At 35.3% G+C, this 56,803-nt stretch carries 46 protein-coding genes (1 of these 46 running past the window's edge); 15 read left to right on the forward strand and 31 right to left on the reverse strand.

All coding sequences use genetic code 11. The features are described 5' to 3' along the window. Both BW932_RS04770 and BW932_RS04775 read left to right on the forward strand, forming a co-directional pair. A protein-coding gene (locus BW932_RS04770) for a phage holin family protein (protein WP_076385897.1) crosses the window boundary here: on the forward strand, window positions 1–279 show its 3' portion. 30 nt of this gene lie to the left of the window's left edge; the window shows 279 of its 309 coding nt (coding positions 31–309); its start codon lies beyond the left edge, outside the window; the stop codon is at window positions 277–279. A 4-nt stretch (window positions 280–283) separates the two neighbouring features. Beyond that, entirely contained in the window at window positions 284–781 is a 498-nt protein-coding gene (locus tag BW932_RS04775; protein ID WP_076385899.1) for a phosphoribosyl-ATP pyrophosphatase, read from the forward strand. Window positions 782–804: 23 nt separating this feature from the next. Here BW932_RS04775 and BW932_RS04780 read toward each other — a convergent pair whose 3' ends face one another. Then, a complete protein-coding gene (locus BW932_RS04780; RefSeq protein WP_076385901.1) occupies window positions 805–1,533 on the reverse strand; it encodes a TrmH family RNA methyltransferase in 729 nt (242 codons plus the stop codon). On the opposite strand from BW932_RS04780, the gene tamL reads away from it, so the two are divergent. The 4 genes from tamL (at window position 1,519) to BW932_RS04795 (ending at window position 7,168) form a co-directional block, all read left to right on the forward strand. Further along, window positions 1,519–4,086 carry a translocation and assembly module lipoprotein TamL gene (tamL, locus tag BW932_RS04785; protein ID WP_076385903.1) on the forward strand — a complete coding sequence of 856 codons (2,568 nt, stop codon included), beginning with the start codon at window positions 1,519–1,521 and terminating at the stop codon, window positions 4,084–4,086. The two genes, BW932_RS04780 and tamL, sit on opposite strands and share 15 nt — an antisense overlap. A 68-nt stretch (window positions 4,087–4,154) precedes the next feature. Then, window positions 4,155–4,853 (forward strand): hypothetical protein, encoded by a 699-nt coding sequence (locus tag BW932_RS04790; protein WP_076385905.1) that lies wholly within the window; start codon window positions 4,155–4,157, stop codon window positions 4,851–4,853. 93 nt (window positions 4,854–4,946) lie between these two features. Then, window positions 4,947–5,516 carry a TolB family protein gene (locus BW932_RS14355; RefSeq protein WP_245820647.1) on the forward strand — a complete coding sequence of 190 codons (570 nt, stop codon included), beginning with the start codon at window positions 4,947–4,949 and terminating at the stop codon, window positions 5,514–5,516. Further along, a complete protein-coding gene (locus BW932_RS04795) occupies window positions 5,492–7,168 on the forward strand; it encodes a M20/M25/M40 family metallo-hydrolase (RefSeq protein WP_245820649.1) in 1,677 nt (558 codons plus the stop codon). The genes BW932_RS14355 and BW932_RS04795 overlap by 25 nt, the downstream gene beginning before the upstream one ends. A gap of 453 nt (window positions 7,169–7,621) precedes the next feature. Here the strand turns inward: BW932_RS04795 and BW932_RS04800 are convergent, their stop codons facing one another. The 3 genes from BW932_RS04800 to BW932_RS04815 all read right to left on the reverse strand — a co-directional run bounded on the left by BW932_RS04800 (window position 7,622) and on the right by BW932_RS04815 (window position 11,098). Continuing rightward, the gene (locus tag BW932_RS04800; protein ID WP_076386017.1) at window positions 7,622–9,034 is read right to left on the reverse strand and encodes an aminotransferase class V-fold PLP-dependent enzyme; all 1,413 of its coding nucleotides are present in this window, start codon (window positions 9,032–9,034) and stop codon (window positions 7,622–7,624) included. A 163-nt stretch (window positions 9,035–9,197) separates the two neighbouring features. Then, entirely contained in the window at window positions 9,198–9,722 is a 525-nt protein-coding gene (locus BW932_RS04805; protein ID WP_076385907.1) for a GNAT family N-acetyltransferase, read from the reverse strand. Between the two features lie 854 nt (window positions 9,723–10,576). Then, window positions 10,577–11,098 (reverse strand): hypothetical protein, encoded by a 522-nt coding sequence (locus tag BW932_RS04815; protein ID WP_076385911.1) that lies wholly within the window; start codon window positions 11,096–11,098, stop codon window positions 10,577–10,579. A gap of 375 nt (window positions 11,099–11,473) precedes the next feature. Here BW932_RS04815 and BW932_RS04820 point away from each other — a divergent pair, with 375 nt between their 5' ends. From BW932_RS04820 to BW932_RS04835, 4 genes are all read left to right on the forward strand, one after another. Further along, on the forward strand, window positions 11,474–12,277 hold the full coding sequence (locus tag BW932_RS04820; protein WP_076385913.1) for a hypothetical protein: 804 nt from the start codon (window positions 11,474–11,476) through the stop codon (window positions 12,275–12,277). Window positions 12,278–12,345: 68 nt separating this feature from the next. Further along, entirely contained in the window at window positions 12,346–12,798 is a 453-nt protein-coding gene (locus BW932_RS04825) for a DUF5675 family protein (protein WP_076385915.1), read from the forward strand. Window positions 12,799–12,810: 12 nt separating this feature from the next. After that, window positions 12,811–13,074: a hypothetical protein gene (locus BW932_RS04830; RefSeq protein WP_076385917.1), complete on the forward strand. Its 264-nt coding sequence runs from the start codon at window positions 12,811–12,813 to the stop codon at window positions 13,072–13,074. After that, window positions 13,064–13,336 carry a hypothetical protein gene (locus BW932_RS04835; protein ID WP_076385919.1) on the forward strand — a complete coding sequence of 91 codons (273 nt, stop codon included), beginning with the start codon at window positions 13,064–13,066 and terminating at the stop codon, window positions 13,334–13,336. The genes BW932_RS04830 and BW932_RS04835 overlap by 11 nt, the downstream gene beginning before the upstream one ends. Window positions 13,337–13,523: 187 nt before the next feature. Here BW932_RS04835 and BW932_RS04840 read toward each other — a convergent pair whose 3' ends face one another. Next, window positions 13,524–13,946 (reverse strand): DUF6943 family protein, encoded by a 423-nt coding sequence (locus tag BW932_RS04840; protein ID WP_076386019.1) that lies wholly within the window; start codon window positions 13,944–13,946, stop codon window positions 13,524–13,526. 1,289 nt (window positions 13,947–15,235) lie between these two features. Between BW932_RS04840 and BW932_RS04860 the strand changes: the two genes are divergently transcribed. Then, complete coding sequence (locus BW932_RS04860) at window positions 15,236–16,261, forward strand: AAA family ATPase (RefSeq protein WP_076385927.1); 1,026 nt, start codon at window positions 15,236–15,238, stop codon at window positions 16,259–16,261. On the opposite strand, the gene BW932_RS04865 is transcribed toward BW932_RS04860, so the two are convergent. The 12 genes from BW932_RS04865 to lpdA form a co-directional block, all read right to left on the reverse strand. Further along, window positions 16,250–18,697 (reverse strand): S8 family peptidase, encoded by a 2,448-nt coding sequence (locus BW932_RS04865; RefSeq protein WP_076385929.1) that lies wholly within the window; start codon window positions 18,695–18,697, stop codon window positions 16,250–16,252. The genes BW932_RS04860 and BW932_RS04865 overlap by 12 nt on opposite strands. A gap of 674 nt (window positions 18,698–19,371) precedes the next feature. Further along, the gene (locus BW932_RS04870; protein WP_076385931.1) at window positions 19,372–21,588 is read right to left on the reverse strand and encodes a VapE domain-containing protein; all 2,217 of its coding nucleotides are present in this window, start codon (window positions 21,586–21,588) and stop codon (window positions 19,372–19,374) included. Window positions 21,589–21,627: 39 nt separating this feature from the next. Further along, the gene (locus BW932_RS04875; RefSeq protein WP_076385933.1) at window positions 21,628–21,909 is read right to left on the reverse strand and encodes a helix-turn-helix domain-containing protein; all 282 of its coding nucleotides are present in this window, start codon (window positions 21,907–21,909) and stop codon (window positions 21,628–21,630) included. A gap of 89 nt (window positions 21,910–21,998) precedes the next feature. Then, window positions 21,999–22,907 carry a hypothetical protein gene (locus BW932_RS04880; RefSeq protein ID WP_076385935.1) on the reverse strand — a complete coding sequence of 303 codons (909 nt, stop codon included), beginning with the start codon at window positions 22,905–22,907 and terminating at the stop codon, window positions 21,999–22,001. A 9-nt stretch (window positions 22,908–22,916) separates the two neighbouring features. Next, window positions 22,917–24,953 (reverse strand): heavy metal translocating P-type ATPase, encoded by a 2,037-nt coding sequence (locus BW932_RS04885; RefSeq protein WP_076385937.1) that lies wholly within the window; start codon window positions 24,951–24,953, stop codon window positions 22,917–22,919. Window positions 24,954–25,027: 74 nt separating this feature from the next. Next, the gene (locus BW932_RS04890; protein ID WP_076385939.1) at window positions 25,028–25,909 is read right to left on the reverse strand and encodes a bestrophin family protein; all 882 of its coding nucleotides are present in this window, start codon (window positions 25,907–25,909) and stop codon (window positions 25,028–25,030) included. A 40-nt stretch (window positions 25,910–25,949) separates the two neighbouring features. Beyond that, window positions 25,950–27,236 (reverse strand): efflux RND transporter periplasmic adaptor subunit, encoded by a 1,287-nt coding sequence (locus tag BW932_RS04895; protein WP_076385941.1) that lies wholly within the window; start codon window positions 27,234–27,236, stop codon window positions 25,950–25,952. A 6-nt stretch (window positions 27,237–27,242) separates the two neighbouring features. Then, window positions 27,243–31,610, reverse strand: coding sequence for a CusA/CzcA family heavy metal efflux RND transporter (locus BW932_RS04900; protein ID WP_076385943.1), 4,368 nt, complete (start codon window positions 31,608–31,610; stop codon window positions 27,243–27,245). 241 nt (window positions 31,611–31,851) lie between these two features. Further along, the gene (locus BW932_RS04905) at window positions 31,852–32,178 is read right to left on the reverse strand and encodes a DUF6660 family protein (RefSeq protein ID WP_143745502.1); all 327 of its coding nucleotides are present in this window, start codon (window positions 32,176–32,178) and stop codon (window positions 31,852–31,854) included. A gap of 58 nt (window positions 32,179–32,236) precedes the next feature. After that, the gene (locus tag BW932_RS04910) at window positions 32,237–32,644 is read right to left on the reverse strand and encodes a Fur family transcriptional regulator (protein ID WP_076385945.1); all 408 of its coding nucleotides are present in this window, start codon (window positions 32,642–32,644) and stop codon (window positions 32,237–32,239) included. Window positions 32,645–32,649: 5 nt separating this feature from the next. Further along, window positions 32,650–33,867, reverse strand: a complete 1,218-nt coding sequence (locus tag BW932_RS04915) for a site-specific integrase (RefSeq protein WP_076385947.1) — start codon at window positions 33,865–33,867, stop codon at window positions 32,650–32,652. Window positions 33,868–34,385: 518 nt separating this feature from the next. Then, window positions 34,386–35,777, reverse strand: coding sequence for a dihydrolipoyl dehydrogenase (gene lpdA / locus BW932_RS04920; RefSeq protein WP_076385949.1), 1,392 nt, complete (start codon window positions 35,775–35,777; stop codon window positions 34,386–34,388). A gap of 242 nt (window positions 35,778–36,019) precedes the next feature. On the opposite strand from lpdA, the gene BW932_RS04925 reads away from it, so the two are divergent. After that, window positions 36,020–37,528, forward strand: a complete 1,509-nt coding sequence (locus BW932_RS04925; protein ID WP_076385951.1) for a DUF4394 domain-containing protein — start codon at window positions 36,020–36,022, stop codon at window positions 37,526–37,528. Window positions 37,529–37,746: 218 nt separating this feature from the next. Here BW932_RS04925 and BW932_RS04930 read toward each other — a convergent pair whose 3' ends face one another. The 8 genes from BW932_RS04930 to BW932_RS04965 form a co-directional block, all read right to left on the reverse strand. After that, window positions 37,747–37,965: a hypothetical protein gene (locus BW932_RS04930; protein WP_076385953.1), complete on the reverse strand. Its 219-nt coding sequence runs from the start codon at window positions 37,963–37,965 to the stop codon at window positions 37,747–37,749. A 302-nt stretch (window positions 37,966–38,267) separates the two neighbouring features. Beyond that, the gene (locus tag BW932_RS04935; RefSeq protein WP_076385955.1) at window positions 38,268–38,882 is read right to left on the reverse strand and encodes a DUF305 domain-containing protein; all 615 of its coding nucleotides are present in this window, start codon (window positions 38,880–38,882) and stop codon (window positions 38,268–38,270) included. Between the two features lie 54 nt (window positions 38,883–38,936). Then, window positions 38,937–39,671: a thiol-disulfide oxidoreductase DCC family protein gene (locus BW932_RS04940; RefSeq protein ID WP_143745503.1), complete on the reverse strand. Its 735-nt coding sequence runs from the start codon at window positions 39,669–39,671 to the stop codon at window positions 38,937–38,939. 171 nt (window positions 39,672–39,842) lie between these two features. Next, window positions 39,843–40,346: a GbsR/MarR family transcriptional regulator gene (locus BW932_RS04945; RefSeq protein ID WP_076385960.1), complete on the reverse strand. Its 504-nt coding sequence runs from the start codon at window positions 40,344–40,346 to the stop codon at window positions 39,843–39,845. Between the two features lie 443 nt (window positions 40,347–40,789). Further along, complete coding sequence (locus BW932_RS04950; protein ID WP_076385962.1) at window positions 40,790–41,455, reverse strand: response regulator; 666 nt, start codon at window positions 41,453–41,455, stop codon at window positions 40,790–40,792. After that, window positions 41,456–43,138: a tetratricopeptide repeat-containing sensor histidine kinase gene (locus BW932_RS04955; RefSeq protein WP_084566443.1), complete on the reverse strand. Its 1,683-nt coding sequence runs from the start codon at window positions 43,136–43,138 to the stop codon at window positions 41,456–41,458. It lies immediately after the preceding gene. Window positions 43,139–43,241: 103 nt separating this feature from the next. After that, window positions 43,242–45,674, reverse strand: coding sequence for an alpha-ketoacid dehydrogenase subunit alpha/beta (locus BW932_RS04960; protein ID WP_076385964.1), 2,433 nt, complete (start codon window positions 45,672–45,674; stop codon window positions 43,242–43,244). A gap of 456 nt (window positions 45,675–46,130) precedes the next feature. Continuing rightward, entirely contained in the window at window positions 46,131–46,361 is a 231-nt protein-coding gene (locus BW932_RS04965; protein WP_076385966.1) for a hypothetical protein, read from the reverse strand. Between the two features lie 191 nt (window positions 46,362–46,552). Between BW932_RS04965 and BW932_RS04970 the strand changes: the two genes are divergently transcribed. Next, window positions 46,553–48,274 carry a helix-turn-helix domain-containing protein gene (locus tag BW932_RS04970; protein ID WP_076385968.1) on the forward strand — a complete coding sequence of 574 codons (1,722 nt, stop codon included), beginning with the start codon at window positions 46,553–46,555 and terminating at the stop codon, window positions 48,272–48,274. 135 nt (window positions 48,275–48,409) lie between these two features. Here BW932_RS04970 and BW932_RS04975 read toward each other — a convergent pair whose 3' ends face one another. From BW932_RS04975 to amaB, 3 genes are all read right to left on the reverse strand, one after another. Further along, window positions 48,410–48,661, reverse strand: a complete 252-nt coding sequence (locus BW932_RS04975; protein ID WP_076385970.1) for a putative signal transducing protein — start codon at window positions 48,659–48,661, stop codon at window positions 48,410–48,412. Window positions 48,662–48,780: 119 nt separating this feature from the next. Further along, window positions 48,781–50,115: an L-lysine 6-transaminase gene (gene lat / locus BW932_RS04980; RefSeq protein WP_076385972.1), complete on the reverse strand. Its 1,335-nt coding sequence runs from the start codon at window positions 50,113–50,115 to the stop codon at window positions 48,781–48,783. A 198-nt stretch (window positions 50,116–50,313) separates the two neighbouring features. Then, window positions 50,314–51,864 (reverse strand): L-piperidine-6-carboxylate dehydrogenase, encoded by a 1,551-nt coding sequence (amaB, locus tag BW932_RS04990; RefSeq protein WP_076385976.1) that lies wholly within the window; start codon window positions 51,862–51,864, stop codon window positions 50,314–50,316. Between the two features lie 171 nt (window positions 51,865–52,035). On the opposite strand from amaB, the gene BW932_RS14315 reads away from it, so the two are divergent. Both BW932_RS14315 and BW932_RS05000 read left to right on the forward strand, forming a co-directional pair. After that, window positions 52,036–52,194 (forward strand): hypothetical protein, encoded by a 159-nt coding sequence (locus tag BW932_RS14315; RefSeq protein ID WP_185113909.1) that lies wholly within the window; start codon window positions 52,036–52,038, stop codon window positions 52,192–52,194. 261 nt (window positions 52,195–52,455) lie between these two features. Beyond that, window positions 52,456–54,486 (forward strand): heavy metal translocating P-type ATPase, encoded by a 2,031-nt coding sequence (locus BW932_RS05000; RefSeq protein ID WP_076385980.1) that lies wholly within the window; start codon window positions 52,456–52,458, stop codon window positions 54,484–54,486. 24 nt (window positions 54,487–54,510) lie between these two features. Here BW932_RS05000 and BW932_RS05005 read toward each other — a convergent pair whose 3' ends face one another. From BW932_RS05005 to BW932_RS14480, 3 genes are all read right to left on the reverse strand, one after another. Then, window positions 54,511–55,044 carry a GNAT family N-acetyltransferase gene (locus tag BW932_RS05005; protein ID WP_076386025.1) on the reverse strand — a complete coding sequence of 178 codons (534 nt, stop codon included), beginning with the start codon at window positions 55,042–55,044 and terminating at the stop codon, window positions 54,511–54,513. Between the two features lie 92 nt (window positions 55,045–55,136). Then, the gene (locus BW932_RS05010; RefSeq protein ID WP_076385982.1) at window positions 55,137–55,499 is read right to left on the reverse strand and encodes a nuclear transport factor 2 family protein; all 363 of its coding nucleotides are present in this window, start codon (window positions 55,497–55,499) and stop codon (window positions 55,137–55,139) included. Between the two features lie 33 nt (window positions 55,500–55,532). Then, window positions 55,533–56,576, reverse strand: a complete 1,044-nt coding sequence (locus tag BW932_RS14480; protein WP_076385984.1) for a bifunctional transcriptional activator/DNA repair enzyme AdaA — start codon at window positions 56,574–56,576, stop codon at window positions 55,533–55,535. Window positions 56,577–56,803: the final 227 nt, after the last annotated feature.

The raw sequence follows: 56,803 nt of genomic DNA on the forward strand, positions 1-56,803 counted from the left end.
AAACGAGCAGATTTACTTAAATTAGAAGCTACCGAAAAATCGGTAACCATTTTAGGTACAGTAATCTACATTGTTTTAGCCTTGTTTTCATTGCTCTTTTTTGTTTTGCTTCTTCTCTTTGGCCTCGGTTTTCTTATTGGGACCTATCTCGATAACTATGGTTTCGGCTTACTCATTGTTGCAGGATGCTTTCTCATCATTTTAGCACTCGTTTTGATGAACAGAAAAGCAATCAAAAATAGAGTCGCAAATAAAATTCTTGAATCTTTAGACGATTAATATTATGGCATACCAATACGAAAGCCTAGAAGAACTTCGACGAAAAAAGGCTTTATTAAAAAAAGACATTTCGGAGATCGAAGAACTGCTCACTTTTGAAAATACCAAAGAAAGTTTGAGCGTCCTTACGAATGGTTTTACAGATAAATATCTTAAGGAAGAGATTTTTCCCGATGGTGAAAAAAAAGTAGGCATTAAAACACAGGAAATTTTAAAAGAGGTTTCAAACAATGTGAAAGATTCTCTGCTCAGCAGAAATTCAGTTCTCGGATTTGCGAAAAGCAGTGCCGGACAAAACATCGTTGAAAACGCTCTAAAGATTGGCATCGTAACTTTTGTAGGAAATTATGCAAAAAATAATTTAAAAAACACCAGTTGGAAAAAGAAAGCGATTGGTTTGGCTTTGATTTATTTAGCTCCAATTGCACTCAAATATATTCGGGAAAACTTAGAAAATTACCAAAAAAGCAAAACAACCTCTAGTTTTGAGCAATTGATATAAAATAAACCGCAATTTTGCGGTTTTTATTTTTTGCTAAATATTTGCCCCAAAATAATTCCAGCGGCCATCGAAACATTTAAGCTTTCTGTCGCTTGTGATTTTCCAAATCGTGGGATCGTGATTTTATCGGTGAGTAATTTCTCTATTTCTGGGCGAATTCCATTTCCTTCATTTCCCAAGACTAGATTAAATTGCGTCGGGAATGGGTAATCATAAAAACTTACACCATCCATATCGGTTCCAATAATGGCAGCATCACTTTCATGCATGAAATTTTCTAAATTTTGATAGACCAAATTTACGCGCAAAAATGATCCCATACTTGCCTGGATAACCTTTGGATTGTACAAATCAACAGTATCTTCGCTACAGATGATCTGCGGAATACCAAACCAATCTGCCAATCGAATGATCGTTCCCAAATTGCCTGGATCCTGAATTCCATCCAAAACCAATTGAGTCAAATTGTTTTCTACAATTCTTTCCTCCTTTAATTCGCATACTGCAACAGAATCTTTCGGATGTTGGAGAAAGCTGATTTTTTTTAATTCAGAAGGTGAAATTTTGGTAATTAAGGAAGATTCAACCGACAAAGAATCGGAATTAACAGAAAATATTTCTTTGATTCTATAGCCCGACGAAGGTATTTCTTTGATTGTTTTGTTGCCTTCAACCAAAAACAAATTGTATTTTTGTCTGAACTTCTTCTGGTCTAAAGACTGTAAAATTTTTATTTTATGAGCCGTAAGCATTTTTCTAAATATTTTCAAAAGTATTACTTATTTTTTTCATCTGCAATTACTGTACTGTTTCTCTATGCTTGCAGCACGACAAAAAAAGTACCCGAAGGTGATTTTCTTTTGATAAAAAACAATTTTAAGTTTCAAGACGGCAAGGTTCATGATGATGACATTCCCAATTATGTGAGTCAAAAGCCTAATAAAAAAGCCCTGTTTCTTCTTCCCATCGGACTTTGGTTTTATAATTCGACCAGTCCAAAGTATGATTCTATTTTAAATGAGTATTTGACGTATCCACCGGATATGAGAAATCAGAAACTTCGGGATTCTCTTTTTGTCAGAAACGAACATCCAGAATACCTTGGCAAAAGTTTGTTTTTCGAAAGATTCATGCACAATATTGGTCAACCTCCTGTAATTTTGGATCAGGGAAAGACAGAAACCAGCGCGAACTCCATCCGTAAATTCTTAGTCTACAAAGGATATTGGGACACCGATGTGAAATTCAGCACCGATTTAGATTCTACGGCGAAAAAAGCAAAAGCCAATTATTTGATCACGCATAAAGATCCTACAAAAATCAGCGATTATTACTACAATATTCCAGATCCAAACATCAAATCGATTTATGAAGAAGATCTGAATGAAAGTTTCGTCAGAGGTAAGAATATTTTAGATCAAAGCGTTTTAGAGAAAGAAGTTAAAAGAATTACCGATTTGATGAAAAGTCGGGGTTACTATAAATTCAACAATTCCAACGAAGACATTTATTTTACTGCAGATACCCTTCAAAGCCGAAAAAATGTGCCGCTCACAATGGATATTCACAAGGATTCTGTGGACTCCCCTTTCAAACAAACCACAATTGGCGACATCAAAGTTCATCTTTTGGAAAAACTTTCAGATACAACCAACACGGTGAAAGATTCGCTTTTGGGAATCAATTTTTATAAATTAGATGACCAGTATAAAGTAATGTCTTTATGGAGACCTATTATTTTGAAGAAAGGCGAAATTTATGACCAAAGAAATCTAGATCTTACGAAAAGGAATATTGCTGCAATGAACAATTTCAGCGTCATCAAATATAACGAAGATCTACGCAAAGAAAACGACAGTATTTTAGATGTAAGCTATTACCTCGCTCCTCTTTCCAAATATGATCTCAAAGTTTCTACCGATATTAACTATTCGCAAATTCTAAATTTTGGGGTTTCACCTTCGGTTGATCTTACCAGTCGAAATGTTTTTGGAGGTGCAGAAAATTTAACAACAAGTCTTGCCGGTACTTTTGGTTCTGTAACGAGCACGAAAGATCCGAGTAAACGAGATTTGGCCTACGAAATTTCTGCACAAGTTTCCCTCAGCTTCCCACGTCTTTTACTGCCTTTTAAAACCTGGAAACTAATTCCCAAAAAATATTCACCCAATTCCTCCCTTATCTTGGGAACTTCAATTCAGGATAATATTGGTTTGGGAAGGATCAACTTTAATGGAAGCTTGAATTATTTCGCCAATGTGAACGATATCGTTTCGCATCGCCTGTCTTTGTTTAACAGTCAACTGAGTCTTACGCGAAATAAAGACAAATACTACGATTTTTTTCCGGCCGACCGCGAAGTGCGGAATGAGTTGTTTCAAAATTATTCGCCCACTTTGTACCAGGATTTTATCGACAACAAGATCAGTTCTGATGATTTATCAGCATTAATTGTGAGCGACGGCAACTACCAAAATTCTCTCTCCGGAAATCAGTTAACCCTCTACAACACCTTTTTGCAATCCCTAATCAATAAAGACCGACAAACGCAAGATGTCCTTATTTCGTCGATGATTTATAACTTTATTTACAATGAAATCGGGAAAAAAGACCGTCCAAATCCTTTCTACCTCAATGCGAAAGTAGAATCAGCAGGAAATATTTTCAGTATTTTCAACAACAAGGAAAAAATTGACGGTGTCGTTTCCGGAAAAGCAAAAACAATCTTTGATATCCCCTATTCTCAGTTCGTGAAATTCGATATTGATGTCAGAAAATATTTTGGGTTGTTCAATAACAAACATACCTTGGCTTTGCGCCAGTTTATCGGCGTTGGGATTCCGTATGGCAATTCCACTTCGATGCCATTTGTGAGATCTTATTTTAATGGTGGCTCCAATGATATCCGAGCTTGGCGAGTTTTCGGCGGTTTAGGACCTGCAGATTCTCAACTTGATGAAAAAGTGCGTTCCTATATTATGGATAATATCAAACTCACCACCAACATCGAATACCGGATGCCTTTTACTAAAATGTTTGAAGGCGCAGCTTTCGTGGATGCCGGAAATATTTGGAGCTTAAAAGATAATGGTTTCGCTGATGATTTCAAATTCAATAAATTTTTATCGCAAATGGGAGTCGGGACCGGAATTGGTTTAAGGATTAATGTTGCATATATCACTTTGCGTCTAGATGCAGCGTACAAAGTATATGATCCCAACCAACCTGAAGGAGATCGATGGGTCATCAAAAATTGGAAACCATTGCAGCCTGTAGTGAACTTTGCGTTTGGTTATCCTTTTTAGTATTTGATATTTTTAACTAAAATTTGATAATAAAGTCATCATAATTTTCGTTAAAATAAGAAAATTCTATGAAAAAATCAATCGCAATTTTACTCGCCGCTTTATCTATGATCATAATCTCATGCAGATCAAGCGAAGATACCGCTCCTGAAAATCCGGCGGTGGAAAACTTTTTTAATCTGAATGTAGGAAATAAATTCGTTTACAAAACCTATGATAATCCTGATTTTACGAATCCTCAATCGGTTTACATTTTCACAGGAAAAATAGACTCTGTAAGTATTGTTGGTAAAGTTGAAGTTCAGGGTTTCACTTTTGCCAAGGAAAGAACAAAAACGGTCTGGACAAATTCTACTATGAATAATCAGGAAAGTTTCAGATATCTGCGCGTGAACTCCAAAGGTCATTTGGTGGCACTCAAAACACTTGACAACATTCCCATTACCGAAACGAGCGGATCGGTGATCCATCCCGGAACAGACTTCAGTTTTACTTTCAAACGGGATCAAATCGAAATGAATCAATTGGTCGGAAGTCTTTTTTACCAGTTACATAAAGATAAAAGCATCGATGTAGAGGGGAATGTATATTTAGTTTCACCTTATTTAGGAGACTTTACTCCTGCTGCTTCACAACCCAACTTGCTAAAAAAAACGCAGGAAATTTCTTTTAAGAAAGGAGTTGGTTTGGTTAAAGAAATTTGTCATTCCGTCTATGGAAAAGGTTTTTTTGAAACCCGTTTGGTGAGCGCTACAGTTGTAAATTAGCGCGTTCTCGCTCTTTCCATTTTAAATCCAATCGCAGATTATTCTGCGATTTTTTATTTGATTATATTTGTTTTAAATTAAAAATCAGAATACATGATTGCTTCAAAATTTACTTTAAAAATAGCCTTTCTCAGTGTTTCATCATTTGTTTTTTCACAGGAAGTCAGCCTGAAAAACATTCAGAAACTTACTTTTGGTGGCGACAATGCAGAAGCCTATTTTTCGCCAGACAGCAAAAAATTAACAATGCAGGTTACCAATCCTTCGATTGGCGCGCATTGCGATCAGATTTATCTTTTAGATCTTACCAAAAAGAATGGTACCACCAAAGATCTAGAACGTATTTCTAACGGTGAAGGCAGAACAACCTGCTCTTTTTTTATGCCCGATGGAAAACACATTCTCTACGCCTCTACTTTTGAATCGAACAAAGAATGTCCCGCAAAACCGAAACCGCGAACCGACGGAAAATATTTGTGGCCAGTTTATGCCGAATTCGATATTTATATCGCAGATCTTAACGGAAAAATCACTAAAAAACTGACTGATTCTCCAGGTTATGATAATCGGTTGTTTCTCCGGATGGAAAATATATTGTTTTCACTTCATCCAGAAGTGGAGATTTGGAACTTTGGCGGATGGATATCAATGGGAAAAATCTGAAACAGCTAACTTCTGGTTTAGGATATGATGGAGGTGCTTTTTTCTCTCACGATTCTAAAAAACTGGTTTTCCGGTCCTCACGTCCAACTACTGCTGAAGAAATTAAGGGTTACAAAGATCTCTTGGCAGAAAACTTAGTTGCACCCACGAACATGGAGATTTATACGATGAATATTGATGGGTCTGATCTCAAACAAATTACTCATTTAGGAAAAGCGAATTGGTCACCCTATTTTCATCCATCGGATCAATCCATTGTTTTTTCGTCCAATCATCATTCAACAAAAGGATACGATTTTCAGATTTATTCCATTGATATTGATGGAAAAAATCTTCATCAGATTACCTTCGAAAGTGAATTTAATGCTTTTCCCATGTTTTCTCCAGACGGCAAAAAATTCGTTTTTTCGAGCAACCGAAAAGGCGATACACCGCATGAAACCAATGTTTTCATAGCAGATTGGGTAGAAAGTGACCGTACCGAATTGGTTTCTGAAAAAAATATGCTGAATACGCTCACTTATTTGGCGTCCGATGAATTGAAAGGAAGATTGGCGGGAAGTGAAGGCGAAAAAAAAGCCGCAGAATTTATTTCGAAAGCATTTAAAACCTTCCAACTTAAACCTTTTGAAGGTAAAAATTACACACAGAATTTTTCTTATGAGGTAAAAATAAATCCGCATCAAGATGATTCCTCGGTGAAAGTTGATGCCAGAAATATCATTGGATATTTAGATAACAAAGCCGCCAAAACAATTGTTATTGGAGCTCATTACGATCATTTGGGTCTGAATCAACATCACAATTCTACGCTCATGAATTCGGAGGGACAAATTCACAATGGTGCCGATGACAATGCTTCTGGCGTATCGGCGGTTTTGGAGCTGGCGCGAATTTTTTCTCAAAATAAAACCAAAGAAGATGCAAACTATATTTTTGCCCTATTTTCTGGGGAAGAAGATGGTTTGATGGGCTCTAAAGTTTTTGCAGAAAACGTGAAATCAAAATATCCGAATGTGGTTGCAATGGTTAATTTGGATATGGTGGGAAGATTGAATAAAGACAAAGATCTCACTGTAGGCGGCGTAGGAACCTCCCCTGTTTTCGGAGAAATGATCAAAAAATACAAACCTGCCGGATTTAATTTAGCCATCGACAGTTCGGGAGTTGGACCTTCTGATCACACAAGTTTTTATTTAAAGGATATTCCTGTTTTATTTCTCTTCACAGGAACACATAGCGATTATCACAAACCAACTGATGACACCGATAAAATTAATATGACGGGTCTAAAAAACATTACGTCCTATGTTTTCAATCTAACCAATGGATTGGCGTCGGAAAAAAACATTCCTTTTACGAAAACGAAAATTTCTGCGAGCAAAGCCGTACCGAAATACAAAGTAACACTCGGCATTATGCCAAGTTATGCAGATACCAAAGACGGTCTTCATATCGATGGTGTCACCGAAAAACGCCCTGCATCTGAAGCCGGAATTGTAGCTGGAGATATTCTACTGCGAATCGGAAAATGCGAGGTCAAAGAAGTTTACAGTTATATGGATTGCCTTACCAAAGTAAATTCCGGCGACACTGTACCGGTCACTATTTTGCGTGACGGAAAAGAAATGACCATGACAGTCACATTTTAGCCATCTACAAACTTTTAATCGAGTAAAACCGTGTTGCCATTTTTTTGGCGACACGGTTTTTTTTTAAGAATCAAATAAAAAAAGCATTTTACAATTGATTTGGTTAAATTCAAAATGGGAGCAATTAGGAGATGAGGATTTTCGGAAAATACAAAATCTGTTATTGTTAGTTCTGCTTTATTTTAATGGCTAGAAACAGGAATTTTTTTTCCCCATTTGGAAAAGTTCTATTTTGGCAAAAAAATCCCTACAAAACTCTCACTAAGTGCAACAAAATGCATTTGAAATGAAACAAAATGCATTTGTAATGAAACAAAATGTCTTCGTAATGAAACAAAATGTCTTCGAAGTTGACCAAAAGCCTATCGGAGTGAAACACGATGCCTTTTAAGTAAAACAAAGGAGCAAAGCAGTTGTTCAGAAAGGGAACTAGCCGAATCAATAAACCCGCTATTACGCAAAAGCACTGACTGCAATAGTTCTGTCTTTAAGCTCCGTTACAAAGGAAACAAAGGTGTCGATGTCCTTTTTCGTGGTCGCTAATCCGACAGAAACTCTTATTGCGCCTCTCATTTTTTGCAAAGAATTAATCATATCGAAATAATTTCCATTATTGTGGTTACTGAAATAATTGGTTAATTCATCAATGGTAAGGCAGTTATTTGTTTCATCGAGTCCAGGATTGCAGAAACAACCAGAGCGGACCGATATTTTTTTTGAATTGGCTAGTTCTTCAATTTTTTCAAATTGAATTTTAGATCCATCTGGATTATTAAAAGTCATAATCATCGTACCTCCACAATTCTGTCGATCTGATGGTCCAAAAATATTCACTTGACAGATGCCATTCGAATGCTCCAACAATTTCAGGTTGTGGTAAAGGTATGTCATCAGAGAATTTACCCGTTCATTAATTCTTTGCATTCCTATTTCTCGAATATAATCTAAACCTATTTTGATGGCAGGAATCCCTAAATAGTTTACCGTGCCATTTTCAAAGCGTTCGTGGTTTTCGGCCAAATAAAAATAAGGGGTTTTAGCGGAAACCAAATTCACAGTTCCGCCTGCAAACCAACGTTTTTTAAGCTTCTCAAATGATGATTTTTTCACGAGCAAACAACCAATTCCTGTTGGATAACCAAATATTTTATAAAAGGAAACTGAAACGAAATCTGGTTGATGTTCCTTTAAATCCAAAATTGAAGTAGGAACGAAAGCTGCCGCATCAAGGATAACATCCCAACCAAGTTCTTTGGCTATTTTGATATAATTAAGGTTATGTTTAACTCCTGAAACATTAGATTGTGCAGGGAACGCTAATAATTTGTTTTGCGCTTTTGATTCTGATAATTTCGATATAAGTTCGTCATTAGCGATAGAAAGGTCATCAAAATTCACTGGAAAATAAGAATGTGAACCACCATTTCTGCTGCAATATTCTCTGATTCCATTCACTGAATTGTGATTGTCGATACAATAGAGATAATGACCGTTGTTTTCAAAAGGATAACTTTCAGCAACAAGATGCAAAGCCATGGATGCATTTTGGGTAAAAATGCAATAATAATCATCTGCATTAAAAAATTTGATGACTGCTTCACGAGCTTCATCCAACAATTCGGTGGACAACATTGAGGTTGGATTTGTAGAATGAGGGTTGCCAAAGGAATGCTCATCGAGAATGCTAAAATGCTTATCTAATTGACTTTTTGCATATAAATTACCACCCGTAAAGTCTAGATAAACATGGTTGTCTTTGTCTAATCTATGGTATTCTGTTTGGCGCAGTTCATTAAAAAAATCATCATGAGATAATTCATTAATCTCTTGAATATCATGTTTGTAACTTAAATTCAAATTTTCCATATTGATTTTAAATTTATTGATGATGTTCCTCAACTTTAAGAAGTCGGCGAACTGTAAATCCAAAAATTTCGAGGAAGCACTAAAAATCAAATGTACAAAACAAACTTTAAATGAGGAACTTATACATCAATTTCTTAAAACCGCTTTTATTAGCTGCTTTCTTTTAGCTTTCCAGTTTCATTTTCATCATGATATCGGTCTGTTCATCGTCGCCTAATCGGAAAACATGTTTGTCGAAGGCTACAAAACCATTTTTCTTGTAAAAACTTATTGCTCTTGGATTATCTTCCCAAACACCTAACCAAACATATTCTGAAGCTTTCTGTTTCGCAATTTCGATTGCCTTGTCGTAAAGAATTTGGCCAACGCTTTTTCCGTGAAATTCTTTTGCAACGTAGATTCGTTGAATTTCGAGTGCATTTTTGTCTTTCAATTCCGTTTGTGATTCCCCAAAGTTTATTTTCAAATAGCCAATCACTTCATCTTCTAAAATCGCAAAATAAAATTCAGAGTTTTTGTTTTGCAGTTCTGCGGTAAGTTTTTCTTTAGAGAAACTATGTTCTAAATAATTGCACATATTAACTTCAGAATTGGATTCAGAAAAAGTTTCTTCAAAAGTTTTTCGACCAATCTCTTGCAACTTTTCCAAATCGTTTAAAGTTATTCTTCTGGTGATTATATTTTCCATTCTATTTTTTTGCAGATTTTTTCTGAGGTTGCAACTAATGTTAGTTTGTGAAAAGACCTCTCTCATAAATATTACCGAAGGTGAACTTGTCTGAAGCGAAGTCGGAGGATACTTTTTTTTTATAAAGGACTTAGCGATGATTAATTCATACCCGCTTGTAGAAGTATCTTATTATCTGCAGGCAAAATTTAATCTAATTTTTCAGGAATTTGTCCATCTATCCATTGTTCAGCTTGATCTAAAGCTCCTTCAAACGCTTTGGCCTCAAAGCTAATGATGTCCAAAAATGCAAACATTAAAATATGATAATTTTTATCATTAAGTTTTTTTGCAATTTCATCGTTCTCTTGAACTTTACTTAATATTCCTAAAATTTTTAGTTGAGCATTCTTTTTTAATAATTTATCATTTAATAACGAGGCAACCCATATTTTTTGTCCTTCTGGAAATTCTATTAGTAAATATGGTTTTTTATTATATGCCTTTTTTACTTCTAAAACTTTAGCATTGAACGCGTAGAATTATCCCTCAACTTGGTTTAATCTGTTAATTTTATTTAATGAGTCAAATTTATTTACAATCTCACCATCAATATTTGTTGGATAAATTTCATTTTTCGATTGAGAATAAAAAAATGAATTAATTAGTAAAATGAAAATTATTAAAGTTTTATTCACTTTTTTGTTTTTAAATGATATCTGGGAATAGCTTGCCATTAACGGGAAACGTATTCGCGAAGAGCGGGCTACGTTCACTACTGTTTGTAAATATAACAAAAATTTCAATAAACCAAAAACGTTGTAAGGTTCTATTCAGACCCGCTTTTTGCGAATACGATGTTATGCGACGTTTTTTTAAATTACTATAGTGGCAAATTGAAAAAAAGTCAAGTTTGCATTTTTTAGATATTCAGTTAAATTTATAAAATCATTCTTACTTTGCAACTCAAAATAAAATTCGGAAGGATTTATACGATTTGTTAAAGGATTGTTTGTAAGTTTAGGTAATACCCAAACTCGAAATCTTCTAGTTTTAGGATTTAGTCCCTCAAATTTTAATTCCTCCAAGTGTAATATTTTGAATTCAGTCCCTAAATAAAAATCCATTGGATTTATTAATTTTGATTTTAAAATTTCGATATATTTTTCTTCCAAAATTTCGGTAATGTTTACCTTAAATTTTATTCCGTCAACAACATAAATTATTTGATTGTTTTTTTGTCTAACTTTTTTTACTTTTTTTTCAAATTTTCTTTCTTTATAGAATTTGTCAAAAAATTCGATAGCGTTTTTTTCACTGTCACTTGTTATATGAATTTGAGAAAACAAATTCAATGATAAAATTGTTAAAAATAATGTTAGGAGCGGTGTTTTCATAAAATGTCGCATAACTCTCAATTATCAGTAATTGTTTTGCAGGTATCTGTAAATCAATAGGTTTTGCTTACTTTATTTTTTGAAGTACAACATAAGTACAACTTTTTAGACCCTTTTTATTTTACAAATATCTACCGCATAAAAATAGCTAACTGTAGGCATTGGAACGCTATACTTTTTCTGTTTTTTACCCTTGCTTCTTCCTCCGATTTCTCAAACTAATTGCTGTTCTGAATTTTGAAAATGAGTGCTTTCGGTGCGATAGCACCGCATTGCATTACATTGTACAATCTTGTGTATTGCTCATAAAATGAGATAGATAGAACTTTGTAATAGCTATAGCAAAGCATTTATTAACTCTTAAATTTTAAAACAATGGCAAGACAAAAAGGACTTATGAAGTACGTTGGCACTATCGGCGATGTGCGACACTTCAAGATAAAAGGTCAACAAGGATTTTTCGCCGGAATGGTTGGCGGACCAACCGCAGAACAGGTTAATTCCGCACCCGAATTTGAACGTACTCGTGAAAATATGAACGAGTTTGGCGGATGTGCAAGAGCTGGAAAGTCTGTGAGAACAGCACTTTCGGCATTGATGTCAAAAATGGCAGATAGCCAAGTTACAGGTCGATTAACTTCTATAATGAAGAAAATCAATTTGGAAGACGGAACGGAAGCCAGAGGCTACCGTAAGGTCGAAATCTCGACCCAAAGAAATTATTTACTGGGTTTTGAGTTCGATAAAAAGCTTTCCATTAATGGGGTTTTCAATGCTCCGTATGATGTAACCCATATCGCAGGTAGGGAAAGTGCAGATTTTATCATAGCTCCGTTTAATCCAGCCGATTTGATTTCCGCTCCTTCAGGAACCACACATTTCCGATTGATTAACGCTTTGGCGGTGGTTGCCGATTTTGTGTACAACGCAACAACCGGAACTTACGACCCTGATGACATCGTAAACAATGAGCTGAGCATCGTTGAGTATTCGGATTATATCCCTTTGAATACCGCTTATGCAGGCTCTACGTTAACCGCAACACTTCCGGGTGCTCCAACTTTGGGAGTGAATGTAACGGTTATTCAATGCATCGGGATTGAGTTTTTCCAAGAGGTTAACAGCAACTATTACGCTTTAAATTCCGGCAACTGTTTGCGAATTGAAGATGCGTTTTAAGCCAACCCAATCTAAAGCCTTCTTCACAAGAGAAGGCTTTTTTAATTAATTCCAAAAACGATTTTCAAATGAAAGCAAAAATCATAAGAGTTGCCGAAGGCAAACAAAGCACATTGAGCCAGTTGTACATTGATGGTATTTTTCAATGTTATTTGTTGGAAGACAAAATCAGAGCCATCAAAATACCAAAACAAACCGCAATTCCTGCAGGAAACTACACTTTAAGACTGAACATCTGGGGCGGAATGAATGCCGAGTATCGGCAGAAATTCCCGAAGCTTCACAAAGGAATGATTGAAATAAATGGCTTGCCGAATTTCAGTTTTGTGTACATCCACATTGGGAACAATTTCAGACAAACCGCAGGTTGTCCGTTGTGTGGTTTCGGGTTCGATTTCATTGATGGCGATTACCAAATCGTAAGAAGTAAAGATGCTTACCAAATGATTTATCCAAAGCTTTTGAGCATCGCTCAAGGAGCAGAAAATCACATCAGCATCGAGAATAATTTTCAATTTTAAAACCCCGTAACAATGGAAAATGCAATCACATTAAACATCGTGTTCGGCTCTTTGATTAGTATGCTATTGGCGATTGTTGCCTACTTCATTAAACAACTTCATTCCGATTTTAAGAATATGGAAAAGGATTTAACCGAAGTAAAAACGATGGCTTTGCTCATCAAAACAGAGTTCAAAAGCAGTTATAGTATGCTCAATCAAAAAGTAGATTATCTGGAACACCGCGTAAACATTATTGAACAAAACAATTTAAAACATTCAGGCAATGAAAAATAATAATTTAAACTTAGTAGAGCGTGTAAAAGCTCCAACGCCAAAATGGTTCAAAATCGTTAGAGCCATCGGCATCACATTGACCGCCGTAGGCGGTGCAATCTTAACCGCTCCGGTGGCTATTCCTGCCACGATTGTAACCGTTGCAGGGTATTTGGCATTGGGTGGAACCATCGCCACGGCAGTTGCTCAAACCGCTATCCAAGCGGAAGAAAGCAACGATGCCGAAAGTAAAGATGAAACAAAAAAAGCTGAAAAGCCTTAGTAGATAAGGGTTTTAGTAATGGTTAGTTTTTTTAATCCTGTCCTTTGGGCAGGATTTTTTATTTTCTGCACCCGCTTGCAGTATTTTTATAAAACGGTGCTTTTATATTGCCTTTATATGGCTGTCAAAGTGCTAATAACGGTAACTCAGTGGATATGGTAAACGCAAACGAAGGTAGCCCAAACGGCTACCTTTTTAAATGCCTTGAAATATAGATGCGTTTCAGTTCGGAAATTAAAAGGAGCTGTTCGTACATCGCTCTTTCGTTTTGCTCCAGTGCTTTGAACTTTTTTACATCTTGCTGATAGGCTTTTTGTTTTTCCTGTAGATGTGCCATTTGTTCAAAAACGAGATTTTTAAAATCGTTTATTCTGATGAATGGAATAACAGAACCTACAAAGAATTGATGAAAAGATTTTGCTTTCCATAATCCAAACAATATGGTGCGGTACTGGTCTAATTCTTCCGTATTACGGCAGGAAATTACAAAGCAATTTGGGCAAGGTGTATCTAAAGGTTTTCCGCTGTTTAAACCTTTTGAAAGTGCATACAAATCAAATTCTGACTTTTGATTTTTTGGGCTATAGGTGTAGATTTTTGGAGTTTTCATACTATCTGCTTTAAAAATTTTGCTCCGCTCCGCTTCGATGAAATATTTTGAAAAGAAGAAAGAAAAAAAGGGAAAAAAAAGAAAAAAGAAAGCCGTTTTATAGGTGGCGTGGCTAAAAAAGCAAAAGGAAACGGAATAAGTCCCGAAGGGTGGCAAGGCAACGAAAAAACTCGGCGAAGCCACCATAAATGCCTTGCCATTATGCCGTAGTCTTTTGCTTTTTTTTGAGCGTTGGGCTTGTGGAAGCCACCTAAATTTGCTTATTTTTTTTATTTATTGACCGGGTACTGATAACCAAATCTTCTTTTCATTTTCAGCTATCAATCAGGTTTCAATCGAAGAAATTTCTCTTCAGAAATGGTCAATCGGAAACGAAACTTTCTTGTGAAGCGTTGGCAATGGGGCAAACAACTCGCAGGGATAAAAAGGCATATCCAAAACTGTTAGCGGTGGGAAAAAGCAAGTGTATGCGTTTCGCAATACGCTTGCTGTGCGGTGCTGAGGCGGGTGCAAATCAAGCGAAGTGCAATGCAATGGAACTATGCTGTTTGCACCTGCCGGAAGCACTTGGGAAATAATAAACTTATGCCTTTTTATTCCTGCACCGCTGAAATGGGTGGTGGGGAGCGTGGAAAAAAGCGAGGGCAAGGCGTTGGGAAGAAAAAATACGGCTTCCGATACCCGAAAAATATCAGGGTTGGGATTGTGCGTTGGGATATTTTTTCGGGTAGCGGACTATGGCATTGGCTATTTTACATAATGTTATTATAGGACATTTTTGCGTTGGCGTAGTCGCCTACAAGCGTGGGGAAAATGTACTATAATGCCACATTATGTAACTTAGCTTCCACCGATTTGCATACTGGCATAAACGGAACGGTGGTGGTGGTTGGAGTGCAGTGCCTTTTTGCTTTGTTTTTTGGGTGTTGGGACAGCTCTTTGCCACCGCAGGAACGAGGATGGCAATGTGCTGTAGCGCGTTGGCAAAAACAACGCAAAAAGTATGACAGTTGCAAATCGGTGGCAATGCCATAGAAGACAGGCGAAGCGTTGGGCTTGTGCGGTTGGCGCCTGGCTTAAGCCGTATTTTTTCTTGGCGTGGGCAGAGCGTGGGATATTTTACAAGTCCTATAATAAGTCGTAGTAAGGATATGAGGAACTAAGCCATTATCTCTTTAAACACAATAGCAGCTTATAACACAATAGTATTTGTGCATAAAACCAACTTGTATTATTTGTTATATTGTCATATTTTTATTAAGCAAAAAAAGTTACCTTTGCAGTAAGAAATGGCACAGTTAGATTACATAAAAGAGATAGCGAAATATGGTCTGGAAAACGACCAGGAACGTTTATTGTCTGTGCTGAACGAATTAATTGAGCATTCAAAAAAAACAAAGAAACTCAATTTCGCCATTCAACTCCAATCCATTTTAAAAGATAGCTTAAGACTTCAAAAGTCAAATGGATTAACAAAAGTTGGTTCAGAAACTCATCTTAATAGAATTGAAGACAAAGAGTTATCTGAACTTATTTTAGAGAAAATCACTTCTGATTATTCATTAGATAATATCATTGCCAACGAAAAGATATATACTGAACTGAAGTTTTTTATTGAGGAACACCATAAGATAGAAATCTTACAACAGTTTGATTTACCAGTTTCTAATAAATTGCTTTTGTACGGACCTTCGGGTTGCGGAAAAACTCTTGCTTCCTATGTTATTGCAGGCGAATTAGATAAAATGATGGTGGTTATTAATTTAGGAGCTATTGTTTCTTCTAAATTAGGCGAGACCAGTAAAAACCTATCTAAAATATTTAAAAAAGCAGCTACAGAAGATTGTATTATTTTTCTTGATGAATTTGATAGTTTAGGTAAAGTAAGAGATTATAGCCAAGACCACGGCGAAATGAAACGTGTTGTTAATACAATACTCCAATTGTTTGATTACCTTCCTCAAACTAGCATTGTTATCGCAGCAACAAATCAAAAAGATATGTTGGATGATGCTTTGTTAAGAAGATTTGATAACATCATTGGATTTGAATTGCCGAATGAAGCTGATATTAAAAAGCTAATTGAATTAACATTGAAAAATGGCAATTTTAAATTCGATAATAAAGCTGCTGCTAACAGAATTATTAAACAATCTATTGGTTTATCTTATTACAGCATTCAAAAAACCTTGATTACTGCTATCAAAAGAACATTATTTGCTTCTGCAGCACCTAAGAATATACTTTCCGCTCAAATCAATACGAGTATTTGGAAAACACTTGTTGAAACTGAAAAACATTCTTTAAACGTCTAATTCATCAGCTTCAAGTCCTGCATCAATATCAAGTTCTTGTATTACCTCAAGTTGGTTTATTAATTGAATTTCATCGTACAATTTCCCTGAATTATTTTTGATTGTTTCCTCTATAGATAAAACTATTGAGAAAGGAAATTCTGTAGGATAATCTTCTGGTAAACCACCTACCACCTGTTCAGATAATTTAGCGTGAACAGCTAACTTGAAAGTATTTCCTTCATTATTCAAATCATCTACATTTACATTCAGAAATATTTTTTGAGTATTAGAATACGGCAATGGCTTTGATACATACCTGCCATTTTCCGACCAAGATAATGTTGTTTTTAGTTTTGACTTCAGTTCTTCATCGGGCTTCATAATATCATCAGCAGAATGGTTTTTGAAGATACTAAATGCCATATGAATTGGATTATAGGACAGCTGATTATTTTTAATCGGCAAAAATTTGAAGCACATTGTAGCGGTAACTTTCAAGATGCCTCGTTTTTTACCCAAATCATCTTCAATTAAGTATTTCGGAAAATTGATAGGATAAATTCTAATATTGCCATTTCCAATAACATCCTCCAATATCAACGTTGCAGAGTTCTCATCAGAATATAAACTTTTCAAATCGTCAACTAAACCGTTGCCAATTACTCTGTTTCTCAACTTTGATACGTCTGTTGCAAAAGGTATTAAGTTTAATGATGCTCCATTAATTATAAGTGCTTTTACACTTTCATTAGATAAAGCAGGATAATTTTTTATAATTTTTGCTGCAAGATTAGCTGTTAAAGGAGCGGCGAAACTTGTACCCACTTCCTGCATAATACCAATCTCTGGTCGAGCCGATAATAATGTTAATGCAGGCTCGTCCATCCAATCTAAAGTATTAGCATTGTAATATCCCATATCGCCACCACTTTCAATTACATCGGGCTTGAAGTAGTTTTTATTTGTTTTCTTGGGATTGTAAATCACTGACAAATCAATATGCCCTTTTCTGGTGTAGAGTGTTGGAAATTCACGACCTGATGCGATGCCTAAAAATGCACCATCTTTTAAATTATCAGCTGCTGCACCAATGGTAACATTGTTCATACTATCAGCAGGTGTTGATAGATTAGTATGGTCGCCGTGGAAATAAGACAAATCATAACTTGTATTTTCATTAATACAATTTTCATTGTTACCTGTACAAATAAAAATCAAGCTGTTTGTTTCGTAAGCGAATTTATCTAAGGAATAAGTATAATCAGAAAATGTTTCATTCTTATACATAAAGCTACTGTAGCAAGTTGTTAAGGTAAATAATCTGATTTCAGGATATTTAGCTTTGACATCATATAACATATTCAATAAATCAATCTCTGAAATATAACCACTTCCATTATCACTTATTTTTATAGAAAGCAACCTTGCATCTGCCGTTACTTCATTTTCAAAATTATTTCTGTGATTAAGTCTTCCCAAAGCTACTAATCCGGCTACGGCTGTTCCGTGACCTAATCTATTTCTACCTGCCTGGTCAATTAAAGGACTTCCTGCAAGTGTAAAAGTTGTATCGTCGATAATTAATGGAGCTAAAGCAGTTTGTTGAGCAATACCAGTATCAATAATCCCAACAATTGGTAAATCATCGCCAGCATTTTGAATATCGAAACCAAACTGACGTTGAACCGTATTAAATTCTCCTGGTCTAATTGTGGTAAATGCAGAACTTGTAACACTTTCAATTATATCAAAGTTTTGGATAATCTTTTGAATTTGTTCGGGTGTTGGGTTTTGTAATTCAATTCTATCATTTTCGACATCGTGCTTATACACTATACCTGAGCTTTCAATATACACAATTAATGACTGTACGAGCTGTTGTTTTACCGCTTCGTCTAATGGTAAATCTATTAAGGATAAGTAAACAATTTCTCCAATATTTTCCAGTCTAACTTTCAGTATATCATTTGCTTTTAGCAATTTAAATCCTGAAATATATTTGACGTAGTTAGAGTATTTTACATTTTGATTGTTATCTAATGCGTGCAAAATAAAATTATTGACGTTTGTGATAAAGGTTTGAAACTTATCACGGTCAACTACTGCAAATAATCCTTTTTTAGCAAAATCATAAAAGGCTGTTGCTTCTAAACCAAAATCATTATAATAATCCTGAAAATATTTATTGATAACAAATTGGTCTTGAAAAGCAATCTTTACATAATCTATATCATACGGAATATCTAAGGTAGTATCTTTCAGATTGTTTTTCTCTTCTACATCGGCAGTAAATCTCGTAATATCTGCTCTTAAAGATGTAGCCAGTCTAAAATAGTTTTTAGGTGCTGCGTCTTCATCGTCTTTATTACTATCAAAGCCATAATTATATTTGAAATCTTTGATTTCAGATAGTTGTTTTTCGCTTAAGAATTTAAGGTGAGATTTATTTGCCATTAATTTAGGTTATTTGTTTCAGACGCATTTCAATATACAAATAATATCAAAATGACCATTTTGCTAAGATGTAAAGATAATAAAAGCATTTTAGTGTACGATTACGTGAAACAAAAAAGTAAGTAGGATAACTATATTTCCGCAAAACATATTTTTTGTATTTCTACGAAATACAAAAACCGATTTATCGGGATGATAGCAAGCAAAGCAACGAAGTGCTTGTTTCCATTTGCACCGAAAAGGTGCAAAGTGGCTTGTTTTTTATCGGAGATAAAAAATAAAAAATCTTTTTGCTCAAAAAAGGTTATCCTACTTATCCTCTTTAATTAAGGTAATGAGGTGCAGAATGCACCGAAATTCTAAGAGAAAGCGGAGCTTTAGAAAATATTTTTTTTGCCGAAGGCAAAACCGCTAAAGCAATACAGTGCAAAATCCTACTGTAAGTAGGATAAGTACATTCTGCCAAAAAGATTGTTTTTTATTTCGTAGAAATGAAAAACGGATTTATCTGATTAAAATAATGCAAAACAGTAAACCGTAGGTTTTCGTTTGCACTTAAAGGATTTGTTTTGGCTCGTTTTTTAGCGAAGCTAAAAAATGATAAATGTTTCTGTTTAAAAATGCTTATCCTACTTATCCACGCTAACCAATGAAAAAAGGTGCAGAATGCACCTTTAAGAATTATCAAATCTGAACTTGGATTGCTCCGATGGTTTTGGTTGTTCGGGTGGTGGTTCTTTTTCCCGGTTTTTATTCTCGACTTCGTCCCAAGTTAGTTCCCGAACTGCATACACGTAACCGTTCTTTTTGGATAGTCGCAAATAGCCGTGTTTCTTTAAGGCTTTGCCCAGTTTCATTACTGTTCCGTCTGTGATGTTCAGTTTTGCTTTGTCTGCTAATTTGGCTCCTATCTGTGAGGTGTTGAGGAAAGCGTTTGCGGTATCTCTGTCTGCTAAATCGAACCAGGTTAATAGCAATTCTTCTTCAGGACTTCGGATTTGGTATTGCTCGTTGTTGGCGTTGATTTCCTTGATTTCTTCCTGGTTGAACCAATAGCGAAAATCTTCTTTATACAGTTGCTTTGCCTGTGCATAAGCCAAATTAATATCAATGTTGTGGGTGTATTCGATATGCTCTACTTCAAAGCATAGAAAACGGCGTGAGCCGGTTGTATCGTTGAGGAATTGGGCAGTGTTTACACTGCCTGCAAAGGAAGCCCTGCGTGGCAGGCTTTCATTGTTATGGCCGTAGGCTTTTCGCATACGGATGTGCGTTTTTGTGATTAATTCTTTGAGCGTGCCTATTTCGGTACGGTTCAGATTTTCTAATTCATCCAGATTGATGAGCATACATTCTGCCAAGTGGATTAAAGTGTCTTTGTTGTTGGGATTTATCGTTCCCGAAAACATATAATCTTTCAAAGGTTTTGGGATGAGTTTTTCTATCCACGTTGTTTTTCCTACGCCTTGTTTTCCGCTGAAAACGATTACCGTTTGATTAATGGCTTTTTCGTTGGTAACGCAGGCTACCATCGCCACAAACCATTTTTTGAAACAAATCTGCCATAATTCTTGCTTTGTGGTGGTTATGGTATTGGCAAGGTTTAGAATGTGGTCGGTTTCATCTTCGTTGGTTTTTAAATCATCAAAATAATCTTTGAAAGGGTCGTATTGCTGGCAATAATCGGAATGCAATAAATTGCGAAGCGTATTGATATTGCATTTTACTTTTGCCTTCATAATCTCCCGCAGGATTGAGTTTTCAACGAAATCCGTTACAGGTTTCCAAAGCGTAGCTTTGATTGCTTTATACTCCAATTTTCCGGTAACGATGTTATAGCGAAAGCTATAACGGAAGTTTAAAAAGTTCTCTAAACGGTCGATGAAACTGGGTTTTTCTTCTTCCTCACCCTCTTCTCCCTCTCCAAAGGAGAGGGATGAATTATTTTGGTTGTTAGATGATTTTTCACTTTTAGATGGCTCGGAAATTTCGCCTTTAGGCGAAATGGATGCGTTGTTTTTGTTGTGTTCTACCACATTTTTATACGCACTGTTTACGGTGGTCATTACTTCCTGTGCATCATAATTGTAATCGGACAAAATAAAGCCCATTGACGTAGGCAATGGTACGCCTTTTCGGTTGAGATTGCAGGCTAATAAATGAACAAAATTATTCCTGTTACCGTTGATGTAACTTTCTTTTTTCTCTGTAAAACGAACGCAATGCTCGTAGATAGGTAGGAAGTCGGAAGATGGATGCTGGAAGTTTAGTGAGCTAAAATCTTCGATTTTAGGCTCGTCGATTGCTTCTGAATTTTGCTCAATGAATGGTCGCAAATCTTCTGTAGAAATAATCGGGAAAACGCTTGCGTTTTCATTCAGAAATAAATCGGTGTCGAAAGACACGAAACAAAGGCGTGTAACGTCTTTGCCCGATTTGTCTATTGGCAAAGCCAATAGTTCTTCATAGTATTTTTGCAAAGCCAAAAAAGCATCTTTATGATTTTCCTGCGATGAATTTACTCTTACAAAAATCTTTAAACCATTTCCCGATGGGCTTGTGAACGAGGCAAAGGTATAAGGCGATTGGCTTGCCAATGCTTTAGCATTGGTCAATTGTTCTTTAGACAATTTGTCAATATCCAACACGACCATTTGCGTGTAGGCTGTGATAAATTCTAACTTTCTACCGCCTTTAAAGCACGCCGAAGGCGTGAAAGCGGGCAAAGATTTCTTTGCCCTTTCGTAAGCTTCCATCTTGCTTTCTGCCAACGACTTTCTTAAATAGGTAATCACGTTTTTGTATTTACCTGTTTTGATGTCTTCCAATACCTCAATGATTTTTTGGTTTTGCACCACTTCATTGAAGTTTTTAAAAATACTTACTATCATAACTTTTCATTTTTAGAATTAATAAAACCCTTACTGGCACTACTTCTTAGCGAAAGATTTGTTGTAATGTTCGTTCAAGAGTTTTTCTACATCTGAAAGTTTGTAGTAGATTTTGTTGCCGACTTGTGAGAAAGAAATACGTCCTTCATCTCTCCAGGTTTGAGCGGTGCGTTTGGAAATTTTCATCAGGATAAGAAATTCCTGGTTGTCTAAAAAAGTATCTTTCTTAGGTTCGTTTTTGGCGTTGAGACGTGTAGTGATTTCGTCTAACCTTGATACCAATTCTGCGTATTGGTCTTTGCTTAAGATAATTGCTTCCATTTGTCAATAATTTTATGATTATGGAAGCAAAGGAATGCAATGGCTGAAAGTCAAAAAGTCCCGAAATGGTCTTTCGGGACAAGATTTATTTACAGTAATTTGTCGATGTCTATTCGCTTGTGAGGTTTGGGGCGTTTATCGGTCTTTGATGGTGTGAGCATTGTTTTTACGCTTTCGGGACTTAAATCTCGTCCATCTTTATCCGTAAAGCTATTTACAATTACTAAAGCGATGTCATTAATATTACCATCAATAATCGGTTTTCCATCTACAAATAATTCTCTGTGGAGCTGGTAAAATATATCGACCAACTGATTGATATTGCAATTTATTTTAAGTTTATTAAACGGTAATCCGTTTGTATTCTTCTGCATCTGCTCTTTAGAAAATTCATCGGTTAAACGAATGAGATGTTGGATTTGGTCTATCTCTTTTTGACACTGGTCTGAGTAATCGGGTAATTTTGGATTAATAAAATCTATGCTTGCTTGTTCAAAATCAAACTTTTCTTTGGTTAATAACATTATTTTATCGGTATAGCTTTCCATACCATTTACTGTATTTTTTATTTCTCTGAAAGAAAAATATCTTTCTTCGCATTCTGCATTAATGTACTGCATTGGTGGTTTTATCTTTGTGTGTCTTCTACGTAGTATTTCTAATTCTTTCCGCTTGCTTTCAATAATGGTATAGCATTTTATCATCCTACCTTGGTTATCAGATAATGTGAAAACTTTTTCATTAATAGAGATAAGTTTTTCTGTTTTATTCAGCCATTTGATAGGGTCGGAAATAAAATTACAATGGTGGGTAAAAAACTCCGGTAAATGTGCATAAGGGATGTTCAATAATTTATCCATTATTGCTGTACAATAAGTTGTATTATCTGTGATATTTTCCTGCAAAATATCAAATAAAACATTTTCCGATTGTTCTTTTGGAACTGCTGTATGTTCGGTAAATTGAACTGTATTTATGGTTGGTATTTCGTTTTTCATAAGTGGTGTTTAAAATTTCATCCGTTGTATGCGTACAGCATTTAAAATTGCCAATAATGCCACACCTACATCGGCAAAAACGGCTTCCCACATGGTTGCTAAACCACCTGCTCCGAGTACTAAAACGATTGCTTTTACTGCAAATGCTAAAATGATATTTTGCCAAACTATTTTTTTAGTTTGCTTACCGATGTTGATTGCCATTGGGATTTTGCTCGGTTTATCGTCTTGAATTACCACATCGGCAGTTTCTATGGTGGCATCACTTCCTAGACCGCCCATTGCAATACCTACATCGCTCAAAGCCACTACTGGTGCGTCGTTCACGCCATCGCCTACGAAGGCTACGGTTTCGTTTTGGGCTTTTATTTCTTTTACTTTATTTACTTTGTCTTCGGGTAGTAAATCGCCAAAGGCATTATTAATTCCTAATTTATCGGCAACAAATTTTACTACGGTGCTTTTGTCTCCGCTCAACATTGTGGTTTTTACGCCTAATGCTTTCAGTTTGTCAATTGTTAGCTCTGCATCTTCTTTGATGCTGTCTGCAATGGTAATATATCCTGCAAATTTCCCATCGTAAGCAATGGCAATTAGGGTGTAAACAATTGTGGTTGGGTCTAAATCATAATTGATGTTGAATTTATCCATCAACTTAAAATTTCCGACCAATAATTCTTTTCCGTTTACATTGGCTTTCAATCCGTGACCTGCGATTTCTTCGGTATTTCCTAACCTTATTGAGCTGTCAATTTCGCCTACGTATTGATGAATAGCTGTTGCGACCGGATGTGTACTTTGGCTTTCTAAAGCGTTGACCATTTTCAGTATTTCGTCTTTATTAAATTCAGATTTTAATACCACTTCTTGTACCTTGAAAACACCCTCGGTCATTGTTCCCGTTTTGTCCATCACTACGTTTTTAATATCGGCAATGGCATCTAAAAAGTTGCTTCCTTTAAACAAAATTCCGTTCTTGGAAGCAGCTCCAATTCCTCCAAAATAACCTAAAGGAATACTGATGACCAAAGCACACGGACAAGAAATAACCAAGAATACCAACGCTCTGTACAACCATTGACTAAACAAATAATTATCAACAAAAAAGTAAGGAACTACGGTAATTAGCACTGCCAACAACACGACAATTGGTGTGTAAATTTTTGCGAATTTTCGGATGAATAATTCTGTCGGTGCTTTTTGTGCGGTGGCATTTTGTACCAATTCCAAAATTTTAGAAAGTTTGCTGTCAGTATAAGCAGTGGTTACTTTCACCTGTGCAACGGTGTTTAAATTTATCATTCCTGCCAATACGGTTTCGCCTTTGGTTTTGGTGTCGGGCTTGCTTTCTCCGGTCAATGCGGCGGTGTTGAAAGAGGCGGTTTCGGATAATAATTCGCCATCTAATCCTAATTTTTCTCCTGGCTTTAATTGGATGACATTGCCGATGTTTACTGTTTCAGCTTTTACCGTTTTTGCCTGATTGTTTTCTAAAATTGTTACTTCATCGGGTCTTTGGTCGAGCAAGGTTTTAATATTGGCTTTAGCTCTTGTTACAGCCAATGTTTGGAACACTTCGCCAACGGCATAAAACAACATTACGGCAACACCTTCGGGATATTCGCCAATGGCAAAAGCTCCGATGGTGGCAATGCTCATTAATAAAAATTCTGAAAACACATCGCCTTTTCTAATGCTTTCAAATGCTTCTTTAATTACGGGAAATCCTACAGGTGCATACGCTACCACATACCAAACAATTCGAACCCAACCAGTAAACCAAGATTGAGGAAGCCAATTATCTAAAGCAATTGCAATCATCAATAATGCGAAACTGATGATGGCTGGTAAAAACATTTGAAAGGTAGATTTATCGCTACTTCCGTGGTTGTGCCCATCGTCATCGGTGTGTTCGTGGTTGTGCCCATCATCGTCGGTATGTTTTTCCAATAGCTTTTTTGCATTGGCATCGGTATATATTTTTTCTTCTTGTGGGGTGCAACAAAGCTGTTTGCCTTGTGCATCATATTTATGTTTGTGTTCCATTATTTTAATATTTTAGATTAAGTTTAAATGTTTTGCTTAGAAAATTCTGACAAGGATATTGAACAGAAAAAAAGCTACATTTCATAATACAAACCTTTATCTTCTTTTGCAGGCACGTCTTTTTCTCCCATCATTTGAAGGATATTGATTTCTATTGTTTGCGCAATAGAGGTCATTGGCGTATCTACAGGACTGTTCTCAAAAGGGTCTTGCATAATGATAGCTGTTTTTTCTACCGCAATAAATAACAAGGGAATAATAATAGATATTGCTATTTCTGTGACGAATTGATTATGATTTAAACTAAAAGGCAAAATGGCTGTAAAAGCGTAAATCAAAATATGCAGTATTAGACTATAAGAACGTGGGAAAACAGTGTTTTTAATCCGCTCGCACTTGCCCATACTGTCGCAAAGACGGCTTACTATATCATTTAATTGCAGTTGCTGAAAGTCGGATATTTTTGCTTCTGTTTTCAACTGACCTATCTGATGAGAATGTTCATCTAATAGAGCATTGGGAAGATTTACAGCATTGATATTGTGAAATTTCACATAAGCTTCTACTTTCGGGGAAAGCGGAACTTTTCTCAAAGTTTCTCCCAAAGCGTTTACAAAGATAATTTGTCGTTCGGCAAATTTTTTCTTTTCTACACTTTCATTTTCGGGTAAAAACTGCAATACGGTTCTTGTAAGCGTTCGGCTATCATTTACGATGGCGCCCCAAATTGTTCTTGCTTCCCACCATCTTTCATAAGATTGTGATGTTCTGAATGCCAATAGAATAGTAACAATAGTACCTAATAGTGTAAGAATATTCAAAGGTATATCGATGCCTTTAAATTCGGGACGCAAGTGAAGAAATCCGACCGCTAAAGCAAATGTTATCACAAAAAGTATTTGCCACTTTATATTATTGACAAAGTACAGAATTGATATTTTACGGTTTAGTAACATAATAATTTTTTATTAAGTGAATAATTGTAATTTTCCTTATTTAATGTCCGTGCCCACCTGTATTGCTCAGTTTTGCGTTTACAAAAAATGCTCCTTTTACCACTACTTTTGCATCGGCAGGAATTTCATTTACAAAAGTTACTGCGGTATAACCCATATCAGATACGCCTTTCAGCACTTCAACTTTTTCAAAATTCTTACTGGTTTTATCTTCTTTGTGGTCTTTTTCTTCTTCCTCTTTATGACCGCCTTCTTCTTCGCCTTCTTCGTGATGTTCATCTGCTTTTTTATCGGTTTGTACAAACACATAGAATTTTCCATCGGCGTTTACAATGGCATCATTGGGTACTGCAGGTGTCGTTACATTATTAAGACTTACAATTCCTGTGATGTTCATCCCATCAATTAATCCACTTTTATTGCCATTTACTCGACAGTGTACCGCAATGGTTTTACTCTCGTTTTCAAATGATGAACCAATACTGAAAACCGTAGCATCATACTCGGTTGTAGGATTATTGGTTAATGTAAAATGAATGGTTTGTCCCACTTTTACTTGTGGTAAATCTTTCTCGAAAACCTGCAAATCCAAATGCAAGGAACTGTTATCTACAATTTCTATAACCGGTGAAGATACGTCTGCATAGCTTCCGATTTTGGCAAAAACGTTGCTAACTGTACCATTCAGCGGACTGGTAACAACCAAAGCCGATTTTAAATTACCGTTTGATAAAGAACCGGGATTAATACCCATTAATTGTATCTGTTGTTGCAAAGATGCTCTTCTGGTGCGTAAACCATTGAGCTCTGCTGTGGCACTTTGCAAATTTTTACCCGCACCTGCATTGCCTTGGTTCAGCTCTTTTTGTCTTGCCAACTCTTGTTCTGCAAAGGTTATTCTGCTTGCTGTACTTAGATATTCTTCTTGCAATTGTATAAACTGCGGATTGGCAATTGTGGCAATTACTTGTCCTTTTCTTACATAATCTCCAATTTGAACTTTTAGCGTTTTTATTACACCGCCATACAAAGAAGTTGCATTGGCTTTGTTGTTATTGGGCACTTTCAGCAAACCGTTTGCACGGATGGTTGCCGTTAATTCTTTTTGCTCGATTGCACCTAATTCTATACCTACCGTTTTTATTTGTTCTTCGGTAAGTGTGGCAATGGTTGGGGCTTCTTCTTCGTGAGGAGCTTCAGCTTTTTCGGTTGCTTTTGCTTCTGTAGCCTGACCTTCTTTTTGTTTATCGTTTTTACAAGCGGAAAAAGTAAATATTAAAACAATTATCGCTGTGATAGACGTGATTTTATTTATATTGAATTTCATTTTTGCTTATTGATTGATGAATGAATAAATATTGATTACGGATTGGTTTACCTGCTGAATACTTTTCAAGTAATTCAACTGAATATCGGTGGCGGTTTGCAAGGCAAAAAGATATTCTACATAACCAATATCTCCAGTTCTGTAACCCAATTGTGCGGCTGATACAATTTCTTTGGCATTAGGCAATGCTTCTTTTTCAAAATAATTGTACTGCTGTATATCTTGCTGGTATTGTTGCAAGGCATTTTGCATTTGCGTAGCCAATGTTTTTTGTTGCTGTTGTGCGTTGGCTTCGGCAGCTTGTTTTCTATAATCCAAAGATTTTACCCTTGCTTTGGTAGCACCATAAGTAATGGGAATTGCAATACCAATATTTACAGAATTAAAGCGGTTTCCACCATTGAAAAATTTCTCTGCTCCGTTTACATTTTGAAAACCAATTAAAGACTGATTGACGTAACCAATGGTAAAATCGGGTAAGCCTTGCGAACGTTCTACCTTTTTGGTTTGCTCTGCAATAACGGCATCTTGATACAAAGATTGAATGGCAGGATGATTGGCTACAGCTTCATCACCCAACAAATTAGAAATTTGCAAAGGCAGAAAATTTCCGTTTTCTGCGATGGCAAAATCGTCTTTTGTGTTCATCAATGTTTTTAGATTGGCAACTGCATTGCTTAGGAATACTCCGTTTTGTTTCAGCAATAAATTGATTTCGCCTTTCTTGGCTTCCGCTGTGCTGATGTCCACTTTTTTGGTGTCGCCAGTTTTGTATCGAAGCTGTGCTATTTTGATAAAATCATTGTACAAACTATCCAATTGTTGCAATTGTTTTTGATTGTGTTGCAAATACAAAATTTGATAATAATAAGTACGCACCTGATTTTTCAACTCCAATACCGAAAGGTTTTTCTGCAATTCTTTGCCTTTTATCTCAGCGTTAATCAATTGTTTTTTTGCTCCGAATAACGATGGAAACGGAATGGTTTGCGACACTTGAAAAGACTGATCGAACTTGGTACTGTTGTACTGTCCCAACTGTGCATTAAAATCTAGTTTGGGTAATTCTCCGGCAGTTTTTTTCAAAGCTTTGCTGGCATCAATTTCTAAATCTGAAGCTTTAATGGTTTGATTATTTTGAAGTGCAATATTTATCGCATCATCTACGCTTGATAAATTATTGGTTTGTGCATTTGCTGTAAAGCCTACCAATGATAGGAGCAATACAATTATAGTTGCAATGGGTTTCACTTTTGGTTTTCTTTTTAAATTAATTTTTGAATTGAAAATGATGTATAATAAAGGCAGAACAAACAACGTAAGGAATGTTGCTGTAATTAATCCGCCAATAACTACGGTTGCTAAAGGTTTTTGAACTTCTGCACCTGCACTGCTACTCAATGCCATTGGTAAAAATCCTAAACTGGCTACGGTTGCCGTCATTAATACTGGTCGAAGACGAATTTTAGTTCCTTCTATTACTCTTTTGAAAACATCTTTTATTCCTTCTTTTTCCAATTGGTTGAAAGTGCCTATCAGTACAATTCCGTTGAGAACTGCCACACCAAATAAAGCGATAAAACCAATCCCTGCACTGATGCTGAAAGGCATACCACGAAGCATTAAAGCTAATACGCCACCAATGGCACTCATTGGGATTGCGGTAAATATTAAGCCCGCTTGTTTGAAAGAACGGAAGGTAAAATAGAGCAACACAAAAATCAATAATAAAGAAACCGGAACGGCTATCATTAATCTATTGCTGGCTTCCCGAAGGTTTTCAAATTGTCCACCATACGTGAAATAATAACCCGGCGGTAATTTTACCTGTGCATTTAATTTTTGCTGAATTTCTTCTACCACACTTTGTACATCTCTGCCATCTACATTAAAACCAATAACAATTCTACGTTTTCCTGCTTCACGACTTATCTGTGCGGGTCCTAATTTATAATCAATAGTGGCTACTTGTGAAAGCGGAATTTGATTGCCTGTAGAAGTTGGTATCATCAGATTATTTACATCTTCTATACTGCTACGGTAAACACTATCCAGCCGAACTACCAATTCAAATCTTCTTTCGTTTTCAAAAACTACACCTGCACTTTTTCCTGCAAATGCAGTGCTTACTACATTATTTACATCTTCTACCGTTATTCCGTAATTGGCTAAACGAGTGCGGTCGTATTCTACATTTATTTGTGGCAAACCGCTTACACGTTCGACTTGTGGCGCAGTTGCACCTTGTACAGTTTGAATTACTTTGCTAACCTTATCGGCATTCAAAGCCAATGTGTCTAAGTTTTCGCCAAATATTTTTACTGCAACATCTTGTCTAATACCCGTCATCAACTCATTGAAACGCATTTGTATCGGTTGGTTTTTCTCAAAAAACACTCCAGGTATTGCTTCCAGTTTTTCATTAATGGCATCAGCCAATTCATCATAAGTTCTACCGCTTTTCCATTCACTTTGAGGTTTTAGCAATATCATCATATCGGTTGCTTCGGGTGGCATTGGGTCGGTTGGTACTTCTGCCGCTCCGGTTTTGCCTACTACCATTTTCACTTCATCAAATTCTTTAATAATTCTTGAAGCTTGCATAGAGGTTTCGATACTCTGGCTTAATGAACTTCCTTGTGGTAAAATACAGTGAAAGGCAAAATCTCCTTCCTGCAATTGTGGTATAAATTCGCCGCCCATTCTTCCAAATAAAAATAAGGTAAAGACAAAAATGGCAACGGTAATTCCCACTAACCAATATTTTATTTTGATGGCTTTTTCTAATAATGGCTGATACATTTTTTGTAGCCAATGCATCATCTTATCCGAAATGGTTTCTTTGAGCATCGGCTTTTTAGACAAAAACAAAGCACACATCATCGGAATGTAGGTTAACGATAAAATCAATGCACCAAAAATGGCAAAACCAACTGTTTGTGCCATCGGACGGAACATTTTTCCTTCAACACCCACCAAAGTCAAAATAGGAATGTAAACAATTAAGATAATGATTTCGCCAAATGCAGCACTGCTACGGATTTTGGAAGCAGAGGTAAATACTTCATTATCCATTTCTTGTTGTGTAAGCCTTTGTGTAGATTTCCTTAAACCTAAATGATGCAATGTGGCTTCTACAATAATTACCGCACCATCTACAATTAATCCAAAATCTATGGCTCCCAAACTCATCAAATTGGCACTCACACCAAAGACATTCATTAGGGCTAAAGCAAACAACATCGCCAAAGGGATGGCGGAAGCTACAATCAATCCCGCTCTGAAATTTCCTAAGAAAATAACCAATACAAAGATGACAATCAGTGCACCTTCTATCAGGTTTTTCTGTACGGTACTCATTGCTCTGCCTACCAAATCGGTACGGTCTAAATAAGGTTCAATAATAATATCATCGGGTAAAGATTTTTGAATAATCGGCAATTTTTCTTTGATACGATTGACCACCTCATTACTGTTTTCGCCTTTCAACATCATCACTACACCGCCTACAGCATCCACTTCGCCATTGTAAGTCATTGCTCCGTATCGTACCGCACTCCCGAAACGTACATCTGCAACATCTTTTATAAAAATAGGAATACTGCCGCCATCATTTTTTACACTGATATTTTTTACATCATCCAATGAAGTAACCAAACCAATTCCTCGAATGAAATATGCATTTGGTTTTTTATCAATGTAAGCTCCTCCGGTATTTTGATTGTTTTTTTCTAATGCGGTAAAAATATCGGTAACGCTTATGCCCATTGCTTTTAAGCGGTTGGGATTTACAGCAACTTCATATTGTTTCAGTTCGCCACCAAAACTATTTACTTCGGCAATTCCGGGTGTGCCGTACAATTGTCTTGCTACAATCCAATCCTGCATTGTTCGCAGTTCTTTGGCATCATATTTTTTCTCACTTCCTTTTTTTGGATGGATGATGTATTGGTATACTTCGCCCAAACCTGTACTCACAGGAGCCAATTCTGGTGTACCAATTCCTTTGGGTATTTTTTCTTCGGCTTCTTTTAATTTTTCATTAATGAGTTGCCGGGCAAAATAAATATCTACTTTGTCTTTAAATACAACTGTAATTACCGACAAACCAAATCTTGAAATACTTCTTGTTTCTTCCAAATCTGGAATATTGGCAATGCTTTGCTCAATAGGAAAAGTAACTAATTGTTCTACTTCTTGCCCTGCCAATGTGGGACAAACTGTAATTATTTGCACCTGATTATTGGTAATATCGGGTACGGCATCAATGGGTAGTTTTGTGGCACTCCACACGCCCCAAATGATGAGCAACAAGGTCATTATACCAACGACAAGCTTGTTTTTGATACTGAATTTTATAATATTATCTAACACGTCTATCTGTTTAAATTTTTGATAAATAAATTCCGACTTCTTTTACTAAGAAGCCTACAGATAATCAAATAGCTATTGAATGAAGGTTGTAACGCCAGTAATTATCACTATAAAAAAACATTTATAGCAAAGACATAATGTAAGCACGAGCGTGCAAACAGAGCCGTAAACCTAACAAAAGGAATACGAAAAACTGAGGCTTATAGCAAAGCATCAATAGCATTAAGAAAATCTGAAAAAATTAAACAATAAACTTGGGTGGTTGCCAGATATTTCCGTAGTAGTTGGAAATTATAGTATAATCACGAAGTGTGATTTTTTTTGTAACGAAGGCAACGTTTGGCTGCTTTATTTCAAAAGGTTTGAAATGGTAAGAAGCAATACTTACACTGCAACAATTGCAAGTGCAAAAAGGACTGCAATTATCATCGCTATCTTGGTTATGGTCGTGAGATTGGGCGGTTTCAATTTTTGGAACAGTATCTTCACACTGATTACTCGCATCGCTGCAAGGCAACGAAGAAAGTACCATCAGGTAAAAAGTCCATATTGTGATTATCCATCTCATTATGTTGCAAATATAGAAAAATAATCTTTGCAATCGGATTGCAAAGTTTTATTGAGTATTAATTGCATCTGTCGCACCGTCCTTTCAGTACCAAATTGATGCCTTCTAATTTAAAATTTTGAGGAATATTGATTTTGGGGATTTCTGCATCTGTAAGGCAAAAAGTTCGTTTACAATGTGAGCAATGAAAATGCGTATGTTGTTCTGAAGGATTGCAACTGCATCCCGATTGGCAAAGTGCGTATTTCACAACACCCGTTCCGTCGTCGATGGTATGGATAAGCTTATGTTCCAAAAAAGTTTTTAAAGTTCTAAACAAAGTGACATTATCGGCATTTTCAAACTGTTCTGCTAACTCTTTATGACTGATAGCATATTGTTGTTTCAGCAATTTTTCTACCACCAATAAACGCATTGCTGTGGGTTTTATATTTCTTTGCTGTAAAATATTTTCTTCATTTTTCATAAAGGCTAATTTATGTATTTATCTACTGCATTATCTAATTCCTCACTTACAATTTTGGCATACACCTGTGTTTGTTGGATGGAAGAATGGTCGAGTAATTTGCTCACATATTCAATCCGCATTCCGTTGCTCAAAGCATTGGTAGCAAAGGTATGACGGCTTAAATGGAAATGCAGGTTGAAAGGCAATTTCAAATCTTCTCCCATTTTCTTCAGATGCACATCGCCCAAACGGATTTTGGAACGGATGCGTGTACTCTTGTGTACTTCATCTGCAAATATCTTTTCCGGATGCTCCAAAACAGGAAATATAAAAGCTTCAGGGTCTATGGTTTTCGGTTTGTATTTGTTGAGAATGACAATCGATTTCGCACCTAATCTGAAACTGTGTTGTTTCTGTGTTTTCTGAATAACCTTGGTAATTTTTTGGGTTTCTTCATCATAACATTTCCACTGCAACAGCATCACATCGCTGATGCGCAAACCGCCACCAAAGGCACTGAACAAAAACATATCCCGATGCACCTGGGCTTTTGGTCTTTGGCTCAAATCTAAATTTTCTAATTCTTCAATCTGCTTTTTGTTGAGGTACTGACGTTCTACCTTGCTTTTCGAAATATTGACTTTATAGAAAGGAGAGGGTGCCATTTCAATCAATTCTTCTTCCATTGCATCGTTGTAAAAGAAACTCAAAATTCTGATTGAGCTGAAAATAGTGGTGTTGCCATTTTTCAATTTCTTTTTGCAGTAGGTTGCATAATCGTTCAAAATACCCACATTGATATCCGAGAAATAAAACTCCCGATGTCCTAAGAATTTTTGAAACTTATTGATGTAAACGCCATAAATAACGGTTGTACGATAAGAAACAATGCCTTTCAACACTTCCAATCTCTTTTCGCAATACTCGAAGAAATTAGGGTCCGTTTTGCCTTTAATGGCTTCTTTAAGCTTGCGTGCCGAAACTGATTTTTTGGTGCGTTCGTGGTCGGCTACTTGTGCTTGTGCATCGGCTACCTTTTGCGAAAGGAAAGCATTCATTCTGGCACTGTTGGTGTAATTCTTTTTAAGCCTTTGTTTTTCATCATCCCATTCGGTCGCTTTCGCTTTAACGCCAGTTGCTACAAATTTGGCTTTGCGGTCTTTGATTAACCGAATGTAAATAGGGCTTTGACCTGTGGCGTCTTCCTGCTGTGTACGCAGTATTAATTTAATTGAAGCCATAATAAAGAAGTATTAGATTGTTGTACTTACTAAACTCAACGAATGCAATCTGATGAAACCATTGATTTACTGTATGTTTCAAAGTAATGCAACCGAGTACTAAGGTACAACTTTTAGTACAACAAACCAAGTATTTCCTTGCTTTTTTATGCTTTAATCTGCATTAGTTTGTTTTATAACTATCTGATTAATAGTGTAATTAGGTGCAAATTGGATTTTTGAATTTGATTGTTCGTATAACTCTCAAATATACGCAAGTTCACTAAATTTAAAAACTGGTTATGTGAAAAAACCTGGTTTGCAGCCCGGCGTGAACGGAGCTCTTTTTTGTTATTGCGATCGATCGCTTTCAAGGGGTTGCTTCACTTTGTTTGCAATAACAAAAAAAGCGGGAGTGGACGACGGAAATGTCTGCCATAAAAATTAATAAATAGATTTTCTGCGTAGTCTAATTGCTGCCCAAATAAAAAGAACTTCAGCATGATACTGAAGTTCTTTATGAAATATTTTAGAAAATTTTAAATGTGAATCACTTCGCCATAAGCGGCGGCAACTGCTTCCATCACAGCTTCCGAAATGGTTGGATGTGGGTGAATGGATTTTAAAACTTCGTGTCCGGTTGTTTCTAATTTACGCGCTACAACTGCTTCTGCAATCATATCGGTAACGCCGTCTCCGACCATGTGACAACCCAACCATTCTCCGTATTTTGCATCGAAAATTACTTTGATGAAACCATCAGTATCACCGTTTGCAGTTGCTTTTCCGGAGGCCGAGAACGGGAACTTCCCTACTTTCAATTCGTAGCCTTTTTCTTTTGCCTGCTTTTCCGTTAAACCAACCGAAGCCACTTCTGGATGACAATACGTACATCCCGGAATATTGCCATAATCGATTTTTTCTACGTGAAGACCTTTGATTTTTTCCACACACGTAATTCCTTCCGCGGAAGCAACGTGCGCTAAAGCTTGAGTGGCCAAAATATCCCCAATTGCGTAATAGCCAGGAACGGAAGTTTCGTACCATTCGTTCACCAAAACTTTTCCTTTATCGGTTTGAATTCCTACTTCTTCGAAACCTTGACCTTCAATATTGGACGCGATTCCAACAGCAGATAATAAAATATCAGCTTCTAAAGTGATGTTTCCGGTAGCGGTTTTCACGGTTGCTTTTACACCATTTCCAGAGGTATCCACAGATTCTACGGAAGCATTGGTCATGATTTCAATTCCCGATTTTTTCAGAGATTTTTCTACGTGTTTAGAAGCATCTTCATCTTCTAAAGGTAAAATATTTGGTAAAAACTCTACCACCGTCACTTTGGTTCCCATGGTGTTATAGAAATCAGCAAACTCAATTCCGATCGCACCTGAACCAACAACGATCATTGATTTTGGTTGTTCAGGAAGAGTCAATGCTTGTCTGTATCCAATTACTTTCACCCCATCTTGAGGAAGATTTGGCAATTCTCTGGAACGAGCGCCAGTTGCGATGATGATGTTTTCTGCGGAATATTCTGTTGCTTTTCCGTCTTTGTCAACAACGGAAACTTTTTTGCCTTTTTGAATTTTAGCAGTTCCCATAATGACATCGATCTTGTTTTTCTTCATCAGGAAAGCGATTCCACCACTCATTTTAGCGGCTACACCTCTACTTCTCTGGATCACTTTAGAAAAATCGAAACCCGGATTTTCTACTTTATTGAGACCGTAATCTTCGGCTTTTTGTAAATATTTAAAAACGTGGGCAGATTTCAGCAAAGCTTTTGTGGGAATACAACCCCAGTTTAAGCAAATACCACCCAAACTTTCTTTTTCGATGATGGCCGTTTTGAAACCTAACTGTGCGGCTCTGATTGCCGTAACGTAACCACCAGGACCACTTCCGATGACAATAATATCGTAGTTCATTATTTAAAAATTTGATGCGAATTTACGGAAATTTTTATAATTTTTTTACTTTTCAATGAGGGCTCTTTTTATTTGGTTGGTATTTTTAAAATATTCACGAAAGTGCAGCTTCTTCTTTTTAAGTGTCTATTTTTCACAACAATTGGACACGAATCGTATTATTTTGATGAAATTTTTAATGATTTGAAATCCAACATTTATTTTTTGTCGTAAATGATAACTAACAATAAAAATTAAACATTATGAAAAATTTATTTACATTGAGCATAGCGCTTATCGGATTTGTCTCGACCATTTCGTGTGAAGATGATTACAATGCTCCAATGACCACTATGGAAGAACAAGTAACGGTTGGTCCAGATCAACTTGCTTACGGCTTAACAGAAACGAATGAATTGGTTGCTTTTAATGCAAAAAGCCCTGCAATTTTTACCACGAAAGTTGCGGTAAGTGGGTTGGGTTCAGGGGAAAAATTAATGAGTATTGATTTCAGACCTGCAACGGGCGAATTATACGCGGTATCCAATGCAAATAAATTCTATATTATAAATACCATGACTGCTGTTGCAAGAGTTGTGGGAACTTCATTTACACCGGCAATTTCTGGCGCTGTTGCCTCGATAGATTTTAATCCAACCGTAGATCGAATTCGATTGGTTACAGATATGGGGCAAAATCTTCGTCTCAATCCAGAAACTGGTGCAGTTGCGGCAACCGATACCAGTATCGCAACCACTTCATCAATAACAGGAGTTGCTTATACCAACAGTAAATCTGGCGCTACATCAACCATTTTATATGATATTGATGCAACTTCCGGGAAATTATTCAAACAAGATCCGCCAAATAACGGAACTTTAGTAGAAGTTGGAAGTTTAGGAATTACATTTTCGGGTCAAGCGGCTTTCGATATTAATCCTGATAACAGTGTAGCTTTGCTTTCTGCTACTTCCGGAACAAAAAACACGCTCTACAATGTGAATCTCACCACCGGAAAAGCAACTAATATTGGAGCTTTCCCTCAAAAAATAATTGATTTGGCAATTCCAACTGAAGCGGTTGCTTATGCAGTTGACAATTCGAATGCGCTACAAATATTTAATCCAAATAATCCAATGCCGGTTTCTAAACCCATCACAGGTTTACAAGCGGGAGAAAATATTTTAGGAGTCGATTTTAGACCATTAAATGGACAATTATATGCACTTGGAAGCAGCAGCAGAATTTATACCTTAAATTTAGGAACAGGAGCTGCAACAGCTGTAGGAGCACCATTCCCAACACTTTTAAACGGCACTGATTTCGGGTTTGATTTTAATCCGACCGTAGATCGAATCCGAGTGGTAAGTAATACTGGACAAAATCTTCGATTAAATCCAATTGATGGAACAATCTCTGCAACGGATGGAATGATCAATCCTGGAACACCAACTCTAAGTGGTGCAGCTTATACCAACAGTTTTGCAGGAGCAACTACTACCGAATTATTTGTTGTAGATCACGCTACCGATAAATTATACCTACAAAGTCCACCAAACAATGGAACTTTGGTTGAAAGAGGTTCTTTAGGAATCGACATTTCGAATTCAAACGGTTTTGACATCGGAAGTACAAGCAATAAAGCGTATTTGTTGGCAACTGTTGCAGGAGTTACAAAAATTTATTTGGTGAATACCACAAATGGATCCACCACCGCTGTTTCTACTTTCCCGAATACAACAAGAGGTTTCTCTGTTGGTTTAGGATTCTAAAAATAATTAAGTTAGTTTATTCAATAGTAAAGCCGTCTCTTTCCGAGGCGGCTTTTTCTATAAATTTAAAACAGTGATTGCAATTGATATCATTTAAATTTCATTGCATTGAATTTTTAATTAAATCAGACCATTAAAAAAAACGTCAAAATTATTAGACAAAAAAAATTTCAGGAGTATGAAAAAAAGCCAGCGCAAACATTTTATGAAGCAATTGCTTACGAAATGGTACCGCTTTTAATCGCATTTATTTCAATCAAAATGATTTGTTTTATTCTCTCTCGCAACTGTACTTTTGGTTCCAAAGCAATGCTCCATAACTCATTCTCGGAAAAGGTACCTGGATAATATTGTTTGATGCAGAAAATCAGCATTTCGCGGTCGTTCTCAACCAAAGCATCGAGCAATTGCTGAAGTTGATCTTTCTTTGCAACCATAATAAGTAAATAAAATTAATTCTGTAAAAATACAAAATCAGAACTTCAAAATCTTACGGGAAACCGTAAATAGGCTATTTTACCAATTTTTATTCGTTTTTTTTTTCTACTTTTTTAATCGATAGTTTTGCTATGATTATTGTAAAAAGAGGTTTCTCTTTTCGTTTAGGTTTCTAAAGATAATTAAGGCAGTTTATTTAATAGAAAAGTCGTCTCTTTTTGAGGCGGCTTTTCCTTATTCTTTATTCTTTGTTCTCTGTTTAGATTTATAAATAAAGATTGATTGGAACTTTTTAAAAATCTTATTTTTTAGCTAACCAATTTTGAAGTTGTGTAATTTCCAGACTTTGTTCACGAACAATATCTTCACTTAATTGGAGCAATTCTTTTTCTTGTCCATATTTCAAATAAACTTTTGCCATATCTACAGCACTTTGATGATGCGGAATCATCTGCGCTGCAAAATTGTGATCAATATCTTCATAAACTTTAATTTCTTTATTCATCATTGCGCCCATTGATTGATTAAGCGCAAGCTGAAATTGTTCACGATCTGGAGAAAGTTCAGTTTTATTTTGAAATTTCTTCATCAGTTCGATTTCTTTGTTTTGCGCGGCGATTACGTTTTGTGCAAATGCATTCAATTCGGAATCTTTTTCTTTGTTTAAAAGCAATTCCGACATTTTTACGGCTCCAATGTGATGCTCAATCATCATCTTAGAAAAATCGGCGTCATTATTTCCAATGGATTTTGGAGCGTGCATTTTATCCATCATCTCGTCCATTAAAACCGCCATATCGTTTTTGACTTCTGAGGTTTTTTGGTGGTGATCAGAAGTTTCTGCAGCCGTTTTTTCTGATTTTTGACAAGACAAAAAAAGCAAAGTGAAACTTGTGAGAAGAATTAATTTTTTCATTTTAAATAATTTGTCTTGAGTCAAGCAAAAAGAATGCTTAAAAAAATTCTGACCTTATTTTCTCAAAATTAAATACCGACGATGAATTTCAAAGACCATGATTACATCTAAAAAAAAATACATTAATGAAATATCTCGATTGCTATCTAAAAATAAAAACGGAAGTAGCAAAAGAGAACCTGCCAAAAAAACGGTCATCAAATTTCCTAAATAGTTTAAGAAATTATTTTTTAAAATGAAAAGTTGATAAATGATTTGACCGACCAAAAGCAGGGCAATTCCGTATTCTATTATTTGAAAATTACGATCCAAAGGAGAAATCTTTAAAAAGAAACTTTTAAAAACGATGGTAGAAAAAGACAAAGCAAAGAAAATATACAGCAAGCGATATTTTAGATTGAAACTTGGTACACAAGATTTTTCAGTCATCAATTCCGAAGATGGCACGATGACTTTTCGATTGTAGGAAATGAAGGAATAGCATTTTTTGAAGAACCAGTAGAGCGGTTTTAGCCTTCCTATTTTTTCTAAAGAGGGAAAAGAATTTCCGATAATAACCAACAAACTGTCTAAACCATAACGTACTTCCCCACTATTTTGGTTGATCAAAGCGATTTCATTTTTGGCGCGTTCATAATCGATGATCAATTCATTTTTCGCAGACATTTCGGAGAAATTTTCCCGGCCGTCATTTTCAAGCATTCCACATTTGATAAATGTACCTGAATAAAGCGTACACATCGGACAATCTTTGTCGTAAATAAGCGTGTGATTTTGCAGCGTTTTCATGATTTTGGTTTTTAAAATTTTAAGAAATCGGCTCTGGTTCTTTTGCTGGTTTTGAAGTAGAAGAACATCCAAATCTGTAAGAATATTGTTTTCATTTTTATTTAATTTATTGAAGTTTCAGTAATTATTGAAAGTTATTAAGAAATAAAAAAGGAATTTCTTCCCTTTTTCTTATTTTAATAGATTGGTGATTTTTCCGACTAACCAATGGTCATCGCTCTTGATCGCCAAATCCATGATGTTATTAATTTTATTGGTAACGTTTCCGAAATCATCCATAAGTTTGATGAACTCTTTTGCCTCTTCGGAATCGTTGTCATCAATTTCTTTGAGTTCTTCTAAAAACGCGACAATCGGCTCGATTTCTCTTTTTCTGCGTTCTTTTGTAATTTGTTTAAAGAGGAACCAAACATCTTTGTCTGCAAGGAAATACTCTTTTCGGTCCCCTTTTACCAGTTCTTTTTTTACAATTCCCCAATCCATCAAAGCGCGAAGATTGGTATTTGCATTTCCGCGCGAAATTTGCAACTCTTCCATGACTTCATCGGTAGAAAGTGCTTTTCCGCTGGCTAAAAGTAACGCATGAACTTGCGCCATTGTCCGGTTAATTCCCCAATTGGTGGCAAAAGTTCCCCAGGTTTGGATGTATTTTTCTTTGGCTTCTTCGAGTTTCATTGTTGGATGATTTCTATCGTAAAGGTAGTAAAATTTATTGAAGTTTCAGTAATTATTGAAAGTTTGTTGTAGAAAAAAACAGATTTCTACATCTGTTTAAAAAAAGATACAAAACTTACTGTTTTATATAAAATTGAAATTAAAGGCAATTAAAACTTATAACAAGTCATATTAAACTTTTTCACCAATTATTCGAATTGCTTTAAAACGTAAATCTGAATTTCAATCCACCTCCAGCTCCAGAAAAAACTATAAGAATTTGTGTTTTTTGATTGGCGTTTTTGAACTCTGGAGCTTTGGTGTTTGATTTTATTTTTAATTCATCAAATGTAAAACACCAAAACAGGACTTCCTTACGGGAACCCGTAAAATGAAAAGATTTTTAGATAAAAATTGAATTTTGTTGTAAGAACGAAATAAGTAGAAGTGGTGAGAAAATATTTTTACAATACTCCCAGATCTTTGCTGATCGCAATTAAGTGCTCATTGTTTCTGGCAGAAAAAGTTTCCTTGAGCTGATTCAGCGTTTTTTCTATCGAACTTAAACTGTTGGGTTTTAGATCTCTGGATTTCAAAACTTCGGTCATTTCTTTTTGTAAAATGCCTTCTGACAGTAATTGTAAAATAGAAAATTCTAAGGCGGTTAACTCTATGGTATCCGTTTTTCTAAGATTTATGAGGTTTTCTGAAGAAATGTACTTTCTATTATCAAATATAGTGTTGATCGCTGTTTTTAGATTTTTTACATCCATTCTGCCTTTACTTACAAAACCATTGATCTCTAAATCATTAAATAATTCTTTAATAATTTGTGGACGTTTTTCTCCCGAAAAAACCAAAATTTTCAGATCTGGTTGTAATCTCCGAGCTTCAATGATGAGTTCCTTGCCTGTGTTGAGATTTTGTTTTGAAAAATCTTCTTCAAATGAAAGATCGGTGATCAGCAAATCAAATGGACTTTGATCATCTATGCTTTCTTTTAGCAAAGCGACGGCTTCATCACAATAATGGACAAAACTTTTTTCTGCTATATTTAAGTCAGTTAGTGATTTTTGAACTGAAATGCTTGCACTTTCGAAATCTTCGGCAGCGAGAACTTTTTGAAACATCTATCCTTTTTTTAAGGGAAAAGAAATAAATACATTGGCTCCTTTCCCAGTTGTTTCGCCAAAAGTAAGATTTCCTTTTTGAGAAAAAATACGGGTTTCCACATTTTGAAGCCCATTTTTTTTCTCAATGTTATTTGTAAAACCAATTCCATCATCGGAATACGCTATTTGGAGGCGGTTTGCAACAATTTCAAACTTTAAAATAATTTTTTTCGCCTCGCTGTGTTTTTTTGTATTAACCAGCAATTCCTGCAATATCAGTTTAATATCAGTTTTTAAATCTTGGGGGATTTTAGACCATAAAATCTCTTCATTTCCAATGATAATTGTTTTTAAAGTTTCCGAAGAAAAAGATTTTGTCAAATTTGCAATCTGCATTTTAAAATCGGAGTCTGCATTTCCAGTCAAATCCTCGTAGGAAATATCGCGGGATTTTTCGTAGACAATTTCCAGTTTATCGAGCAGACCTTCTTTGTCGATTTCTGAAGTGTTTTCAATTTCCGACATGACCTGATAAATTCCATTTGAAACCACATCATGTACTTTTTTTGAATATTTTAATGCCGTATTTTTTACCTCAAATATTTTTTCCTGTTTTAAGCGTTCTTTCCTTTTTCGATTCCAAAAAACGGCGAATATAAATGCCAAAAAAACGGCTCCCAAAGCAATATTTCTTTGTAAGATCTGATAACGGTTTTCGATATTCTTCGCTTCGGCTTTTAACAAATCGACCCTGTTTTTTTCTGAGTCGTACCGGATCAAAGCAAACTGATTTTTGGCTTTATTCCGCACATTTGTTAAACTGTCCTCAAGATTCACATAAATCTTATAATATTTTTTGGAATGAACAGGGTTTTCTAAATCAACTAATTTTTGCAAAGCTTCCAACTGATCATCAGGACTTTTTATTTTTTTGGAAATTTCATACATTCGGTGTGCATGAAACAAAGATTTTTCTATGCTTTTATCTGCAAAATAATCGGAGAGGTGCGAGTGACTTGCGTTTTGTCCCCACAGATCTTCAGCTTTTTCACGAATTTTTAATGCTGCATTCATGTCCATTTCTGCATCATAGTTTTTATTCTGGAGAAATTTCACAAACGCAAGATTATCCACAATTCTGGCATATCCTTTTTGATCTTTTACGGGATCGATATTTTTAAAAACATCTTTAAAAATCTGAAGTGAAGCACTATAATTTTCTAAAAATTTATAGCAGATTGCTTTATTATTTAGACAGGTATTGATTTCTGACTGAGAAGTTGCAAAAGCGATTGCATTGTCATAAAATAAAACAGCATTTTTATAATCTCCAAGATTTCTGGATGTAATTCCTAAATTGTTATAATTGGAATAAAGGATGGGATACAATTTTTCTTCCTTTTTGTTTAAATACTTAATTGCTCCTAAAGATGTTTCTTGACTGCCATAATAATCACCTGCTTCACTCTGTAGAATGGCCATATTCACCATACTGTTTCCAATTCTGGCAGAATCCTTATTTTGCGAAAAAGTATTTTGTGCAAGATTAAAATAAATAAAAGCACTGTCTTTTTCACCTGTAGATAAAAAATCGTAAGCTTTATCGTAAAATTTATTTTCGGTTTTCGCAGGTTCTATGATTTCCTTTTTGCAGGAAACGAGGAAAAAAAGGATGAGGAGGAGATAGATTTTCAGTTTCAAGTTTTACAAGTTTACCCCAAATTTAGGCAAAAAAAATAGCGAAACATTTATTTTCGCTATCAATATTAAAACTAATTTTATTATTAATAAAAATAATTAAATTCTAATAAATTTTCGGGAATTTCTCTGGATTTGATTCTGTAAATAAACCATAAATCTTTTCTACCATATCATCAACACTTGGTTTGCTGAAATAATCACCATCACTTGCATAGGGCGCTCTGTGGTTTTCTGAGGAAATGGTTAGAGGATCGGAATCCAAATATCTAAAGGCTTTTTGTTTTTCTAAAATTTGCTGCAATATGAATGCAGTTGCGCCACCTTCTACATCTTCATCAATCACGACCAAACGATTGGTTTTCTTTACACTTTCAGAAATTTCATGGCTTAAATCGAAAGGAATTAAAGACTGAATATCAATAACTTCAGCGGAAATTCCGATTTTTTCTAATTCCTTCGCTGCTTCCATAACCAATCTCCAAGTGGAACCGTACGTTACTAAAGTGACATCTGTTCCTTCTTTCGTAACCTCAATTTTCCCTACAGGTACGGTGAATTCACCTAAATTATCAGGTTGTTTCTCTTTAAGTCGGTATCCGTTCAAACATTCAATAATTAAAGCCGGATCATCACTTTTTAACATCGTATTATAAAATCCTGCAGCTTTCGTCAAATTACGGGGAACCAAAACTAAAATCCCTTTGGATAAATTAAGAATTCCCGCCATTGGAGAACCGGAATGCCAAATTCCTTCTAATCTGTGACCTCGAGTTCTGATGATCAAAGGTGCTTTTTGACCCCCTTTTGTTCGGTATTGAACGGTCGCTAAATCGTCGCTCATTCCCTGCAAACAGTACAAAATATAATCCAAATACTGGATTTCTGCAATAGGGCGCAATCCGCGCATCGCCATTCCGATTCCTTGTCCCAGAATGGTCGCTTCCCGAATTCCGGTATCTGCAATTCTCAATTCACCATATTTTTCCTGAAGTCCTTCTAAACCCTGATTTACATCACCAATATTTCCAGCATCTTCCCCAAAAATTAAAGTTTCGGGATATTTCTCAAAAATTTTATCAAAATTATTTCGAACAACTACTCTACCATCCACGGTTAGTGAATTTTCTGAAAATACAGGTGCAATTTCCTGAACATTTGTTGCTTTCCATTCTGATTGGGAATATAAATGAGAAGAATAATTATCTTTCTCTACCGCGAAAATTTCTTCGAACTTCTGCTGAAGATTTTGTCTTTCTGAAGATGGATTTTTTCGAGTCAGCAATAATGATCTTCTTACCAACTGAAAAATGTCTTTTTTCGCTACCGAAATTACAGCTTTGTACTTTTCCATTTCTGGTCCAACTTCACTGTTTTTCGCTTGTAAAGTTTCTACCAAAGGAATTACAGAATCTTTTAATTCAGTAATCGTTTTTTGATAGTTTTCCCAGGCTTTTTTCTGGCCATTTTTTACATATTTTTTCGCTTCCTCTTCAATATTTTCAAGTTCTTCCAAGGTCGCTAATTGCTGCTCATCTCCTTCAATTTCAATGGAATAATTAAGAATCCATTGTTTAAATTGAACCAAACCATCAAACTCACCTTCCCATTTCAGGCGTTCTTCATTTTTATATCTTTCATGCGATCCTGAGGTTGAATGTCCTTGAGGTTGAGTAACTTCTATAACGTGAACAACAACAGGAACACTTTCTGTTCTGGCAAAATGTTCCGCCTTTGCAAAAGCATCTAAAAGTGCGGGATAATCCCAAGCTTTTACCTGAATAATTTCGCAACCTTGATTCTCACCTTCTTTTCTTTGAAATCCAGATAACATTTCTCCGATATCAGCTTTTGCTCGTTGATTTTGGGTAGGAACAGAAATTCCGTAACCATCATCCCAAATCGAGGTGATCATCGGAACCTGTAAAGCACAAGCTGCATTTAAAGTTTCCCAAAAATGTCCTTCTGCAGTCGAAGCATCGCCAATAGTTCCGAAAGCAACCTCATTTCCGTCGTTTGAAAATTTTTCCGATCCGTCGAATTTCACAGATTTGTAAACTTTCGAAGCTAAAGCTAGACCCAATAATCTTGGCATTTGTCCAGCTGTTGGAGAAATATCTGAGGAAATATTTTTTTGTTGCATTAAATTTTTCCAGGATCCGTCTTCATTCAAACTTCGGGTTGCATAATGACCGTTCATTTGTCTTCCGGCAGAAGCTGGTTCTCTTTCTACATTGGTATCTGCGTATAGTTGTGCGAAGAAACTTTCAACTGAAACAGCATCAATTGCTAATGCAAAAGTCTGATCACGATAATATCCTGAACGGAAGTCTCCATTTTTAAAAACTTTCGCCATTGCCAATTGTGGCAATTCCTTACCATCGCCAAAAATTCCAAATTTTGCTTTTCCGGTTAAAACTTCTCTCCTTCCTAGATAGGACATTTCCCGAGAAATCCTGCCTAATTTATAATCTTCTAAAATTTGATTTTTGAAGTCCTGAAAAGTAATTTGTTGAGTTTCAATGTATGTAGATTCCATAAAAGCTGAATTTTCACAAAGATAAATAAATGAATTGAATTCTAAAAATTAGAAAATAAATTTTTGAAAACAATTTATTTTTTTAGCCCAAAATTTATAAATTTCACAATACCAAAATTGATTAATAAAAAGGAGAATAAAAGAAAAAATGTAATTTCAATTGATGGTGAAAGACTTTGTAACCGAAAATTCTTTGTCAAAAGTTAGTTGATCATTTTAATGGCGGATAACTGTAAATAGTAAAGAAAAATAGGAAGCTGAAATTTTAAAATAGAGATCGATTCATTAATTTTGCATACTTTTTTGCACATCTCTTTTGTGGAGTATTTCAATTATTTTGTAGTTCAACTCCTTTTTTATTAAATTTAGAGTTGATAACAAACGATTCTTCCGCGAATAAATCCGCGGAAGAACCAACACAAATGATGAAAAAAAAAATTTATTTAACTTGAATTGTTATTTTTTTGGTGGTGGTACAATTTCACCATCAACAAGTGAAGCTGGATTATTACCTTGGTTTGTATTTAAGGTTGACACATTATCTTTATGCAATAGATTGTTAGAAGAATCTTGTACTCTTTTTAAAGTTGCTGTTTCTTCTGGTGATAATACATCGTCAGATTGTCTGCAAGAATGTAATGTAATTGTAGTTAATACTACTGCTGCGATAAGTGCTAATCTTTTCATACGTTTAATTTTTACAAATGTATTGCAGTGAGGTTATATGTAGCAAAAAAAGTAACCGTTACTTTATAAAAAATAACAAGTATATTGTAAATAATGTGCTGTTTTTTTTAAAAAAATACAGTAATATTGTAAAAATAAGTCCGAAATAAATCTTATATCCCTATAAATCATCTTATTAAGCTTTTATGAAGTTGAACTCTATTTTTTGTCTGATCATTCTATTTTTTTTAAATTTTAGTACAAATTATAATGCTCAATCACTCGTAAATGCAAATTTAACTAATGAACAGATTGAGAAAAAGATCGATGAGTACAATAATAAGGATCCAAAAAAGACTTGGGAGCTCATCAATTTCTATATTCAAAAGTCTAAAAAGGAAAAAAATAAAGAAGCCCTGTTTTATGCATACCGATATGCAAGTATTACCAAAACATATCCTTTAAATATAAAATATGCGGATAGTGCACTTATGACTTCAAAAGAATCTAAGGATAAAAAAATAGTATTAGACGCTTATCTTAATCGTGGCAATATTAATATGGCGGAAGAGTTTTATCAAAAAGCGCTTGATGATATTTTAGTCGCAAATAAACTATCCCAAGAATCTGGTAATGATTATGTTTTCAATAAAACTATTTATTACATCGCTCAAAATAAAATTTATCTGGGGCAATATGAAGATGCAAACAAAGAAATTTTAAATTGTTTGAAATTTTTTAAAGATAATTTACAAAGCAATACATCTTTAGGGAAAAATTATCAGATATATTACATTTATTCATTAATGAGTCTTATCGATTCAAATACCAAACTCGGTCACTTCGAACAAAATAAAATATTGTTAAAAGAGGCGTTTGAATATCTTAAAAAAAGTAAACTAAGTCAATATATTCCCTACTTTATATCATCTGAAGGTACCGATGCATATCATGCTAAAGATTATACTACTGCAATTTCCAAACTGTCAGAAGCAATTCGGTTGTATGATGATCAATGGGAACACAATACCGAAATTTTCTACTTAGGTCTTTCTTATTGGAATACGGGAAAACAGAAACTGGCAGTAAAATATCTAGAAGAAATCGACAAACACTATAATAAAACGAAAAAACTCGATCCTCAGTTCCGCTCGGCTTATGAAATCCTGATTAAATATTATCATTCAACAGGAGATACAAAAAAACAGCTGGAATATATTAACAAACTCATGTTCTTAGACAGATCTTATGAGAAAAATTACAAATACCTCTATTCTAGAATTGCTAAAGAGTACGATACCAAAAAGCTGATCTCGGAAAAAAACAGAATTGAAAACTCACTAGAAAATCAAAGAACCATTTTTATAAGCTTAGTTACGCTTATGATAATCACGTTCTTATTTTTTGGGTATCGCATTCAGAAAGAAAAGAAAAACTACAAAAAAAGGTTTGACGAAATTATCGCGCAACAAAATAATGCAGAAAAAGAATACGAAAAATTACTCGTAGAATCAGTTACTTATGAACATCAGCAAAAATTTGACTACGAGTTTTACAATAAAATTCCAGGTCTTAATCCTGTTTTTGTAGAAAATATTCTGAAAGAATTGGAAATATTTGAAAATGAAAATAAATTTCTTGATTCTCAGGTTTCGCAAAGATCCTTAAGTGAGAATTTGGGAACCAATTCTACTTATTTTTCGAAAATCATCAATACCTACAAAGGAAAAAACTTTGCCCTTTACATCAGCGATTTGCGATTAGATTTTATTATTGACCATCTGAAAAATGATGTGAAATATATCAATAAAGATGTAAAAGAACTCGCCTCCATCGCAGGATTCTCGAGTGCCGAAAATTTTTCGGATCATTTTCGCCGGAAATTTGATTTAAAACCTTCTGTTTTTATTAAGTTGATGAAAGATAAATTATAAGAGCGCATTCTTAACACCAATTTTTTAGAAAAAATTCCGAGAATACTGCTTTTACGATTTATTGAAAAAAAACCGAAACTTTTTTTATAAAAATTTCGTCCAAGTTATCATATAGATTTTTTTTCGCAAATCGATTTAATTTTGAGAATGAGCTGGAAGATCTAAATCTGTTTCCTTCAAAAATGCATCGATTATACGGAATGCCTTTTCTTCATCTTGAAGATTAACCATAAGTTTTATAGTATTTGCAGTGGGTGTAGTTGTGAAAGACATATACTTATCATTCAAAAAACTAGAAATATTTTGGGCATCTAATTTTGATTTTATCAACTGAATTTCTGAAGGTTTTTCGCTTTCAAACACTGATACTCTCGTTTCTCTTTCCATTATCTTATAAATTTTGAATTCTCAATATACACAGAAATAATTTATTTTCCAGCTTTATGCTAAAAAATATTTGAGATTCAAAAAAAATCGCAGCGAAAATTAATGAATCTCAATTAATACTATAATTTTTCGATACAAAGTTCAATTTTATTAAGTGCAGTCTGAATCTCCTCTTTTGAAACATTCAAATGTGGTCGGAATCTGATTGATTGATCACCACAAGATAAAATAATTACTCCTTCGTCATACAAAAGTTCACGCATTTTATCCCGTTGATCACCATTTGGTAAATCAATTGCAGCCATTAATCCGCGACCTCTTGGATTTGATAGCTTTTCTGGATATTTCTGTGCTAAAATTTGCAAACCTTCCACTAAATATTCACCAACAATTCTGGCATTTTCTACTAAATTTTCTTTTTCAATTACTTCCATAATCAGTTGAAAACGAAGAATATCAATGAAATTTCCACCGAAAGTAGAATTGATTCTGGAACTTTCTTTAAATACATTATTCGGAATTTCGTCGAATTTTTCTTTATTGGCTAAAACTCCACAAACCTGCGCTTTTTTACCAAAAGAAATAATATCTGGTTTTGCAGTGAAATGTTCATAAGCCCACATTTTTCCGGTCAAACCCATTCCTGTTTGTACTTCGTCGAAGATTAGAAGGATTTCATTTTCATCACATATATTTCTTAAACTCACCAAGAATTCATCCCGGAAGTGATTGTCGCCTCCTTCTGCTTGAATGGGTTCAATAATAATGCACGCAACTTTATCAGGATTAGAAAGAATGGCTTCTTCAATATTTAAAAGTGCTAAATTTTCATGTTTAATGGTTTCGGCTAAATTTTCCTCTGTAATTGGGAAATTCAAGTGCGGATTGGTAATTCTTGGCCAATCAAACTTTGGGAAATACTGATATTTTCGAGGGTCAGAAGTATTGGTTAAACTCAAAGTATAACCGCTTCTTCCATGAAATGCTTGTTTGAAATGGATACAAACTCCTGCTTCCAAATCGAGTCCTTTCTCAAAATTCTTACGAGTTTTCCAGTCGAAACATGCTTTAATTGCATTTTCTACGCCCATTGTTCCACCTTCGATAAAGAAAGCATATTGCAAATGTTCTGGGATCGCTACTCTTTCGAAAACGGTCATAAAATCTGCAAATTCTTGCGAATAAACATCCGCCAATGTTGGTTTGTTAACCGCCATTCTACCAAGCCACGCAGATTTTTCCATTAAATAAGGATGGTTGTACCCGATGGAAGCGGATCCAAACATAGAGAACATATCGAGGAATTTTTTTCCTGTGATTCGGTCATGAATCCAAGAACCTTGAGATTTTTCGAAATCCATTACAAAGTCGAAACCGTCTGCAAGCATGTGTCTGCCGAGTGTTTTCTTTACTTCATTGGTAGGTTCTGGATGAGATGCAATTGCGTTATTCATATATTTTTTAGTTTTTCAATTATTATAGCGTTGTCAAGTCGAATATTTGGGGAAAAGAATTTCAATGATGAAAAAAAAATCTTTATTATTCAAAATCCCTTGCAACCCGACCTGAGTGGAGCTCTTTTTGTGCAGCGGCAGCGGAACAAAAAAGCGGGAACGGAGGGCGGATTAGTTGCCCAAATAAATAGTAATAGCTTACAAATCGAATTTAATTCCCTGTGCTAAAGGCAAACTATCGGTATAATTAATGGTATTGGTTTGTCTTCTCATATAGTATTTCCACACATCAGAACCGGATTCTCTTCCACCGCCGGTTTCTTTTTCACCCCCAAAAGCGCCACCGATTTCTGCTCCGGAAGTTCCAATATTTACATTGGCAATTCCACAATCTGACCCATTTTGGGACAAAAATAATTCTGCTTGACGCATATCGGTCGTCATAATTGCGGAACTTAAACCTTGAGGAACATCGTTTTGCATCGCGATGGCTTCGTCTAAAGTTTTATACTTCATAATATAAAGAATCGGTGCGAAAGTTTCGTGTTGCACGATTTCGTAAGAATTTTCAACTTCTGCGATACACGGTTTTACATAACAACCAGATTCGTAATTTTCACCTTCCAAAACGCCACCTTCAACGACAAATTTTCCGCCTTCTTTTTTACATTTTTCGATAGAATCGAGATATTGTTGAACAGCTTGTTGATCGATTAAAGGTCCTACGTGATTGTTTTCATCTAAAGGATTTCCGATTTTAATTTGTCCGTAAGCTTTTACCAAACGGTTTTTCACGTCTTCAAAAATAGATTCGTGGATAATTAATCTTCTGGTAGAAGTACATCTTTGTCCTGCAGTTCCTACTGCGCCGAAAACCGCACCGATAATCGACATGTTAAGATCTGCATTTTCAGTAAAAATAATGGCGTTATTTCCTCCTAATTCAAGGATTGATTTCCCGAAACGTTGCGCCACATTTGTCCCGACAATTCTTCCCACTTTGGTGGAACCTGTGAAAGAGATTAAGGCCACATTTTTATCGTTTACCATTTTGTCACCGATCACGTGATCACCGACAATCATGGTAGAAATTCCTTCGGGAAGATTATTTTCTTTTAAAACTTCAGTAATAATATTTTGGCAGGCAATTCCACAAAGTGGTGCTTTTTCGGAAGGTTTCCAGATGGTAACATTTCCGCAAATCCACGCAAGAGCAGTGTTCCAGGACCAAACTGCAACCGGGAAATTAAATGCAGAAATAATTCCGATAATTCCCAGCGGATGATATTGTTCGTACATTCTGTGTCCAGGTCGTTCAGAATGCATCGTGTAACCGTGAAGTTGACGAGATAAACCGACTGCATAATCGCAGATATCGATCATTTCCTGAACTTCGCCAAGACCTTCCTGAAAAGATTTTCCCATTTCGTAAGAAACGAGTTTTCCTAAATCATCTTTATATTCTCTTAATTTTAATCCGAACTGACGAACCAATTCTCCCCTTTTCGGCGCCGGAATTTGTCGAAATTCTACATAAGCTTTTTTAGCTGTTTCAATCACCTGATCGTAATCAGCGGTATTTGCAGTGGTTACTTTTCCGATTAGTTTTCCATCTGTTGGTGAATAACTTTCGAGTAAATCTCCATTGGCAAAGTATTTTCCGCCGGATGAAACTCCTTTATTTTCTGCTGAAATTCCTAAATTAGAAAGGGATTTTTCGATTCCAAAATCCTGAATTGATTGGGACATAATTTTATTTTGAATTGTCCTTAAAGATAAGTAATTTGGCGAAACCTAAAAAATTTACCGCACTTTTTCTTGAATATCATTAGGAAAAAGATTAATTAAGTGGGATTTAAAAGCTAAAAATTTTGAAAAATTTTATCTTCATAAATAATTAACTTTGAAAAAATTTTGGAGATGGAAAATCAGCAACCTGAAAATAAAAATTCAAAAATGAAAACCTGGTTCAAGCGCGTTGGAATAGGTGGTTTAATCTTTTTCACTTTAAAAGGAATTGGGTGGCTTTTTGTTTTTTATTTCGGTGCCGAACTTTTTCAAGATTGTAGCGGGAAATAAATCATCATCGATCACTTTTGATTTTTGACCTTAAAAATTTGAGGCATCAATTTTGAATTTTGTCTAAAAATTATTTCAAACATCATTTTATAAATCATTCTTTAATTTCTGAATTATTTATCGTTGATCACAAAATCGACCGTAATTCTGAGGTTGCTGTTTTGAAATATACTTTGAACACCAACAAAAACTACGGAGATTTTTTCTCGGAAATTTTTCAACCAGAAAATCTGTTATCAAATAAAAATCAGAAAAATATTTATGGGACATCAACATATTTACGATAAAAACGGCAAACAAATCTGCTGCACGGAAGAAGAAAAAATTTACAAAGATGCAGGTGCAGAAAATTTGCTGAACACTAAAAGCTGCTGTGCAACTGACTTGGAGGAAGATCACAATCATGATCACGATCGCAGTCACGAAGGTGGAAGTTCAGTGAAAATGTTTTTACCAAGTATTATTTCTTTACTACTTTTACTTATCGCGTTATTTTTTGATCATTATTTAAAACCAGAATTTTTCAAAGATTGGGTACGAATTATTTGGTACGGAATCGCCTATATTCCTGTTGGGTTTCCGGTTTTAAAGGAAGCTTGGAAAAGTATAATTCACGGCGAATTTTTCTCCGAATTTTTTCTCATGGGAATCGCAACAGTTGGAGCTTTTGGAATTGGCGAATATCCGGAAGGAGTTGCAGTGATGCTATTTTACTCGGTTGGAGAAGTTTTTCAAACGATTGCAGTTTCCAAAGCGAAAGGAAATATTAAAAGTTTATTGGATCAAAGACCCGATGAAGTCACCATTATAAAAAATAATATCGCCGAAATTGTAAAAGCAGAAACAGTAGAAATCGGCTCCATCATTCAATTGAAATCTGGCGAGAAACTAGGACTTGACGGCGAATTAATTTCCGAAAGTGCGTCTTTTAATACTGCAGCTTTAACGGGTGAAAGTCAACCTGACACGAAGAAAAAAGGTGAAATTGTTTTGGCGGGGATGATCAATTTAAATACCGTTTCCCAGGTAAAAGTAACCACCGTTTTTAAAGATAGCAAACTGAGTAAAATTTTAGAATTGGTTCAAAATGCCACTTCCCAAAAAGCGCCCACTGAATTATTCATCCGGAAATTTGCAAAAATTTATACGCCTATTGTTGTATATCTCGCAATTGCAATCACGCTTCTACCCTACTTTTTTGTTCCAAATTATGAGTTTTCGGATTGGCTTTATCGAGCATTGGTTTTTCTAGTAATTTCCTGTCCATGTGCTTTAGTGATCAGTATTCCGTTGGGTTATTTTGGGGGAATTGGAGCTGCAAGTAAAAATGGTATTTTATTTAAAGGCAGCAACTTTTTAGATGTCATCGCAAAAATTGAAAATGTGGTGATGGATAAAACCGGAACAATGACAGAAGGGGTTTTTAAAGTTCAAGACGTTGTTTTTGACAAAAATTTTAACCAAGAAGAAATTTTAGAAATGGTGAATGCGTTGGAAAGTCAAAGTACACATCCTGTCGCAACTGCAATTCACGAATATGTTGGAAAAGTCAATTCAGAAATAAAAGTAGAAAACGTGGAAGAAATTCCGGGTCAGGGATTGAAAGGAACCATTACCGGAAAAGAATTGCTTGTCGGGAATTTAAAACTGATTGATAAATTCGGAATTCAATACGATTCCAAAATCAGCGAAATTGTTTATACCTTGATTGCGATTGCCTTTGATAATAAATTTGTCGGCTATCTTACTGTTGCGGATTCCATTAAAAGTGATGCAAAAGCAACCGTGGAAAAATTGAAAAATCTTGGCGTAAAAACTACCATGTTGAGTGGCGATAAAAATGAAGTCGTACAATTTGTAGCCAAAGAATTGGGAATTAAAAACGCTTTCGGAGATTTATTACCAGAAGATAAAGTAAAAAAATTACAGGAAATAAAAGCTAAAAATGAAACTGTCGCTTTTGTTGGTGATGGCGTGAATGATGCTCCAGTTGTGGCTCTAAGCGATGTTGGTTTTGCGATGGGCGGACTTGGAAGTGATGCGACGGTGGAAACCGCAGATGTGGTCATTCAGGATGATCTACCGAGTAAAATTCCCATGGCGATCAATATTGGAAAGCAAACACGAAAAATTGTGTGGCAAAATATTTACTTAGCTTTTGGCGTGAAAGCAATCGTGCTAATTTTAGGAGCAGGAGGATTAGCCACAATGTGGCAAGCAGTTTTCGCGGATGTCGGAGTTGCTTTATTGGCAATTTTAAATGCTGTAAGAATTCAGAAAATGAAGTTTTAAATTTTTTAAAAATTTCGCCAGAAATTATTCTGATTTCCAGTTTTCTTTTTTGATTTGAAAAACAATATTTGTTTTAGAATCTTCGCCAAAATATGCTACTTCTTCTTCACCTAAATTTTCTGCGCCAAGCTTTGTCATGGCTTTTACAGAACGGATATTATCTTTCCCAACGTGGAAAATAACTTTATCAACGAACTCAAAAATATAATCCAGCATCAATTTTTTCACACTAGAATTGATATTTTTTCCCCACGATTTGGTGCCGTAAAAAGTGTAGCCAATTAAAATACTGTTGTCTTTTTCATTATAATCGTAAAAACGCGTGCTCCCTAGAGCTTCCTCCGTTTCCTGATCGATGATGAGAAAAGCGCCTTTACTTTCCATTGCACCCTGAAAAAAATTTTCGAAGACTTCCCTTTTGTAGCGCTCTTTATTCGGATGCTGTTCCCAAACTTTAGGATCAGATGCGACTTCAAAAAGTTCTTCGAAATCGTGTTTTTCTAAAGGAACTAAGCTTACAATATCATTTTCTAAAGTAGGTTGTATGGAGAAATTCATTATTTCAATTTTTTCAAAGGTAAAACTAAGTTTTGGCAAAAGCTCGCTCCAATTGATCATTTTGTTAATTTCAATTATTTGCACCAAAAATATTAACCGTGATAAACTCTGGAAAAAACTATTTTGGCATTTTTAATTTCTAAGACTTCGCCGATTTTCATTTCCTCTTCTCCGTCTACTTTTCGAAGGTATTCCATGAAAACCTGTTCAGAATCTGCGGTTAATTTTTGAACTTCGTAGTGTAAACTTGGCAATCTTTCGAAACAATCTTTCCACCAATTTCTTAATGCAGCTTTTCCTTTGATTAAACCTTCTGTTTCAGGATTTCTGATTTTCAATTTTGGACTGAAATGCTCTGCATTGTCATCATATAGAGCTAGCAAATTTTCTAAATCATGTTCATTGAAAGCTTTGAACCAAAGTTTTGCAATATTTTTTATTTCATTTTCATTCATATTTTTAAATAATTTTCTCGGAGAAATATATTTTTAAAACAAAATCGCTTTTTCGAGTTCCAATAATTTTTGTTTGCGCCAAATTCCGCCACCGTAACCAGTTAACGTTCCATTACTTCCTATAACGCGATGACAAGGAATGAGGATTGAAATTTTATTCATCCCATTTGCATTGGCGACGGCACGAACTTTTTTAGCATCGCCCAAAACTTCGGATTGTTTTTTATAATTCCATGTTTCGCCATACGGAATTTTCATTAAAACTTTCCAGACACTTTTCTGGAAATCTGTTCCTACAGGAGAAAGAGGAACCGTAAATTCTGTTCTTTTTCCTAAGAAATATTCTTCAAGTTCTTTTTCTAAGGGTATAAAATGAGGATTTTCACCTTGAATAATTATTGCATTTAATGATTTTGCTAAATCTTTAAATTCCGTTTCGAGCATTTTCCGATCGGTGAATTCGAGCATACAAATTCCTTCTACAGTTGCCGCTGCATACATGGTTCCGATGGGAGTTTCGATTCTTTTCAAATCGATAATTTTCTGTGTTTTTGAATTTTTGGGAGAAACTCCGAAGATTGTTTTGAAACTTTCATTAAAACCACTTAAACTTTCGAAACCACTATCATAAGCTGTTTCCATAATATTGTCGCCTTGTTGAATTTTTTTGAAAGCCGTATTTAATCGAAACATTCTTTGAAATGTCTGAAAAGTCATTCCATGATTTTTCTGAAACCATCTTCTGACTGTTGCAGGTTCTACTCCACGCTGAACTAAGTCGAAATCTTTAAACTTTAGAGCGGGATTTTCTCGCAATTCTTCTAAAATTTTCTGAATATATTCTGGAGTTTCGTTAGGATTTTCTAAAAGTTTACAAACTTTGCACGGTCGATAACCTTTCAGAATTGCATCTTTGGTATTCTGAAAAAATTCTACGTTTTCGCTTTTGGGTTTTCTTGCGGTACAAGTTGGACGACAAAATATTCCGGTGGTTTTTACGCCCATCCAAAAAACGCCTTCAAAATCGGGATTTTTATTGAACGAAGCTTGATACATGATGTCGGCTGAAAGTTGCATACTGTAAATTTAAAGCAAAAATACTGGTGTTCGATTTATTCTACAACCGAAAAATGGACAAGTATTTTTTTGCATTGAAACATTTTCTAGATGATTTAACATCTTATTTGATGGACAAATCTTGCGTCCCGGCTTGATTTCTATGACACCGCCAAACTATTTTGGTAATTATTTTCATATTTTTTTCCAGATTTGAGTACTGCAAAAATGAGATGGATTATTTTATT

It is taken from the genome of Kaistella chaponensis, from assembly GCF_900156725.1.
In the GTDB taxonomy this organism is placed as follows: Bacteria; Bacteroidota; Bacteroidia; order Flavobacteriales; family Weeksellaceae; genus Kaistella; species Kaistella chaponensis.

Excerpts from the sequence above, each read along its gene's own strand:
- BW932_RS04775 (WP_076385899.1), top strand. The coding sequence starts at position 284 with ATGGCATACCAATACGAAAGCCTAGAAGAACTTCGACGAAAAAAGGCT.
- tamL (WP_076385903.1), top strand. The coding sequence starts at position 1,519 with ATGAGCCGTAAGCATTTTTCTAAATATTTTCAAAAGTATTACTTATTT.
- BW932_RS04780 (WP_076385901.1), bottom strand. The coding sequence starts at position 1,533 with ATGCTTACGGCTCATAAAATAAAAATTTTACAGTCTTTAGACCAGAAG.
- BW932_RS04790 (WP_076385905.1), top strand. The coding sequence starts at position 4,155 with ATGAAAAAATCAATCGCAATTTTACTCGCCGCTTTATCTATGATCATA.
- BW932_RS14355 (WP_245820647.1), top strand. The coding sequence starts at position 4,947 with ATGATTGCTTCAAAATTTACTTTAAAAATAGCCTTTCTCAGTGTTTCA.
- BW932_RS04795 (WP_245820649.1), top strand. The coding sequence starts at position 5,492 with ATGGATATCAATGGGAAAAATCTGAAACAGCTAACTTCTGGTTTAGGA.
- BW932_RS04800 (WP_076386017.1), bottom strand. The coding sequence starts at position 9,034 with ATGGAAAATTTGAATTTAAGTTACAAACATGATATTCAAGAGATTAAT.
- BW932_RS04805 (WP_076385907.1), bottom strand. The coding sequence starts at position 9,722 with ATGGAAAATATAATCACCAGAAGAATAACTTTAAACGATTTGGAAAAG.
- BW932_RS04815 (WP_076385911.1), bottom strand. The coding sequence starts at position 11,098 with ATGAAAACACCGCTCCTAACATTATTTTTAACAATTTTATCATTGAAT.
- BW932_RS04820 (WP_076385913.1), top strand. The coding sequence starts at position 11,474 with ATGGCAAGACAAAAAGGACTTATGAAGTACGTTGGCACTATCGGCGAT.
- BW932_RS04825 (WP_076385915.1), top strand. The coding sequence starts at position 12,346 with ATGAAAGCAAAAATCATAAGAGTTGCCGAAGGCAAACAAAGCACATTG.
- BW932_RS04830 (WP_076385917.1), top strand. The coding sequence starts at position 12,811 with ATGGAAAATGCAATCACATTAAACATCGTGTTCGGCTCTTTGATTAGT.
- BW932_RS04835 (WP_076385919.1), top strand. The coding sequence starts at position 13,064 with ATGAAAAATAATAATTTAAACTTAGTAGAGCGTGTAAAAGCTCCAACG.
- BW932_RS04840 (WP_076386019.1), bottom strand. The coding sequence starts at position 13,946 with ATGAAAACTCCAAAAATCTACACCTATAGCCCAAAAAATCAAAAGTCA.
- BW932_RS04860 (WP_076385927.1), top strand. The coding sequence starts at position 15,236 with ATGGCACAGTTAGATTACATAAAAGAGATAGCGAAATATGGTCTGGAA.
- BW932_RS04865 (WP_076385929.1), bottom strand. The coding sequence starts at position 18,697 with ATGGCAAATAAATCTCACCTTAAATTCTTAAGCGAAAAACAACTATCT.
- BW932_RS04870 (WP_076385931.1), bottom strand. The coding sequence starts at position 21,588 with ATGATAGTAAGTATTTTTAAAAACTTCAATGAAGTGGTGCAAAACCAA.
- BW932_RS04875 (WP_076385933.1), bottom strand. The coding sequence starts at position 21,909 with ATGGAAGCAATTATCTTAAGCAAAGACCAATACGCAGAATTGGTATCA.
- BW932_RS04880 (WP_076385935.1), bottom strand. The coding sequence starts at position 22,907 with ATGAAAAACGAAATACCAACCATAAATACAGTTCAATTTACCGAACAT.
- BW932_RS04885 (WP_076385937.1), bottom strand. The coding sequence starts at position 24,953 with ATGGAACACAAACATAAATATGATGCACAAGGCAAACAGCTTTGTTGC.
- BW932_RS04890 (WP_076385939.1), bottom strand. The coding sequence starts at position 25,909 with ATGTTACTAAACCGTAAAATATCAATTCTGTACTTTGTCAATAATATA.
- BW932_RS04895 (WP_076385941.1), bottom strand. The coding sequence starts at position 27,236 with ATGAAATTCAATATAAATAAAATCACGTCTATCACAGCGATAATTGTT.
- BW932_RS04905 (WP_143745502.1), bottom strand. The coding sequence starts at position 32,178 with ATGAGATGGATAATCACAATATGGACTTTTTACCTGATGGTACTTTCT.
- BW932_RS04910 (WP_076385945.1), bottom strand. The coding sequence starts at position 32,644 with ATGAAAAATGAAGAAAATATTTTACAGCAAAGAAATATAAAACCCACA.
- BW932_RS04915 (WP_076385947.1), bottom strand. The coding sequence starts at position 33,867 with ATGGCTTCAATTAAATTAATACTGCGTACACAGCAGGAAGACGCCACA.
- lpdA (WP_076385949.1), bottom strand. The coding sequence starts at position 35,777 with ATGAACTACGATATTATTGTCATCGGAAGTGGTCCTGGTGGTTACGTT.
- BW932_RS04925 (WP_076385951.1), top strand. The coding sequence starts at position 36,020 with ATGAAAAATTTATTTACATTGAGCATAGCGCTTATCGGATTTGTCTCG.
- BW932_RS04930 (WP_076385953.1), bottom strand. The coding sequence starts at position 37,965 with ATGGTTGCAAAGAAAGATCAACTTCAGCAATTGCTCGATGCTTTGGTT.
- BW932_RS04935 (WP_076385955.1), bottom strand. The coding sequence starts at position 38,882 with ATGAAAAAATTAATTCTTCTCACAAGTTTCACTTTGCTTTTTTTGTCT.
- BW932_RS04940 (WP_143745503.1), bottom strand. The coding sequence starts at position 39,671 with ATGAAAACGCTGCAAAATCACACGCTTATTTACGACAAAGATTGTCCG.
- BW932_RS04945 (WP_076385960.1), bottom strand. The coding sequence starts at position 40,346 with ATGAAACTCGAAGAAGCCAAAGAAAAATACATCCAAACCTGGGGAACT.
- BW932_RS04950 (WP_076385962.1), bottom strand. The coding sequence starts at position 41,455 with ATGTTTCAAAAAGTTCTCGCTGCCGAAGATTTCGAAAGTGCAAGCATT.
- BW932_RS04960 (WP_076385964.1), bottom strand. The coding sequence starts at position 45,674 with ATGGAATCTACATACATTGAAACTCAACAAATTACTTTTCAGGACTTC.
- BW932_RS04965 (WP_076385966.1), bottom strand. The coding sequence starts at position 46,361 with ATGAAAAGATTAGCACTTATCGCAGCAGTAGTATTAACTACAATTACA.
- BW932_RS04975 (WP_076385970.1), bottom strand. The coding sequence starts at position 48,661 with ATGGAAAGAGAAACGAGAGTATCAGTGTTTGAAAGCGAAAAACCTTCA.
- lat (WP_076385972.1), bottom strand. The coding sequence starts at position 50,115 with ATGAATAACGCAATTGCATCTCATCCAGAACCTACCAATGAAGTAAAG.
- amaB (WP_076385976.1), bottom strand. The coding sequence starts at position 51,864 with ATGTCCCAATCAATTCAGGATTTTGGAATCGAAAAATCCCTTTCTAAT.
- BW932_RS14315 (WP_185113909.1), top strand. The coding sequence starts at position 52,036 with ATGGAAAATCAGCAACCTGAAAATAAAAATTCAAAAATGAAAACCTGG.
- BW932_RS05000 (WP_076385980.1), top strand. The coding sequence starts at position 52,456 with ATGGGACATCAACATATTTACGATAAAAACGGCAAACAAATCTGCTGC.
- BW932_RS05005 (WP_076386025.1), bottom strand. The coding sequence starts at position 55,044 with ATGAATTTCTCCATACAACCTACTTTAGAAAATGATATTGTAAGCTTA.
- BW932_RS05010 (WP_076385982.1), bottom strand. The coding sequence starts at position 55,499 with ATGAATGAAAATGAAATAAAAAATATTGCAAAACTTTGGTTCAAAGCT.
- BW932_RS14480 (WP_076385984.1), bottom strand. The coding sequence starts at position 56,576 with ATGCAACTTTCAGCCGACATCATGTATCAAGCTTCGTTCAATAAAAAT.